Source organism: Streptomyces sp. NPDC050263, assembly GCF_040655955.1.
Classification (GTDB): Bacteria; Actinomycetota; Actinomycetes; order Streptomycetales; family Streptomycetaceae; genus Streptomyces.
The window spans coordinates 1-57,671 of the sequence record NZ_JBFAKW010000042.1; the positions used below are offsets into that span (position 1 = coordinate 1).

The following is a 57,671-nucleotide window of genomic DNA, read 5'->3' on the forward strand; positions in this document are numbered from 1 at the left end:
TCCTCGTACTGGACGTACTTGGGCTTTCGGCCGGTGCGGCGAGAGTGCGTGCCGGGCGTCGCGACGGGGCGAACGTTGCCTGCCGCGGCACTAGGACACCGGGGGTCGATCACCTCTCCACTGCACGATGATCGCCGCCTACCGCTATACGTTCCGCTACTCCCCGAGGGCCGGTGACAGCGGCCGGGTAGTCATGTGGACGACGCGACACGATCCGCATGACGACGGGCAGTTGGAGCGCCTGCCCCCTACCGGCGACCGCCGCGCCCGGCAGCAACTCGACGAAGCCCACGTCCGGCCGGTCGGCGCGCACCGCACGGAGACATCCCGCGACGTGCGTACGGCTCACGCGCTGACGCCCGACGCCTCACGGATCTCCGGTGCCTCGAGCCGCCGCGCGGCCCGCTCTGCCGTCGCCTTCGCCCAGCGGCCGGTGGTGACGGCGCCCAGGACGAGGACGACCAGGCCGCAGCCGGTGAGGATCCACCAGCCGGGGGCCGCGGCGGAGGCGAAGGTCTCGCGGTAGGACGACGTGCTCACGCCCGCCGCCAGCACCGCGCCGATCACCGCGACGCCCAGGGTCTGGCCGAGTTGGCGGCTGGTGGAGGCGACCGCCGCCGCGACCCCCGCCTGACTGCGCGGCATGCCCGACACCGCCGTGTTGGTGATCGGAGCGTTCACGAAGCCGAAGCCCACGCCGAACAGCACGTACCCGAGGAACAGCGTGACGTCGGAGTCCGCCGCGTCGAAGGCGGCGAACAGCAGACCGCTCGCCGTCATCGCGACGCCCGCGATCAGCAGCGGCAGCCGGGGTCCCCGGGTGCCGAGCAGCCGTCCGGACAGGGGCGCGCACAGGAACGTCGGCACGGCCATCGGCAGCATCCACAGGCCCGCGTGGAGGGCGTCGAGGCCCCGTACGTTCTGGAGGTAGAGGGTGGACAGGAACAGGAACCCGCCCAGCGCGGCGAACGCGCTGATCGCGACCACCGTCGCCCCGCTGAACGGCGCCGACCGGAAGAACCGCAGGTCGATGAGGGGTTCGGCGCGCCGGGGCTCGTACCACAGCAGGCCGATCAGCGCGGCCAGCGCCACCGCGGCGAAGGGGGCGCTGGTCGCCGTGCCCGCCTCCGGCGCCTCGATGATCGCGTACGTCAGCGAGCCGAAGAGGGCGATGACCAGCAGCTGGCCGACCGGGTCGGGGCGGCGGGCCTTCGGCGCGCGGGACTCGGGGATGTAGCGCAGGGTCGCCAGCAGGGCCACCAGGCCGACCGGCAGGTTGAGCCAGAAGATCGAGCGCCAGCCGACGGTCTCCACCAGCAGCCCGCCCAGCAGCGGGCCGGCCGCCATCGAGATGCCCACGACCGCGCCCCACACCCCGATCGCCCGGGCGCGCTCGCGCGGGGCGGTGAAGGTGTTGGTGATGATCGACATGGCGACCGGGTTCAGCATCGAACCGCCGACCGCCTGCACCATCCGCGCCGCGATCAGCAGGTCGAGGTCGGGGGCGAGCGAGCACAGCAGGGAGCCGATCGAGAAGACCACCAGGCCGGCCATGAAGACCTTCTTGCGGCCGATCCGGTCGGCGGTCGACCCGGCGAGCATCAGCAGCGCGGCCAGCACCAGCGTGTACGCGTCGATCGTCCACTGGAGGCCGGCGGTGGTGGCGTGCAGATCCTGCTGCATCGAGGGCAGGGCGACGTTCAGGACGGTGACGTCGAGGCTCACGATCAGCAGGCTCATGCAGCAGATGGCGAGGACGAGGAGACGTCGGCGAGGGCTGAGCTCGGGCATGCGCTCCAGCGTACGCCGGTTTCGATAGTGCGTCTAACTAATGACTCTTACATGATCCTTGCCGATGCGCGACAATGGCGCAATGCCCACGACCACGCCCGTCATCGCCCGGCCTCTGAGGATCGGCCCGCACGCCGTCCAGCCGCCCGTCGTCCTGGCCCCCATGGCCGGGATCACCAACGCGCCCTTCCGCACCCTGTGCAGGGAGTTCAGCGGCGGCAAGGGGCTGTTCGTCAGCGAGATGATCACGACCCGGGCGCTGGTCGAGCGCAACGAGAAGACCATGCAGCTGATCCACTTCGACGCGACCGAGAAGCCGCGCTCGATCCAGCTGTACGGCGTCGACCCGGCCACCGTCGGCAAGGCCGTCCGCATGATCGCGGAGGAGGGCCTCGCCGACCACATCGACCTCAACTTCGGCTGCCCGGTCCCGAAGGTCACCAGGAAGGGCGGCGGCTCCGCCCTCCCCTACAAGCGCAACCTGCTGCGCGCGATCCTGCGGGAGGCGGTCAGCGGCGCGGGCGACCTCCCGGTCACCATGAAGATGCGCAAGGGCATCGACGACGACCACATCACCTACCTCGACGCCGGCCGCATCGCCGTCGAGGAGGGCGTGACCGCCATCGCCCTGCACGGCCGCACGGCCGCCCAGCACTACGGCGGCACGGCGGACTGGGAGGCGATCGCCCGCCTGAAGGAACACGTCCCGGAGATCCCCGTCCTCGGCAACGGCGACATCTGGTCGGCGCAGGACGCGCTGCGGATGGTGCGCGAGACCGGGTGCGACGGAGTCGTCGTCGGGCGCGGCTGCCTGGGCCGGCCGTGGCTGTTCGCGGACCTGGTCGCCGCCTTCGAGGGACGGGAGCAGGACATCGCCCGCCCCTCCCTCCGCGAGGTCGCCGACATCATGGTCCGGCACGCCACCCTCCTCGGCGAGTGGATCGGCGACGAGTCGCGAGGGGTCATCGACTTCCGCAAGCACGTCGCCTGGTACCTCAAGGGCTTCGCGGTCGGCTCCGAGATGCGGAAGCGGCTCGCGATCACTTCGTCGCTGGCCGAACTGCGGTCCGGGCTGGACGAGTTGGACCTCGCCCAGCCCTGGCCGACCGGTGCCGACGGCCCCCGCGGCCGCACCTCCGGCAACAACCGCGTGGCCCTGCCGGACGGCTGGCTCAAGGACCCGTACGACTGCGCGGGCATCGGCGAGGAAGCGGAACTGGACACCTCCGGCGGCTGAAGCCCCGCAAGCCCCGCAAGTCCCGCAAGTCCCGCAAGCCCCGCAAGCCCCGCAAGCCCCGCAAGTCCCGTAGGGGGCTCAGCCCTTCGTCGGGTGCGGGGTGGAGCCGTAGGCCGTGAGGAACTTGTCGCGGAACAGGTTCATCTTCCAGACCGGGGCGTTCTCGGCCGGCTTCAGGCCGTCCGTCCAGTTCCAGGCGGCGATCTTGTCGAGGACCTTCGGGTCCTTGGCGACGATCGAGATCGGCACGTCCCGGCTGGCGTTGTCGCCGCTGACCCGGGTGATGGGCTGGTGGTCGCCGAGGAAGACCAGGACGGTGTCGTCGGTGCCGTAGCGCTCCATCCACTGGGTGAGGGCGGTCACCGAGTACTCGATGGACTTGCCGTACTCCACCTTGGACCTGGCGCTGTTCGTGATGACGTCGGCGGCCTTCGTGCCCGCCTTCTGGATGCCGTCGAAGATCGAGCCGTCGCCGAGGTCGTCCCAGTCGACCATCTTCGGGAGCGGCGCCCAGGGCTGGTGGCTGGAGGTCAGGATGATCTCCGACATCAGCGGCTTGGTGCGGTCCTTGCGGCCGTGCTCCAGCCGCTGGAACGCCTCCAGGGCGTACTGGTCGGGCATGGTCGACCAGCTGAACTTCGGCCCCTGGTAACCCATTTTGAAGGCGTTGTAGACCTTGTCCAGACCGTAGTACTCCTGCTCGGGCCAGCCCTTCTGGATACCCGGCATGATGCCGACCGTGTCCCAGGCGCCGGTCTTCTGGAACGCCTTGGTCAGCGACAGGTGGTCGCTCGCCATCACCGTGCGGTAGCGCTGCTGGTTGTCGACCCACAGGCCGGACAGCGTGGAGGAGTGGCCGAGCCAACTGCTGCCGCCGAACGTCGCCGACGTCAGCCAGCCGCTCTTCGCGTGGAAGCCGGCCTTCGTCAGGGCCGCGGTGCTCGTGTCGAGGGTCCGGCCGACGCCCGGCGCCATGACCGGGTCCTCGATGGCGCTGCGGCCGTAGCTCTCGATGAACGTGAAGATGACGTCCTTGCCGCGCAGATCCGGCACGAGCTGTGCGGCCGGGGTCGCCCCGAACGCGTCGGTGCGGGCCTCCTTGCCGAACGCGGCCTCGTCCCTGAGGGTGTCCCGCACCCGCTTGGCCTCGACGGTGAGCGCGTTCGCGGCCCGGTCGGTCGCCAGCGGTCCCCCCGAGAACTGGAGACTGAGCACGGAGCAGGTGATCCAGACGGTGCCCGCGATCAGCGTGCCGCGGGTCGCCCGCCGGGTGTCGCGCACCAGGACGCCGCTGACCCGGACCGTCGCCAGCGCCATCACGGCCATGATCAGGACGATGAGCAGGACGAGGCCGATCGCGGCGGCGAGGGCGACCGCCCCGCCCAGCGAGTCCGCCACGTACGACTGCGCGTCGTCCAGCAGACCCCAGTCCAGGACGAGGTTGAAGTCGCGGCCCAGATACTCGAAGAACTGCATGTCGAGCACGTTCAGCACGCTCAGCGCACCGAGCCCCGCGCCGATCACCGCCGCCAGCGTCAGCCTCGGCCGACGCGGCAGCGCCAGCAGCACGGCCGCGCCGATGACCGCCTCACCCGGCAGCCGCATGAACTCGTCCGGCTTGAGCGCGACGAGACGGTTCGGCAGCACCAGCGCCCCGAGCACGAGCACCAGGGAGACGAGGGTCGTCGTCCACCACAGGACCCGGGCGGCCCGCGGATGCCGACTGCGCCAGTCCCGCCGGTAGGCGATGCGCTCCCGGAGACCGCGGCGCGGCGAGGTCTCGCTTTCCTCGGCCGCGGTCCTGCTTTCCTCGGCGGCGGTCTCGGCAACCGCGGTCTCCTCAGCCGCCGTCTCCTCGGCCGCGGTCTCGGCAGTCGCAGTCTCGGCAGTCGCGGTCTCGGCAACCGGAGTTTCGGCAGTCGCGGTCTCGGCAGCCGTTTCGGCGGCCTCGGCTGTCGGGTCGACGGCGTCGACCGCTTCCACGGCGTCGTCCTCGGGTGATTCGGGTTCTCTCGATGCAGGCGGCTGGGATGAGCGAGTGGAGACAGGCACCCGAGGGTCCTTCCGTACGAAGCCCGGCGGTTCGGCGGATCCGACGTTGGTCGGATCCGCCACAGTTTCGTACGGCCTGCCCTCCGCCCGCGTTCAGCCCCCTCGGCCAGCGCTCGGCAAACACCGTGCAAATGCAACGCCAAGCGTCGCGTCGGGCGGCCCGGCGGGCGGCGGACCGGGGGAGATCACGCCCCTCCGACCGCCGTGAGCAGCGCCAACGGGGCCGCCGCCGAACGGGACTCCCGCACACACGCGTGCGGGTACGGCACCGGCTCCGCATGCGTGTCGCGGCCGTAGCCCGCGAGGACCTCGGGCAGCCGGTGACCGGTCGCGGTCGCCGCGTCGACCAGCCCGTGGGCGACCGTACGGGCCTCGTCGTGCAGACCGTAGCGGGCGAGGCCGAGCGTGATCAGCGCGTTGTCGTGCGGCCAGACCGAGCCGCGGTGGTAGGAGAGCGGGTGGTACGCCGGCTGCCCCGCCGCCACCGTGCGCACGCCCCAGCCGGAGAAGAAGTCCGGTTCGAGGAGCCGGCGGCCGACGATCTCCCCGTACTCCTTGTCCAGCAGCCCCGACCACAGCAGGTGCCCGGCGTCCGAGGCCAACGCGTCGACCTGGCGGCCCTCGCCGTCCAGGGCGAGCGCCGGGAAGGAACGCTTCCGCATCCAGAAGTCCCGCTGGAAACGGTCCCGCAGGTCGGCGGCCGCCTGTTCCAGCAGCGCCGCGTACTTCTCGTCCTCCCACACCGTGCGCGCCAGCCACGCCGTGCGGCGCAGCGCGTCGTAGGCGTACCCCTGGGCGCCCGCCGCCATCACCGCCCCGGTCGCGCGGGTGCCGTCCGCGGAGCAGATGGCGCCGGGGGAGTCCTTCCAGTTCTGGTTGGCGAGGCCGCCCTGGTCGGCCCGGTAGACCAGGTAGCCGCGGGAGGTCAGTCCGCCGTGGTCGAGCATCCAGCCGATCGCCGCGCGGGCGTTCGGCTCCAGCCGGCGGGCCAGTACGGCGTCGCCGGTCTGCTCGACGTAGGCGCCGAGGACGACGAGGAACAGCGGGGTCGCGTCCACCGAGCCGTAGTAGCGGGCGAACGGCACCTGCCCGAAGTGGGCGAGCTCGCCGTGCCGCACCTCGTGCACGATCTTGCCGGGCTGCGACACCGCGCGCGGCCCGGTCTCCGTCGCCTGGGTCGCGGCGAGCGCGAGGAGGGTGGCGGCGGCCGGGCCGGGGCGGTAGGGGAGCGTGAAGAGCGAGGTGAGCAGGGCGTCGCGGCCCAGCAGGGTCAGGAACCAGGGGGCGCCCGCCGCCGGGACGCGCAACTCCTCGTCCTCCGGGCCGCGGGCGATCACTTGGAGTGACGACAGGTCGGCGAGACCGCGTGCGCAGGCGGACGCCAGTTCGGGCCAGCCGGTAGGGAAGGCGATGCCTTCCATGAACTCGGCTTCCTGCACAAGTAACTTTTCGGCCAATGCCGACGGGGAGCGCGGCACGCGCAACGCACGTTTCTCGCCATGCGGCCGGGCCATCACCCGCAGGGTCAGCTCGGCGGAGCCGTGCGGCTCCAGCTCCAGCTTCCACACGAGCCGACGGGCGCCGGTGCCGGTCTCCTCGACGGCGTCCGGCACGGGGTCGGCCGTCACCGTCGTACAGGACTGCCACTCGCCGCGCCGGTAGGTGAACTCCACACCGTCGTCCATGACCTGGCGGCGGCGGACGACCCCGGTCTTCGCGTACGTCCGGTGGTCGGAGCGCAGTTCGAACTGGTCGGTGAAGTCCGCGTCGGCGGTGACCGCGAGGCGGACCGTCGTGGGCGTCGGGCGGTTGCTGACGACCCGCAGCGACTCCACGAACGAGCTGTCGCCGACGGCCTGTTCCCGGAAGAGCGTGCAGGACGGCGGCTCGTTGCGGCCGCCGCGCGGGACGAGCACGCACCGCGTGGTGTCCCCTTCCGCGACCGGCGAGAGCGCCTCCGGCACGGCCCCGTCGACCGTCAGCTGCCAGCGGCTGAGGTGCCGGGCGTCCCGGACGAACACCCCCTCGGGGGATCCGGCGGCCGAGCCGGAGCCTCGAACGCCGCTGATGTCTCCGCGGTCGCCCACAGCGGCGAACGTCCCGCCGTGCACGAGCAGATGATGCCGGTCCGTCATCCCAGGTCCCCTCCCTTGGTACCCGTGCCTGACATTTCTTCTCGGTGGATCAGGTCGAGCGTGAGCGCGGCCGTCCAGCTGAAGCCGGTCGCACCGCAGGCCTCGCCGGTGTACGGGTCGACGTACTCCGCGAAGTCCGAGCTGTCCGCGACGTCGAGGACGGCCTGGCGCAGGCCGTCCGCGGCGGACTGTTCCCCGTGCAGTCGGAGCCCCCGTTCGACCAGCCAACTCGTGTTGAACCAGGCCGGCCCGCGCCAGTAGCGATGCGGGTCGAAGGCCTCGCCGAGCAGGTCGTAACTGGGCACGAGGCGCGTCGCGCCGCCGAGCCCGAAGTGCGCCCCGCGCAGCGCCGTCACCAGCCCCGCGACCACCTCCCGCGCCAGCCCGGGCAGCACCAGCGGCACCAGCCCGGACACCCCGCGCTCGGGGACCAGGCCGCCGCCGCGCACGTCCCGGCAGAAGAACATGCCCTCGGCCGGGTCCCACAGGCGTTCCACCAGCGCTGCCGTCAGGCGTTCCGCGCGGGCGTGGCGGGCCGTGGCCGTCGCGCCCAGTTCGTGCGCGATGCGGGCGAGGGCGTGCTCGGAGGCGATGAGCAGGGCGTTGAAGGAGGGGTCCTCGACGGCGAACTCGCCGCCGCCGTCGGCGTACCCGCCGTCCCGGTACTCCGTCGCCAGCCGCACGTAGCGGCCGTAGTCCAGATCCGTCGGACGGTCCTCGGCAGCCCCGTGGTCGAGGTCCGCACGACGGAAGGAGCGGGCCGGGGCGGGGGTGACCCGGCCCAGCGGGGCGTCCCAGCTCGGCGCGTTGTCCATGCCCTGCTCCCACGGATGGACGACGGACACCAGCCCGCCCCCGCCCAGGTCCCGCCGGCGCAGCAGATAGCGGTGCCAGGCGGCCAGCCGGGGATACACCCGGGCGAGGAAGCCACGCGCGCGTGACAGCCCCGGGTCGGCGCGGTGCACCAGCCAGGCCGCCAGCGCGTGCACCGGTGGCTGCACGATGCCGGAGGTCTGTACGGTGCGCGGGGCGCCCGCAGCGCGCCCCGCGGTCGAGGAGCGCCAGAAGTCGGGGCTCGGGAAGTACGCGTCGAGCGGTACGGAGGGGTTGAAGACGATGTGCGGGATGCGCCCGTCGCCCCACTGGGCGGCCAGCAGCGTCTCCAGCTCGGTCTGCGCCCGGCGCGGCGAGACGTGCCGCAGCCCGATGGCGATGAACGCGGAGTCCCAGGACCATTGGTGGGGGTACAGCCGGCGCGAGGGCACCGTCGACGTTCCCGTCCAGTTGCCCTCCAGCACGTCCACGGCTCGCAGGCGCAGCGCCTCGAGGTGCGGTGGACCCGGCGGAGCCGTCGGATCGTATACGACGACGTCCGCCGCCGGGCGGGCGATGAGCTGGGCGGTGCGATCCACTCGGGGCTCCCCGAAGACGACTGGGCCACCTGGTTCGGCGGTGGCTACCGTAGGGTTACGTCTATTTAACACGCAAAACTCAATATGTAATGCAAGCTTGAGAAACACAAGGGGGTGCGCATGACCGGGCGTCAGGCACAGGCGGGGAGGGCCGGCGGCAAGACGGCCGGCAGGGCGGGCGGCCAGGCGAGCGCCGGAGATCTCCTCGAACTGGTGCGGACCGGACGGGCGGTGACCCGCGGCGCCCTCCAGCAGGCCACCGGTCTCTCCCGCGCGACCGTCGGCCAGCGACTGGACCGGCTCTTCCGCGCGGGCTGGCTGCGCGAGGGCGCCGGCGGCCCGGTGGACTCGCCGCTGGGCGGCCGTCCCTCGATCACCCTGGAGTTCGACGACGCCCACGCGGTCGTCCTCGCGGCGGACCTCGACACCCGGCACGCGCGCGCGGCCGTGCTGTCGCTGACCGGGGAGATCCTGGCCGAGCACGGCGGCACGCTGGTCATCGAGGACGGCCCCGAAGTCGTCCTCGGCGAACTGGGCGGCTGGTTCGCCGAACTGCTGGAGAAGGCGGGCCACCGGGCGGACGAGGTCTGTGGCATAGGAGTCGCCGTCCCCGGCCCGGTCGACAGCGAGACGGGCCGGGTCGTCCAGCCGCCGATCATGCCCGGCTGGGACGGCTACGACATACGCGGCCGCCTGGCGAGGGCGTTCGCCGAGCGGACGGGCGTCACGCCTGCCGCGGTCCCTGCAGCCGTCCCCGTCCCTGTGCCCGTCCCCGTCCCCGTCCCCGTCCCCGTCTTCGTCGACAACGACGCGAACCTCATGGCCTACGGCGAACAGCGCTCCGGATACCCCGACTGCTCGGCGTTCGTGCTGGTCAAGGTGTCCACCGGAATCGGCGCCGGGGTCGTGGTCGACGGCTCGGTCTTCCGGGGCGTCGACGGCGGCGCCGGCGACATCGGGCACATCCGGGTGGGCGCGGAGGCGCTCTGCCGCTGCGGCTCCTACGGCTGTCTCGCGGCGGTCGCCAGCGGTGGCGCGGTGGCGCGCCGGCTCGCCGAGACGGGCCTGCCGACGGCCTCCGGCTCAGATGTGCGCGATCTGCTCGCCGCCGGACACCCCGGGGCGGCCGCACTGGCCCGTGAGGCAGGCCGCCAGGTCGGGGACGTCCTCGCCACGGTGGTGACGCTGCTCAACCCCGGAGTGCTGATGATCGCCGGAGATCTGGCGGGAACGGCCTTCCTCACGGGCGTGCGCGAGCTGCTCTATCAGCGTGCGCTGCCCCGCTCCACGGCCCATCTGGACGTCGTGACCTCGCGGCTGGGGGAGCGGGCGGGCCTGGTGGGAGCGGGTGCGATGGTCGTGGAGCACCTGTACGCGCCGGAGCGGGTGGAGGAGCGGTTGCTGGCGCTGGGGGTGTGAGCGACCTTGTAAGGGAGGTGTTTCTCTCCTGTGTCGCGTCCGCATGGTGGAATCCGTCGGCTTCGAGCGACGTGATTCGCACCACCCCTGAGGGGGGTAATGCTCAGATGAGCGGATCTTCGATCGAATGCACTTCTCCAAGGGGTGGCACTGGGTGCCACCCCTTGATCGTTCATCGATCGAAATCAGGCGTGGCGCTCTACGCTCATATGAGCGATGATGGGGCGGGGTGAGAGGTCGATGCGTTCAAGAAGTGAAAACATCGGCGGCTGTGCGCTTGCCAAGCCTTGACTTTCGATCCGCTGGCAGACGACGGGTTACAAGCACATGACGCACGAGTAGACGTACCCAGACGCCTTTGATCTGGGTATGTTCCTCGACGTCAGGGCAGCCACCGCGTCCTCGAGGAGTCGAGACCGTGTCGGAAAACAAAGATTCCCACGTAGCCAAGTTCGTTTACGACTTCACCGAGGGCAACAAGGACCTCAAGGATCTCCTCGGCGGCAAGGGCGCGAACCTCGCCGAGATGACCAACCTGGGCCTGCCCGTCCCGCCGGGCTTCACGATCACCACCGAGGCCTGCAAGGTCTACCTCGACAGCGGCGAGGCGCCGACGGCACTGCGTGACGAGGTGAGTGCGCACCTCGACGCCCTCGAACAGCGGACGGGCAAAAAGCTCGGCCAGGCCGACGACCCGCTGCTGGTGTCCGTCCGCTCGGGCGCGAAGTTCTCGATGCCGGGCATGATGGACACCGTCCTGAACATCGGCCTCTCCGACCGGTCGGTCCAGGGCCTGGCCAAGCAGGCAGGCGACGACCGCTTCGCGTGGGACTCCTACCGCCGCCTGATCCAGATGTTCGGCAAGACCGTCCTCGGCGTGGACGGCGAGCTCTTCGAGGACGCGCTGGAGGCGGCGAAGACGGCCAAGAAGGTCGCCGTCGACACCGAGCTGGAGGCGGCCGACCTCAAGAAGCTGGTCACACGCTTCAAGAAGATCGTCAAGGCCGAGGCCGGCCGGGACTTCCCGCAGGACCCGCGCGAGCAGATGGACCTCGCCATCAAGGCCGTCTTCGACTCCTGGAACACCGACCGCGCCAAGCTCTACCGCCGCCAGGAGCGCATCCCGGGCGACCTGGGCACCGCCGTCAACGTCTGCTCCATGGTCTTCGGCAACCTGGGCCCCGACTCGGGCACCGGCGTCGCCTTCACCCGCGACCCCGCCTCCGGCCACCAGGGCGTGTACGGCGACTACCTGCAGAACGCCCAGGGCGAGGACGTCGTCGCGGGCATCCGCAACACCGTCCCGCTCGCCGAGCTGGAGCAGATCGACAAGAAGTCGTACGACCAGCTGCTCGGCATCATGGAGACGCTGGAGAACCACTACAAGGACCTCTGCGACATCGAGTTCACCATCGAGCGCGGCCAGCTGTGGATGCTCCAGACCCGCGTGGGCAAGCGCACGGCGGGCGCGGCCTTCCGCATCGCCACCCAGCTCGTCGACCAGGGTCTGATCGACGAGACGGAGGCGCTCCAGCGGGTCACGGGAGCCCAGCTCGCGCAGCTGATGTTCCCGCGCTTCGACGAGGACGCCAAGGTCGAGAAGGTCGGCCGGGGCATCGCGGCCTCGCCGGGCGCGGCGGTCGGCAAGGCGGTGTTCGACTCCTACACCGCCGTGAAGTGGTCCCGCTCGGGCGAGAAGGTCATCCTGGTCCGCCGCGAGACGAACCCCGACGACCTCGACGGCATGATCGCGGCCGAGGGCATCCTCACCTCCCGGGGCGGCAAGACCTCCCACGCGGCCGTGGTGGCCCGCGGCATGGGCAAGACGTGCGTGTGCGGCGCGGAGGAGCTCGAGGTCGACACCAAGCGCCGCAGGATGACGGTGCCGGGCGGCCATGTGGTGGAGGAGGGCGACGTCATCTCCATCGACGGCTCGTCCGGCAAGGTCTACCTGGGCGAGGTCCCGGTCGTCCCGTCCCCCGTGGTCGAGTACTTCGAGGGCCGGATGCACGCGGGCGCCGACGACGCCGACGAGCTCGTCGAGGCCGTCCACCGCATCATGGCCTTCGCCGACCGCAAGCGCCGGCTGCGGGTGCGCGCGAACGCCGACAACGCCGAGGACGCGCTGCGCGCACGGCGCTTCGGCGCCCAGGGCATCGGCCTGTGCCGCACGGAGCACATGTTCCTCGGCGACCGGCGCGAGCTGGTGGAGCGCCTGATCCTGGCGGACACGGAAGAGGAGCGCGAGGAGTCGCTGAAGCAGCTCCTGCCGCTCCAGAAGAAGGACTTCATCGAACTCTTCGAGGCGATGGACGGCCTCCCGGTGACGGTCCGTCTGCTGGACCCGCCGCTGCACGAGTTCCTTCCCGACATCACCGAACTCTCGGTCCGGGTGGCGCTCGCGGAGTCCCGCCAGGAGTCCCACGAGAACGACCTCCGCCTGCTCCAGGCGGTGCACCGCCTGCACGAGCAGAACCCGATGCTGGGCCTGCGGGGCGTGCGGTTGGGCCTGGTGATCCCCGGCCTGTTCACGATGCAGGTCCGCGCCATCGCCGAAGCGGCGGCGGAGCGCCGGAACGCCAAGGGCGACCCGCGCGCCGAGGTCATGATCCCGCTGGTCGGCACCGTCCAGGAGCTGGAGATCGTCCGCGAGGAGGCCGACCAGGTCATCGCGGAGGTCGAGGCGGCGACGGGCGTCGAACTGAAGCTGGCGATCGGCACGATGATCGAGCTGCCGCGAGCCGCCCTGACGGCCGGCCAGATCGCGGAGGCCGCGGAGTTCTTCTCCTTCGGCACGAACGACCTGACCCAGACGGTGTGGGGCTTCAGCCGGGACGACGTGGAGGCCTCGTTCTTCACGGCCTACCTGGAGAAGGGCATCTTCGGCGTCTCCCCGTTCGAGACGATCGACCGGGACGGCGTGGGTTCCCTGGTGAAGCTGGCGGTGGAGGCCGGCCGCGCCACCCGCCCCGACCTCAAGCTCGGCGTCTGCGGCGAGCACGGCGGCGACCCGGAGTCGGTGCACTTCTTCCACGAGGTGGGCCTGGACTACGTCTCCTGCTCCCCGTTCCGGATCCCGGTGGCCCGTCTCGAGGCGGGCCGGGCGGCGACGCAGTCGACGGGAAGCGACCACCGCTGAGCGCGCTTCGATCCGGCTGAGCGCGCTTTGAACCGGCTGAACCGGCTGAACCGGCTGATCCGGCTGAACCGGCTTTGACCCCGGAGTCGCCGTCGGTCCCCGACCCTCACCGATCGGCGGCGGCTCCGGCGCACCAAGGAGGACGGCACCCTGTGCGGGGGTGCCGTCCTCTCGCTGTCAGTCGTGTCAGTCGTGTCAGCCGTGTCAGCCGTGTCAGCCGTGTCAGTCGGCTTGTTTCTGCTGGTCAATGGGACTCACTTAATAAATACCAAGGTAAATACAAGGTTTTCACAGCATTCTTTCCGGCATTGAATTCTGAGTTTTCTCTTCGGGCTGTCGCGGCACGTGTTAAGTTCTTTCTCATCGGGCGGAGGGATCGCCCAGGGTGACGACCCTGATCCCCCACTCACCCGTACGGAATTTCCGAATTCACCCTTCCCGTGCAGATGCTGGAAACTCAGAAGGAGTCGTCATGAGCTTCAGGGTGATTGCACCGCTTACCCCCCGCCGGAACGCCGACACGGACCCCAACGCGAATGCGAATCCGAACCCCGGCCAGGTTCCCCCGCCTGCGCAGCAGGGACGTCGCCGCCGTCCGCGCCCCGGTGAGCCCGCGCAGCAGCAGCCCGGCTTCTGAGCCTGCGGCTGAGCGGCAGACCCCAGCGGAAGATCCCAGGTGAAAAGGGAGGGCCGACGGTGTTCCGTCGGCCCTCCCGCCGGTGACGGGAGAAATGAATGCGCGCGCGCGAAAAGACCTCAGGGGCCGATTTCCCCCGGCATATTCCGCCGGGGCTGGAACTCTCCGAATACGGCCAGCCGATTGTCAGAGCGGCCGAGGACCTTCGCGCCGACCACGAGGTTCACGACGACCTCAGAGAAAAGCCCGCGCCCCCCACGGCCGCCTCTTATGCAGAGCCCCCCTCCGCCCACATCTCCACCCCCACCCCCACCCCCACCCCCACCCCTGTACTCGCCCCCCGTGTGGCCTTCCGCCGCTTCTGGCCCATGACCAAGGGACTGCGCCGCTGGCTCGTCGGTGTGTGGCTGTGCACGGTGCTGGGCGCGCTGGCAGAGACCGCCGCCATCCTGCTGTTCGGCGACTTGACCGACAACGCGCTGCAGCGGGGTTCCCTGGACGCCTTCTGGTCCCCCGCGGCGCAGTGGCTGGGCATCGCGGTGGTGGGCGCGGCCATCGGCTACGCGGGCGGGTCCCTTTCCGTGTGGGTGTCGGAGCGCTTCGTGATGCGGCTGCGCGAGCACGTCTTCGACCATGTGCAGAAACTCCCGCCGCATTTCTTCCAGCAGCACCGCCAGGGAGATCTGCTGTCCCGGCTGACGGGCGACGTGGAGACCATCGAGCAGATGGCCGTGTCAGGCCTGATCGGCACGGCATCGGCCGTCTTCAGCGCGGTGTTCTACGCGGCGGCCGCGTTCTGGCTCCGCTGGGACCTGGCGACGGCGACCTTCATCCTGGCCCCGCTGTTCTGGCTGGCGGCCCGAAGGTTCGCCGACGGCGTCAGGTCGGTGGCACGCGAGGGCAGGGTGGCCGACGGCGCGGTCACGTCCGTAGTGGAGGAGTCCCTGGGCAACCTGGTCCTCACCCAGGCGTACGGCCGTCAGGACGCCGAGCGCCGCCGGCTGAGCCAGGAGGCGACGGCCTGGTTCCGGGCCGCCGTCCGCTCGGCCCGCCTGAACCAGGCGTACGGGCAGTTGGTGCAGGTCATCGAGACGATCTGCGTGCTGGCGGTGATCGGCATAGGCGTCTGGGAGATCTCCAGAGGCCAGATGACCCTGGGCCAACTACTGGCGTTCGCAGCGTTGTTGAGCTACCTGTACCCGCCCATCCGCAGCCTGGCCCAGCTGGGACTGCTGATCACGGCTGCCACCGCGGGCGCGGAACGCCTGGTGGAGATCCTGGACACCAGGCCTGCGGTGGCGGACCAGGCGGGCTCGGGACACGGCGACCACGGCCGCCCCGACGGAGTCATAGAGGTGCGGGACGTCTCCTTCCGCTACCCGGGCGCGCAGACCCAGACCCTGGAGTCGCTGACGTTCACGGCTCGCCCTGGGGAACTGGTGATCATCACGGGCCCGAGCGGCGCGGGCAAGTCCACGGTCTCCAAACTGCTCCTCCGCTTCTACGACGCCGACGCCGGCAAGATCCTCCTGGACGGCACCCCGCTGCACGACTTCCCGCTGGCGCGGCTGCGCGAGTACGTGACACTGCTCCCGCAGGAGACCTTGGTCCTGCATGACACGGTCCGCGCGAACATCGCCTGCGGTCGCCCCGGCGCGAGCGACCACGCGATCGAGGAGGCGGCACGGTCGGCCGACGCGCACGAGTTCATCACGGCACTCCCCGACGGCTACGACACGAGGGTCGACCCCAACTCCGCGCGCCTGTCGGGCGGCCAACTGCAACGCCTGGCCATCGCACGAGCCGTCCTGCGCGACGCCCCGGTCCTGGTCCTGGACGAACCGACGACCGGCCTGGACGCGATAGCCACCCGCCGCATCGTGGAACCCCTGCGCCGACTGATGGCAGGCCGCACGACCATCATGATCACCCACGACCTCAACCTGGCCCCCGACGCCGACCGCATCCTCGTCATAGACCAGGGCCGAATCGCAGAAACGGGCACCCACGAGGAACTGCTGGCCTGGGGCGGGGTGTATGCCCATTTGCACGGTTCGCAGAACATGGTGGGCGCGGAGACGGGCACGACGTGGGACACAGGAATCACGGGGGACCCCTACACGTACCCGCAGGCCGAATGGACCGATGTCTGGTCCGACGGGGTGGGCACTCAGGTGGGCGGCTGAACGGTTCCCGTCCGGAACGGCGGTGGAATGGTGGCCGATTGACAGTGGCCACACCCGCTTACGAGTAGCCGCACGATAATGACGCGATCTTGATCGTGTAGGAGCCCTGCGACTTGAGCGCTGGAATTTTGGCGATGCTGGCCTGACAGGATCGGCTAGTGATCAAAACCCCGGTGACTACGCGCGAGCTCGCTGTCGGTGACTGCCACGCTGTACATGCCTTCGCCAGCCTGCCGGAGGCTTGCCGCTACCAGGCGTGGGGGCCGAACGCCGAGGAACGCGATCGCAGCGCAAAGCGCCCAACCCGCAGCAGGTCGAGCACGGGAACTCGACCTCGTTCGCGCGACGGCCTGCTGATACATCGCTCCCCATCCGCTGCTTTCACTCTCTGCCGCAAATCCGGCGCGTCTGGAGGAGCTGGCTGAATGCCGCCTGAACTGCTGTGCGGATCAGGGTGATTGCCTGTACTTGGTCGCCTTGTCTGGGATCAGGGCGGTGAGGGGCTGGTGTTGAAACGCTGATCGGCGCGATCGTGGAACTGCCTGCTCCTTGAGCCGTCGTGGGGCCCGATCCTGACCCACCGGCGGTGGGTTCCTGCGCACTGGGGAGGGCGGCACCCTGTGCGGGTGTGCCGTCCACCTCTGTTTTCGGTGACGTGGCTGGAAGTCGATCACCTGATGTGGTGGTGGTTCGTGACTGAAGGTTTCGCCTTGTGATCAATCCATTACCTTCTGTGATGCCGGGGGCTGTCGGGCTTTCGGCTTCAGGAGGGTGAAGCATGAAGAAAGTGTTGGCTGGCGTGGCGGCAGCAGCGGCGTTGCTGGCGGGAGCCGGGACGGCGCTGGGCGCCGGGGACTGGCACGACATGCCGGTGCTGAAGTCGGGAGGCGTTCGCTTCCTGGAGGGTGAGTATCGCTTCAATCCTGCAGGCCGGAACCACGGTGCCTTCGAGTGGAAAGGGCAATTGAAGGACGCTGACACGGAAGACGGCCACAACGTGTACATGCTGGTACGCATCGAAGGCCACGACTGGGTGCGATACGACGGCAAGCAGCGGAAGACCGTCTCCCTGCACCACTCGAACTGGGATGGTGCGCAGCGCTATACCGACGACGCAGAGATCAAGGCATGTCGCGACCGCGGCAGTCTGCATCCGGACAACTGCTCCGGAAGTAAGCGTTACTCGAGCGGTCGCTAGAAGCCTTCTGAGCTGCTGAGCCCAGATGTCCGCATCTGGGCTCCCTCTCGTCAATAGGGGAACCATCATCAACACGTCAGAAGTTCTGACCGCCACAGGTGTCGATCTGTTCTACGGTGAGACGCCCGCTGTCAGGCACGCCGACATCAGCCTGCGCCGTGGCGAAGTCGCAGCGGTTACAGGGCAGAGCGGCTCCGGAAAGTCCTCGTTGCTCTACTGCCTCGCCGGTGTCCTGCCTGTGGCACGAGGCGAAGTCCGTTTCGAGGGAAGCACCCTTGGCGAACTCAACGACGAGGAACTCAGTGCGCTGCGCCGTGAACGCTTCGGCTTCGTTTTCCAATATGGCGAACTGCTCCCGGAGTTGACCGTGGAGGAGAACGCTGCCCTCCCTCTACGTTTGGCCGGACAGCGTAAGGCGGAGGCGCTGACTGCTGCCGGGGAGGTTCTGGGGCGGCTAGGCCTCGCAGATTTGCGACGGCGACGTCCTTCGCAGGTTTCCGGAGGGCAGAGCCAACGTGTTGCTGTCGCCCGGGCGTTGGTGCATCGGCCGGCAGTGGTGTTCGCCGACGAGCCCACGGGATCGCTCGACAGTGCCAACGCCGCTGCTGTGCTGGAGGAGTTCCTGGCCCTTGCGCGTTCTCAGGGGACGGCCGTAGTTCTGGTCACGCATGACGCTCAAGTGGCCTCCCGGGCTGACAGCCAGTATGCGATGCGCGACGGAGTTCTCTCGGCCCTGGCGCGGGAGACGACATGAAAGAACTCTTGCTGGGCCTGCGCCTGTTGTTGGGTACCGGGCGGGGCAACCGTGTGCGCTTCCTCCTCATGGCCGGGGGTAGCGCTGTCGGTGTGTGCTGCCTTGCCATGGTGCTTGCGATTCCGGGCATTCTGGCCGCACAGGATGGACGCAAGGCGGCGCGTCAGGGAGATTGCTCTGGCGGTCCCCGGGTCTGTAGCGGCGACAACAAAGCCGCCCCTCTCGAGCTCGGCTTGACAGACCCGTACGGCTCTCGGCCAATGACCCGGATCTTTCACGCGCCAGGTACCACCTCCATGGATCCTCCGCCGGGCCTGAGCGAGTTGCCCGCTCCGGGCGAAGTGTTTGTATCGCCACAGCTGCACGACGAACTGAAGAAGGAGCCGGGGCTTGCTCAGCTCGTTCCGGGGCGGGAACGGGGACTCATCGGTGCCCAAGGACTGGCGCATCCCGACGAGCTCTACGCATACATCGGCGTCGCTCGGGATCAGTTGAAGGGCGCTTCTCCCGTGACGTTCTACGGGTGGCCCTACGCAAACGACGAAACGGTGGAGCCCTCGACGCTGGACATCGTGCGGTTCACGCTTGCAGGTGTCGTGCTGCTTCCGCTGGCCGTCTATCTGTCAGTGTGCGCGCGATTGTCAGCTGCGGCGCGGGCTCGTCGGCTTGCCGCTCTGCGCCTGGTCGGGCTGAGCAAGAGGGGTGTTCAGCGCGTCAACGCGGCTGAGACGGTCACTGCGGCATTGATCGGGGCGGTACTCGGCCTGGGTATCTACGCGTTGGCCAACCAACTCATCTCTCGCATCGGTCTTCCAGGCTTTCGGTGGTACCCATCTGACGGCTCCCTGTCTCTGTCCACAGCCCTCGCTTGCCTGATCGGTTGTCCGGCACTTGCCTGGTTTGCAGGAGCCGTCGGGGCCAGGAAGGCTGCGACGAACCCGCTGGCTGTCAGGCGCAGTGCGGTTGAGAAACCGCCCGCGAAGTGGGGCTTGCTCCCGCTCCTGCCTGGACTGGGCATCGTTGCCGGGTATTGCGTGGCCGGCGCGACGGGGCACGCACCTCGGGATACGTCACTTTCATCGATCCTGATGCCGCTGGCGGTAGTCCTGGTCGGCGTCGGGCTCGTACTGTCACTCCCGATTTTCTCTCGGAGCCTGTCTCGGACAGTGGCGCGCACCAGCCGCTCTCTACCCCTCGGTTTGGCTATGAGACGCAATGAGGTGGAACCAGGCGGGGCTCTGAGGGTTGCGACCGGACTGGTGTTGTTGGTCTACGCGGCTTCACTCGTGCAAGGAGTGCTCATCGAGTTGGACCAGGTCTCCAAGAACACCTCACCTGTCCAGTCGTACACACTGTCACTGGATGGCATTTCCCAAGAGCGACAGCGGGCGTTCGAGTCGGTGGCGGGTGTCCGTGGGCATGGAATGGTCGCGACGTCGTGGAGCGATCGGAAGGCCGAATTTCCGCCAGTAATCTACGCCGTGATTGCTACGTGTGGGCAGCTTCGTGGGATGGTGCCTGAAATGGGACGATGCACCGAAGGGCAGCCTTTCCGCGTAGTGAACCCTCAGGAGCCCTACGACGAGGACAGCAAACCCGGTGCAAGCTTTCCGTTCTATCTCAAGAACGAGAAGGGCGAGCAACGTGTGATGACTCTGCGAGTGCCGAAGCAACAGGTGATCTTCCATGATGAAACAGGGATCTCTGCGCTGAGCAGTGGCGATGTGGTTGTCCCGCCCTCTTTCCTGCCTGACGGCTTCCGGCCCCAGGAGGCCACCCTCGTCCTGGTCAGCAGTTCGGCACCTGAGACCGTCCGTGCGGTCCTCGACGACATCGGCGGAGTCGATCCGACTGCAAAGGTGGTCACCCCCGGCGTAGTGGTCACCGCGCTCCAGCAGATCACCGTCGTCAAGACGATCCTCGCCATGGGCATGGTTCTCGGCCTCATCATCGGAGTGGCGGCCTACCTTGTGGCTGCCACGGACCGGGCGATCGAGCGGAGACCGCAGGTGACCGCACTGTCTTTGCTCGGTATGCGGCCCCGTACGTTGAGGACTGTGCAGGTGGCACAGGTCGTGCTGCCGCTGGCGGTGGGGTTGGTATTGGCTGTCGTTGCCGGGAAGGCTGCTGAGTCCAGCTATCTCGTTACCGGTGGTGGTGCGATCTTCTGGGACGGGGCCGGTGTGCCGCTGCTGTTGGCCTGCGCGCTTGCGACTGTGCTGATCGCTGCGGTCGGATCCTTGCCGCTGGTTGGGCGGCGCATCGACCCCGAACTGATCAGGCGGGACTGACGCCTTGACGCTGCTTACAGAAGGGCGGTGCCCCGTGCGGGGTGCCGCCCTTTTGTACTTATGGAACGAGCTCAGGCCGCGATCACGGGGTGCCGGTGTTGGCGGGCGACGTGTTGCTGCTGCTCACAGCGAGTCCGGAACGGCGAATGAGCCCAGCGCGGGGTAGAAACAGGGGCCGGTTGCCGTGTTTCTGGGGCGTAGTGGATCGGCGGTACATGCGGGGAAGGTGAGCGTGGGCACGTCGAATTCGGCCCAGACCCGTTTGCCTCTGTTGGTCGGTTCCCAGCCGTGTCGGCAACAGAGGGCCGCCACAAGTTCCAGCCCTCGGCCGTGATCTTCTTCGGGCTTCGCATACTCCCGCTTCGGCGGAGCAGGGCTTGAGTCGTGGACGACGAGGAGCAGGCGGCCTTCGCGATTGTCGTAGCTGAGCTCCATAGTGATGAAGCTGCTCCCGGTGTGCACGACGGCGTTGGTGACCAGTTCGGAGGTGACGAGCCGGATGGCGTCCTTCGTCGATGCATCGATGTGCATTTCCCAGGCGCGCATCTGTGTCAGTACGCGCTCACGGGCGAAGGCGACGGCCGTGGGCCGGCCGAGCGTGATGAATCGGGCCCGGCTCATGAACACCTCCTCAAGGCGGACAGTTGTTCTTGAGGGGGCAGAACGTAGACGCGGACAGGCGTGGCGGTATGGGCGATCGTGGTGATGGCGGGCGTTACAGCCGGCCAAAGATACGGGGCTCTGCGGTGCCTGGCCTGTTGCAGGATGCGCGCCCACTCCCGTGCGGACGGGTGGCGCACAAGGCGGTCGACGTCTGGTGCTGGGGTTTGAGCGGAGTGCGGGTGTCTGCCGGACCGGGGCCCGGACAGGGCGGCTCTGATCCCTTCAAGGGCCCTTGATAAAAGGCGCATGTCGCCTCCTTCGCGTCGGCTCGGCCGCTGGGGTCTACCGAGCCGCAGCCTGACGTGGGACGGATAGGGAGAGACCGGGCGCATGAACGCAACATCCGCCGAGCCCCAACTTGCATATCCAAGTTGCGTTGACTTTAGCGAGCTGAACTTGGATATACAAGTTGTGCGACGTTTGCGTACGAGTGGTCACGGCGGGGAAGTCGCCGTCAGGGCACGTCGATCACGTATTGGAAGAGATGTCGGTCGCACGGCACCCGTGAGTCCAGGACCTCGACCACTCGTCCGTCCTTCACCTGAGCGCTGCGTAGGACACGTGCCAAGGGAACGCCGGGCGGGATGAGCAGCGCGGCGACCTCCGACGGGGTGGGCATGCGGATTTCCAGGTCTTCGACAAAGCGGACGATTCGCTGCCCCACCGGTCCGGCAGGATCCTCGATCAGCGCGCTCACGCCACCGGTGATGCGTCCATGTGCTTCAACCGGAGTTCCGCTGAACAGCGTCTCCGGGTAGTACCCGTCGGACAGTTGCATGGGCTCGCCGTCGACGAAGAACGCGCGCCGTCGGACGATCACCGAAGTGCCGTCAGCCAAGCCAAGTCGCTCGGCGATCTCAGCCGAAGCCGACAGCCTCTCCACCGACAGGATTCGTTGCTCCGCCCGCAGTCCTTGTGCCGCTGCCTCGGCGGTGAAGTTGCTGACGCCGGTGGAGCGTCGCTCGCGGAAGTTTGCCCCGGTCGTCTGTAGCCGTACCCGGGGCTGCTGGCGTACGAAGACGCCCCTGCCTTGTTCGCTGATCAGCAGGCCGTCCGCCTTGAGCAGCGACAACGCCTTGCGTACGGTCACCCGGGTCGTGCCGTAGTGATCCTTGAGTTCGTTCTCGGACTTCAACTTCTCGCCCGGGGCCAGCTTCCCTCTCGTGATCGCGGCTCGCAGGTCGTCAGCGATGCGGCGGTACGGAGGAAGCTCTTGGTCCGGCATATGTGTCACCTCGGGTTCGGCCAGTCCCGGCAAGGCTATGCGAACGCCCAGCCGCTCCACCGCTCGACCCGTACGGCGACCACGGGGCCCTGAGGAGGGGAATCCTTGTACTGGGCGTACTTGGCGCGCAGCAAGTCGATGGCCGCGTCACGTTCCTGTCCGTCTTCCTGTACTTTGCCTTGGCCGTCGGCGCGTGACCACCACAGCGTTGACCAGTCGTCGGAGTAGTGGTCGACCAGTAGCGTCACCGAGGGGTTCTCCCGGATATTGCGCAATCTCCGTAGGTTCCATGTGCTCTTGGGCTTGTGATCCACGGCGAAGTACAGGACGTCGTTCTGCGCAGCGAAGGTCACCGGTACCGCGTGCGGTACTCCAGCGGCATCGGCTGTCGCCAGTATTGCGACGGGGGACGTGAGGAAACGGTCCCGGGCGACGAGCGGCGAGAGCTTCATGTGCTCACGGTAGTGAGCGATGCCAGCCAGGTGGTCAGGTGTCGGTTTGTTTGTTCGGGGTGTTCCTGTTGGAGCCAGTGGCCGCAGTCGTCGAGGACGTGGGAGGCCGTGAGGCCGGGGAGGGTGTGGGGGTAGGCCTTGATCGCGGCGGACAGCCAGGTGGTGGAGGCGTCGAGGTTGCCGGTGAGGAAGAGGGACGGTTGGGTTATGGGGGCGTTGGTGAAGTCCGTGAGGTCTTTCCAGTCCCGGTCCATGTTTCGGTAGCGGTTCAGGGCTCCGGTCAGGCCCGTTCGCTCGAACTCGCCCGCGTAGACGTCCAGGTCTCGTTCGGTCAGCCAGGTGGGGAGCGCTTCGGCGGTGGGGAAGCGGTCGCGCAGGGTTCCGCCGGTGGTGACGAAGTGGGGGCTGGGGGCGGTGGGCGGCGGCATCGTGTCGGCGGACAGGGCGGCGTAGAAGCCCGCGAGCCAGCCCCGGACGTCGGGCTCGATCTCCGCCTCGGCCCGGCCGGGCTCCTGGAAGTAGGAGACGTAGAACTCCTCCTCCCCGCCCGTCCCGTTCATCTGGGCGAAGACCTCGCTCGGCATCGGGCCGCCCGGCGGGGTGTACGGGACGCTCAGCAGTCCCACCGCCCGGAAGGCCTCCGGGTGGAGGAGCGCGGAGTGGGCCGCGATCGTCGCGCCCCAGTCGTGGCCGACGATCGTCGCGGAGCGCTCGCCGAGGCCGTGCACGACCGCGACGTTGTCCGCCACCAGTTCCAGCATCCGGTACGCGTCCGTGGCCTCGGGCTTGGAGGAACGGCCGTAGCCGCGGACGTCGATGGCGGCCGCGCGGTATCCCGCGGCGGCCAGGGCCGGCAACTGGTGGCGCCAGGAGTACCAGCACTCCGGGAAGCCGTGCACGAGCAGGACCAGCGGTCCCTCGCCCTGCTCCACCACGTGGACACGGCCTGCGGGAGAGGGGAGCAGGTGGTGCTTCGCGGCGGCGGCGTGGTCGTCGCTCGACGTCCGGTGCGGCATCGGGTCCTCCAGAGCTCGGGGACTTCGAGCATGCTGGGCCCGGTGCGGCCCCCGTGAGTCTTGTTGCCGGTTCGGCAAACTGCCCGGCCATGTGTCGAACGGGGAGCAGGGTGGAAAGCCGTACATACCGACGGGAGGGGGCGCGCGTGGGTTACGAAGAGTTGGTGACGGAGACCGTCAAGGGCCGGATCACCGCCGAGTCCGACAGCTGGCTGAGGGCGGGGCTGTCCACCGAGCGCTGTGACCGGCCGGCAGCCGAAGCCGCGGTCGCCGAGGTGTACCGGGTCCACGGCATGCCCGCCCCGGACACAGTGGTGTGGATGGACTCGCCGCTCGGCGGCGCGCTCGCGTCCTGGGTGCTGCGCCACGGGTGGGAGGACCGGCTCGACGGGACGCTGCTCACCGGCGACGGACTCCCGCTGTCGGTACCGCAGGCGTTCGCCCGGCAGGCCGAGGAGCGGATCCGCGAGCAGTTGGGGCGGACGGGAGCGGGCGGCGGCGAGGGCAGCGGTGAGGGCAGTGGCGAGAGGCGACTGCTGGCCGGCACGTTCCATGACACCACCGAGGCACAGGGCCGACTCGTGGACGCTCTGGGGCACCCCATGTTCGACCAACTCGACTTCTACTGGCTGCAAGACGTGCACGGCGCCTACGAGTTGGAGCAGGCGGTGAGTGAGATCTTCACCTGGTCGACGAACAAGTCCCTGGGCCGCATCCACACTCGGGTGAACGGGGACCTGCTGGGGAGGGTCCGTGGTCCGGTTCCGGAGCGGATCGTGCGGCCTGAACCGGACGGGGATGTCATCACTCCGCCACCGCCGCCGAGCAGGGAGCAGATCTACTTCCACGAGGAGTTCGGCGGCCGGGTGGATTCCTGGTCCGCGCCGAGGGAGTTGATCCGTTGGCGTTGCATGCTGGCCGCCGCGGGCCTGCCCGAGTCACCGGGACTGGATGCGGCCCAGGCGGCCCTGTACCGGTGCGGCGGTTGGTGGCCCTTGGCGGACGCCGTCGTCCTCACCGAGCGTCCTGAGATGCTGCGGGGGTACGAGCAGACGCCGGCGGACGCCTCCGGGTCGGGGAGTGTGCTGATCGGCTACGCGGACGGCTATCAGCCGGCCGGTACGTAGAGGGGCGGCACGCGCGGAATCGTGCCGCCCTCGGAGTGCTCGCCCTCACGTGCCCGCCCTCTACGTGCCGCCCCTCGGCGTGCCGTCCGTCATTCGCAGCCGGTTCCGTCGCCGTCGCGGTCCAGGTGGCGGCCGTAGCCCGGGTCGCCCGCGTGCACGGGGGCGGCTCCGGCCGCGCGGGCGGCGGTGCAGTTCTCGTAGTAGACGCTGCCGCTGCCGGAGTCGGCGGCCGTGTCGTCGTCCTCGGTGACGCTGTCGTTCGCTGCGGCCTTCTCCGTCACCGTCACCTTCGTCGTCTTTGTCGCCGTCACCGTCGCTGTCGCCGTCACCGTGCCCGCGGGTTCGGGTACGGCCGTCGCCGTGGTCGTCACCGTCACCGTCGGTCGGGGGGTGGCCGACGTCGGCTTCGCATCCGTCTTCGTCTCGCCGTCGCTGCCGCCGATGCCCATGCCCAGGAACAGGGCCAGGGCGAGGGCGGGCAGGACGTATCTCTTGCGGGCCCAGCGGGGGGTGGGGTTCGTGGTCGTGGTGTACGGGTTGGTCATGGTGTCCCCCCAGGGTGTCGTGCGATGTGAGGGGACGACGGTATTGCCGTTTTGTGGGTGGTGTAAGCGGTGTGGCTGTTCCGTGACTTTTTGGTGTGCATCTCCCGGGTTGGTCGGTCATCGGTCCGTCACCAGCCCTCCGCGCCTTCTGCCAGGCGGCGGTGCCACCAGGGGAGGGGCGGTCGCAGCAGGGGGTGGGGCAGGGTGCGGAGGAGGTAGCCGCGGTCCAACGCCCTTACCGCGCCGATCAGTTCGGCTCGGGGGCGGGGTGGGAGCCGGCTCAGGGTCTCGTCCAGGATGTCGCGTGCGTAGCGGACGTCGTCCAGGCCGCAGCCCGGGCAGGAGGGGCACACCGAGGTGCGGGGGTAGAGGATGCCGAGGCCGGGGGTTCTCAGGAACCTGCGGTAGCGGCGGAGGGCGCGTTCTGTCGCGCCGGGGAAGAGGAAGTAGCCGCCGTCCTCTTGCTCCACGTGGTGGATCGCAAGGCTGGTGCGGGCGGAGAGGCCGGGGATGCGTTCCGGCTGGGGGATCTCGCGGGTGCGCGGGCGGGTGCCGAGGGTCTCGCGGGCGCGCAGGGCGCCGGGGCGGTTACGCGGCATCTGCCTTTCGGAAGGCGGAGGCAGCGGCGGTGATCGTCGTCATCCGCTCATCATGCCAGGGGGGCGGCACCCGGTGTCCCGGCGTTCCGGTGTCCCGGTGTCCCGGTGTCCCGGCGTTCCGGCGTTCCGGCGTTCCGGCGTTCTGGAGTCCCGTTGTCCTCAAGTGCCGTCCCCGTGAGGCCTGGTGGCTCGCGTCAGATCGAGACCGCCACCGCCGTGAACGTCGTCTCCGGCAGCTGCGGGCTGGTGAAGCGGGCGTTGACCAGGTAGAGGCGGTCGCCGTAGCGCGCGGCGGTGGTCGGGACGTCGAAGCGGGGGTCGGTGATCGTGCGGGTCAGGGTCGCGGTGGTCGCCGTGCGATCCAGGGACCAGACGCTGATCAGGTTCAGCCGGTTCTGGACGACGTACAGCGTGCGGCCGATGCGGTAGAGGCCGTCGCCGTTCACGACGTCGGCCGCGCCGACCAGCGTGATCTTCTTGGCGTACCCCGTCTCGACGTCGACGTTGTACAGCTCGCCCGGCGTGCTCTTGACGACGATCAGGCCGCGGCCGTCCGGTGTGCCGACGATCCCGTTGGCGTTGTTCACGTCGGGGAGCTGGACCCAGTCGCCGGTGAGGGGGAGGGTGCGGATGCCGGCGTCGCTGCGGCCGCGCGGGACGGCGTACAGCGCCGCGGCCCGGGAGTCGGTGAACCAGGCGCGGTCGCCGAGCAGCGTCACGTCGTTGATGAAGTGGCCTGTCGGATCTGCGAGTCGGTGGGTTGTCAGCAGACCGCCCGTGCGCGAGTCGATCACTCGCGCCACTCCCGTGTTGCCCGCCACGTACAGCAGGCCGTCGTGGTCGAGCTTGAGGCCGACCGCCGCCTGGCCGGTGCCGCCCGCGTACAGGACGCTGCCCTCGCCGGTGCGCAGGTCGGTGCGGTAGACGCCGCCGTTGGCGCGGGAGCCCTGGTAGGCGTACGGCTTGCCGCCGATGGCGATGCCCTCGGGGAGCCAGCCGTCGGGGAGGGGGTACTCCGTCGGCCAAGTGGCTTCAGGAGTACCGGACTTCGCTGTTGCCGGCGTCGTCGTCAGGGTCAGGGTCGCCAGGGCTGCGGCAGTGCCTCCGAGGACTGCCCGGCGGGACGGGGTAGGGGTGGCGTTCATGGTTACGGGCCTCCGGGAGTGGGGTTCGGGCGGCGAACGGCGTAACACTGATGACTGTGGCCACACTGGGTATGGCTTTACTTCCAGTTTGGACTTCGTAGGCCGGTAACGAGCCGCCGCCCGACCGTGTTCCTCCCTTTTACTGTCAGGTTCCTTTCAATCCCATGCTGCCCATCAGGCTCGGAAGGGGCCTCTCACCTCGTACGTGATCCCGCCCGACGAGCTGCCGCTCGTGCCGCGCTGGCTGGAGAAGTAGAGGCGGGTGCCGTCCGGGGAGAAGGCCGGGCCGGTGATCTCCGACGCCGACTGGCCGTCCACGCGCAGGAACGGTGCGACCACGTCGTCCGGGGTGATCACGCAGATCTCCAGGTTGCCGCCGTCCTCCGCCACGAACAGGTCGCCGGAGGCGGAGCCGGTGACGTTGTCGACCCCGGTGAGGGGGGCCGTGCCGGACGTCACCAGTGAGTCGTCGTAGGCGAGCTCGATCGTCTGGGCCGCCGCGTTGTACTGCCAGACCCGGTTGTCGCCCTTGGTCGTGAACCAGCAGGTGTCGTTCGCGTAGTAACAGCCCTCGCCGCCGTTGAAGTGCCTAGCGCCGGAGACCTGGTTGCGGGTGGCGGAGGCGCCGGTGGGGTCGGGGATCCGGGTCCAGGTGACCGGGCCGCTGGTGGCCGTGCCGGCGACCATGACCTCCAGGTCGCCGGCGGCCAGGCTGCCCCAGGTCGTCGGGCGGAAACGGTAGAAGCAGCCGTTCGTCTCGTCCTCCGTCAGGTAGATCACCTGGCGGACCGGGTCGGCGGCCGCCGCCTCGTGCTTGAAGCGGCCCATCGCGTCCCGGCGCACCGCCGCCGCGACCCCCCAGGGGTCTGTTTCGTAAACGTATCCACGGTCCACCTCCTCGCAGGACAGCCAGGTGTTCCACGGGGTCTTCCCGCCCGCGCAGTTCTGACGGGTCGAGGAGAGAACGCGGTACGCGCCCGTGATCGCCCCGGCCGCCGAGAACTTCACCGCGCTCGCGCCGCCGGACGGGTTGATCTCCGAGTTGGAGACGTAGATCCAGCCCGTGCCGTCCGGGTAGCAGGCACCGCCGTCGGGGGCGTTGTGCCAGGTGTACGACGTCCCGGACACCGTCTGGCCGGAACGGGCGATTACCCGGCTGGTGAAGCCGGAGGGAAGACGGATGCCGTTGGCGTCGGCGGAGCCGAGCGCTCCGTACGGGCCCGTGCCGGGCTGGGCGGGGGCCGCGTGTGCGGCACCGCGCCAGAGGGTTCCGCCGAGTACGGCGGAGGAGCCGCCGATCGCGGCCGCACGCAGGAAGGTACGACGTTCCACGCTCACTCCCGGGGGTGGTGTGGGTGAACCGGCCCGTACGCCGGTCCCGGCGCCGGGTGGTGCGGGTAGTGCGGGTAGTGCGGGTAGTGCGGGTAGTGCGGGTAGTGCGGGTAGTGCGGGTGGTACAGGCGGTGCGAGTAGTGCAGGCCATGCAGGCCATGCAGGCCATGCAGGCCATGCAGGTCGTGCTGGTCGTGTGTGCCGTGCAGGTCGTGTGTGCCGTGCAGGTTGTGCGCTGCCGAACGCTAGGAGCGCAGGGTAGCTGCGTCATGGCTGTGTCGTGTACATGCTGTGTCGGGGAGATGCGGGGTCGGTTGCGGGGCAGGCGGCCGGACGCCGTCATAGGCTGCCGGGAAGCGGTGGAGGGAGTACGGCCATGGCCGGCTGGAGTGTGCGCGACATCCTCGATCAGAGCGGCCGCAACGCCGTCGTCACCGGGGCCAACAGCGGGCTCGGGTACGTCACCGCGCGCGAGCTCGCCCGGAAGGGGGCACGGGTCCTGCTCGCCTGCCGGAGCGAGACGCGGGGGAGGGCGGCCGTCGAGCGGCTGCGCGGTGAAGTGCCCGGCGGAGACGTGCGGTTGGGGCTGCTCGACCTCGGGGAGCTGGCCTCCGTAAGGGAGTTCGCGGGCTCACTGCCGTACGAGCGGCTCGATCTGCTCGTCAACAACGCCGGCGTGATGGCGATGCCGTACGGGACCACGGCCGACGGGTTCGAGACGCAGTTCGGGGTGAACCACCTCGGGCACTTCGCCCTCACCGGGCTGTTGCTGCCCGCGCTGCTCGCCGCCGCGCAGGGGCGTCCCGCGTCCGGGCCGGCCGGCGCGCGGGTCGTGACCGTGTCCAGCATGGTCCACCTGCTCGGCAACATCGACCCCCGTGATCTCAACTCCGAGCGCCGATACCGTCGTTGGACCGCCTACGGCCGCTCCAAGACCGCCAACCTGCTCTTCACGCACGAGCTCGCGCGCAGGCTCGCGGCGGCCGGATCCGACCTCGTCGCGGCGGCCGCGCACCCCGGGTACGCGGCGACCAACCTGCAGACGGCCGGGCCGCGCGCGGAGGGACGCCGGGTCGCCGAGCGGCTGATGGCGCTCGGCAACCGGGTGATCGCGCAGCCCGCCGAGGCCGGCGCGCTGCCCGCGCTGTACGCGGCGACCGCGCCCGGCGTCCGCCCGGACTCGTTCACCGGGCCGTCCCTCGCGATGTGGCGCGGGGCGCCCGCACCCTCGCGGCGGGCCTCCTGGACCCTCGACGACCGCGCGGGAGAACGCTTGTGGCAGGCATCCGAGGAGCTGACCGGGGTGTTCTACGACGCCCTCAAGGGCTCCTAGTACCGGTACCCGAGGAGCGGCTCAGCTCACGGAATCGTTGCAACTCGTGGAGACTCGGACCTTGTTGGACCAGGTGTCGGTGGCGATGTCCCACACCGTCATCGTCGAGTCCTTCGCGTAGCCGTACGCCGTGCAGTCCAGCAGGCCCGTGCGGACGTCGAAGGAGCCGCCCGGGCGGCCGCTGAGCCGGCGGGCGACGGCGTCCTTCGTCCAGACCGGTATGCCGCGTGGGCCCGAGTCGCTGAAGAGGGCCATCCGTACCGTGCCGCCGTTGGTGAAGCTCTGGCCGTGCAGGTCGATGCCGTAGATGCCGATGGTGCTGCCGCGGCGGGTGGCCCAGGCGTACGGGGCGCTGCCGTATGCCCGGGCCTCGACGGACTGCCCCGGCGCGGACACGGACGTCGCCGATGCCGTGGCCGATGCCGTCGTCGACGCTCCGGTGAGCGTGGCGATCGCCGTTGCCGCGGCGACGGCGGCCACGGTGTGCGAGGTGCGCGAGGTGCGTGAGGTGCGCGAAAGGTTCATGGTCGTCCCCCGGTCTCCGTCGGCCGCGCTGCCGTGCGCGGCCGATGACCTGAGGGACACCGGACCGCGCACCCGGGTTGCGACCGCGGCGGGGGTTCCGGGAGGGTGCGGAAGCGCGGGGGTGGTACGGGCGACCGGGCGTGCGGGGCTGCCGAGGGAACCGAGAGCCTCGAGGGGCCTGTGGCCCACGATGACGGCTGCCCTGCGTCGGTTCCCCTGCAACTACCGCTGTGCGTACCCCGGGGTGTATTCCTCCGAGTACCCCTGCCCGTATCCCTGGTCGTGTCCCTGCCCGTAGCCAAGGTCCCGGCCGTGTCCCTGGCTGTCGTACGCCTGTCCGAAGTCCTGCCCGTATCCCGGCCCCGGGGCGAACTCCTCCGCGTACCTCTGGGCGAAGTCCTCCGGCATCGGTGTGGTGTCCAGGTAGAACCACTCGGCGGTGGGGCCGGGGCTCGGGGTGGAGGCGGTTGCCGGGGCGGATTGACGGTGGGGCAGCGGGCCGGTCTGCGGGAGCGGGTCGGTCGCCACTGGCGCGTCCTCCGCCGTCGGCAGCCGTTTCGCCGGGCCCGGCAGCAGGAGTTCCACCCGAAGCCCCTTGCCGCGCTGTTGGGCCGTGAACTCCTCGACCTGGCTGCGGCAGGCGTGGTCGAGGTGGGTCACACCGGTGAGGTCGAGCCGGATGCGGGGCTTGCCGGCCTCCGCCGCGGACTCCAGGGCCTCGATGACCTGGGGCAGCCGCAGGAACGTCGCGTTGCCGGCCATCACCACCTTCGCCGTGTCCTCCTCGATGTGCTGCTTGATGACCGTCTGCGACATGCGCACCGCCGCCAGCACGATGCCCGCCGCGAGGCCGATCAGGACGCCCTCCAGCAGGGCCGTCGCCACGATGACCAGCGTGGTGAGCGTCATGACCGCGAACTCGCCGCGGTCTTGCCGCCACATCTTCGGGAACTCCTCGGGCGCGAAGAGCTTCCAGCCGCTGTGGACGAGGACGCCCGCGAGGACGGAGATCGGGATCAGGGCCAGCACCTGGGGGAGCAGCAGGGCGAAGGCCAGCAGCCACAGGCCGTGCAGCGTGCGGGAGAGCCGGGTCTTGGCGCCCGCCTGGACGTTCGCCGAACTGCGGGCCACCACCGCGGTGATGGGGAGCGCGCCGAGCAGGCCCGCGAGGGTGTTGCCGGCGCCCTGGGCGATCAGCTCGGGGTTGTAGCGGGTGCGCGGGCCGTCGTGCATCCGGTCCACCGCGGCCGCCGTGAACAGGGACTCGGCGGAGGCGATCACCGTGAAGGTCAGGATTGCCGTGATGATCCCGGGGTTCGCCAGGCCCGCGAACTGCTCCGCGCCCGGCACGTTGACCGAGGCCAGCAGGTTGCCCACCTGGAGCGTCTTGATCTCGACGCCCGGCAGTGCGGCCACGCCGATGCCGATGCCCACCGCGACGAGAGCCGCGGGCACCTTCTTGACCGGTCCCGGCATCTTCTTCCACAGGAAGCTCAGGACGACCGTGACGATGCCCAGGCCGGCCGCGATCATCGCCTGCTTGTCGGCCAACGTGTCCGTGATCAGGCCGGGGATGCCGGCCATGTTCTCCAGCGGGGTGCCGGGCGCCTTCGCGTCCATCGCCGGGTAGGCCTGGCCGAACATCAGCGGCAGGCCGATGCCCGCGAGCATGCCCTGGACGACGGCCAGGGAGATCGCCTGGAAGAACCGGCCCAGCCTGACCAGGCCGAGGACGATCTGGAGGATGCCGGAGAAGAGCACGATCACGCCGAGCATGGCCACGCCGTACTCCAGCACGGTCTCCGCGACCAGCGCGGCGAGACCGGCGGCCGGGCCGCTCACCTGGAGCGTGCTGCCGCGCGCCGCACCGACCACCAGGCCGCCGATGACGCCCGAGATGATGCCCAGTTCGGCGGGGACGCCCGAGGCGACGGCCACGCCGATGCACAGCGGGAGCGCCACCAGGAAGACGACGAGGGACGCGGTGATCTCGGTGGCCAGGTCGACCTTCGGGGCCGAGGCCTTGGCGGCGGCCTTCGCGGCGGCCCTCTCCGTGGCCTCGGAGGTGGTCTTCAGAGCGGCTTCCATGGGGTCTTCCATGGGGTCTTGCACGGTGGCCTGCCCACCGGCACGCGGGAAGTGGGGTTCCCGCGCGGTCGGCCGAGGCCTCGGAGGCGCCGGCCGTGTCGGAGGCGCCGGACGTGTCTGCGGGCCCGCATCGAACGCGGACGTCGAAGGGAACCTGGACGTCGCGGAGGGCGTGGGCGTGGGTGTGGGCACCTGGCGGGGCGGTGGTCCGGCGGGCCGGGACGGCGGGCCGGACAGGCCGGCCTCCTCGCCGAACGTGCGGCCCCTTCCGTCACTGGCGTCGGAGCCCGGGCCCCGATTCCGGCCGTGCCGGGCGTGTGTGCCGCTCATGCCGCGTGCACCCGGAACAGGCCGTCCTCGTCCAGCTCGTGCACCTGGCCGGTGTCCACCTCGTAGTACCACCCGTGCAGGCGCAGCCGACCCGTGTCGAGACGCCGCCGGGTCGCCGGGTAACTCCGCAGCACGGCAAGCTGGTTGACGACGTTCAGCTGTGCGACGTCCGGCATCGACGGGTCCTCGACCTGGCCGTCCAGGACGGGCGCCAGCCGCGGGCGGGCCAGTTGCAGCCAGGCGTCCACGCCGGGGAGGGCGGACAGGTCGTCGCCGGACTTGAGCGCGCCCATCGCGCCGCAGTGGGAGTGGCCGCACACCACGATGTCCTGAACGCCGAGCACCTCCAGTGCGTACTCGATGGTGGCCGCCTCGCCCGAGGCTCCCTGCCGGCCGTGCGGCGGAACGATATTTCCTGCGTTTCGCAGCTCGAATATCTCGCCGGGCCGCGCGCCCGTTATCAGGGCTGGAATCACCCGCGAGTCCGAGCAGGTGATGAACAATGCCTCGGGATATTGGCCTTCGGCCAAACGCCGGTATTCGCCGCTTTCGAAGTCGACCCGGCGCTTGAACGAACGGGCGCGGTCCAGCAGTGCCTTCATGGATCCTCCCAGTTCAGAGCTGGTCGGCATGGGGGTCCGACCAGTTCCTCATCACCGTAGAGGAGGCAATGCCAGGCGAAGGTTAGAGGAACACTAAACCGCCGACAAGAATGGGACAGTTTTCGTCCGGAGTTGAGTGGCTGCTCACATTGTCCGGGAGGTGCAGGCGGTTTCCTGACCGTTCTTGTAGCGTGTCAGGTCCACTGAACACGCGAATTCGGTTCAAGGGAGAGACGGGAACGCATGGGTGTACGAGTCCTGCTCATCGAGGACGACCGGACGATCGCCGAACCGCTCGTCGAGGGCCTGGGGAACTTCGGGCTGACGGTCCATCACGTCGCCACCGGCAACGAAGGGTTGAGGGCGGCGGCGTACGGCGAGGTCGATGTCGTCCTGCTCGACCTGGGGTTGCCCGACATCGACGGCATCGACGTCTGCCGGGGCATCCGGCAGACCTCCGACGTCCCCATCATCATCCTCAGCGCGCGGGGCGAGGAGGCCGACCGCGTACTGGGCCTGGAGCTGGGTGCCGACGACTACCTGGCGAAACCGTTCAGCATGCGTGAGCTGGTGGCGCGGGTGCGTGCGGTGACCCGGCGGACCCAACGGCGCGCGGAGACCGGGCAGTCGGCGGGCGGCGATCCGTTCGGCGGCGAGTCCTTCGGGGGCGTCGCGGGCGTCGGGGGCGGCCTGGGCGTCTCGGGCGTCGCGCCGGCGCCCTTCGCCGAACCGGCGCCTCGGCTTCTCGCGGACCCCGCACAACCGGCTCCCGCACAACCGGCTCCCGCACAACCGGCTCCCGCGCAACCGGCTCCCGCGCAACCGGCTCCCGCGCAACCGGCTCCCGCGCAACCGGCTCCCGTGCGACCGGCTCCCGTGCGACCCGCGCCCGCCGCGGCCCCTGTCGCCCTCGCCCCCACCGGCGCCGTCGGCCCGCTGGTCGTCGACCGTCGGACCCGGCAGGTGTGGGTGGGGGAGGGGGCGGTCGCGCTGACGCCCAAGGAGTTCGAACTGCTCGCGCTGCTCACGGAGGACCCCGGGGCCGTGTACTCGCGGCAGCAGATCCTCGACCGCGTGTGGGACCCGCACTACCAGGGGCCGACGAAGACGCTGGACGTCCATGTGGCCACCCTGCGGCGGAAGTTGGGCAACCCGGCCTGGATCCAGACCCTGCGCGGAGTGGGTTTCCGGCTGGCCGTGCACACCTCCTCGCCGGGTGCGCAGCAGGCCTATGCGCCCTCCGCCCCGGCCCAGGCCGCCCCCGTCGAGCCCGCGCCCGCCCAGGCCGTGCCCGCTCAGCCGACGTACGTCCAGTCCACGGCCTACGAGTCCTCCGCCTACGAGTCCTCCGCCTACGAGTCCTCCGCCTACGAGTCCTCCGCCTACGAGTCCTCCGCCTACGAGCCGTCCGCCTACGAGTCCTCCGCCTACGAGCCGTCCGCCTACGAGTCGTCCGCGTACGAGCCGCCCTCGGCGTACGAACCCCGGCCCGCCTACCCCCACGAGTCCTACGAGAGCTTCGACAGCTTCCAGCCCCATCAGCGCTCGGCGGCCTACCGATGACCCGTCGGCTGCTGCTCAGTTACCTCACGCTCGCCGCCCTGGTGCTGCTGTGCCTGGAGATCCCGCTCGGGTACGTGTACTCGCGGGGCGAGCGGGACCGGGTGATCAACCTGGCGAAGGACGAGGCCGAGTCGGTGTCGGCGTACGCCTCCCTCTCCATCTCGGCGGGCCGGGAGGCACAGGACCTGCCCGCGCGGGCCGCGCACTGCGCCGAACGCATCGGCGGCAAGGTGCTGATCGTCGACGAGAACGGCAGGCTGCTGGCCGCCTCGCATCCGCTCACCGAGCGCGAGGAGGGCGACCTCGCCACCTGGCCGGGGATCGCCGCCGCGCTACGGGGGACCGCCACCGCGGACGTCCGCACCTCCACCATCGGCGGGGTGCAGTACCTCGCGGTGGCCACCCCGGTGGTGCACGGCACCGAGGAACAGGGCGCCGTCCGGATCACCCTGCCGACCCGGATGGTGTCCGAACGGGTCCACCACGTCTGGCTGTTGTTGGCGCTCGGCGGACTCGCGGCGCTCACCGCGGTCGCCGCGCTCGGCTTCGTCATCGCCCGCTGGACCGGCCGGCCGATCCGTGAACTGGAGCGCGCGACCCACGAGTTGGCCGTCGGCGGGGCCGCCACACCCGTCGCGATCACCAACGGGCCGCCGGAGGTGCGCAGTCTCGCCGCGACCTTCAACCGCACCGCCGCCCGGCTGGAACATCTGCTGGCCTCCCAGCGGGCGTTCGCCGGCGAGGCCTCGCACCAGCTGAAGACGCCCCTCGCGGCGCTGCGGCTGCGGCTGGAGAACCTCGAGAGCGACATCGCCCTGAACGCCCGCGGTTCGCTCACCGCGGCGCTGACCGAGACCGACCGGCTGGCCCGGATGGTCGAGGGGCTGCTCGCGATGGCCCGGCTCGACGAGAGCGCCGCCGAACGCGAGACCGTCGACCTGGGCCGGGTGTGCGCGGAGCGGCACCGGGCCTGGATGCCGCTGTTCGAGCAGCACGGGGTCTGGCTGGCGCTGGCGGGGGACTACGACGGCGAGGTGCTGGCGCTGCCCGGGGCGGTGGAGCAGATCCTCGACAACCTGCTCTCCAACGCCCTGCGCGTGGCGCCTCCGGGCTCCACGGTCTCCGTCGACCCGCGCTGCCACACGCCCCACGAGCGCCGATTCACCCATCGCGGCCCGGCCGGTTCGGCGTGGGTGGAACTGCATGTCATGGACGAGGGTCCCGGGATGACCGAGGAGCAGCGCCGGCGTGCCTTCGACCGCTTCTGGCGCGCCCCGGACGCCCCCAAGGGCGGCACCGGCCTGGGCCTGGCCCTGGTACAGCGACTCGCCCACGCGAGCGGCGGCGAGGTCGTCCTGCGCCAGGCCCCCCACGGCGGCCTCGACGCGGTGATCCGCCTCCCCGCGGTACCGGCCCGTCCCGGCGTCAACGGCATCCCCGCCCAACGTCCGAGAGGACGCCTCCAGACGATGACCCCGGGCCCCCGCTGACCGGCCGGGCCACATCTCGCAGGCGCCGATGCGCACGACACCCGTCGGCAGCGGGCGGGCGGTCGGGCGCGGCCCCCGACACCAGCGGCGGCCGACGTCCGACGTCCGACGTCCGGCGGCCGACGTCCGACGTCCGGCGGCCGACGTCCGCCGGGCCCTCGGGCCGTCGGTACCCGCCGGGGCTTCGGCACTCGACCGGCGGTTCACCGGTCGTCAGGCCGTGCGTACCTCGTACGTCGCGATGCGTACCGTCTCGTCGTCCAGGCACTCGCCCGTTCGCAGGTCGAAGCGCTGTTTGAGGAGGGGGGAGGCGACGAAGGGGCGGCCCTGGTGGGTGCCGGTCAGGCCGCGGGAGAGGACGGCCGCGCCGCCGAAGGGGTCGCGGTTGTCGATGGCGAACAGGGCGCCGGAGCGGTCGCGGAACAGGGCGACCTGGCGGCCGTCCGGCAGGAGCGCGGCCACGCCCCGGCCGGGGACGAGCCGGCTCAGGTCGCAGACCGTGAACCAGCTGTCCGCCAGCTGGAGTTGGACCTTCAGGTCGGTGGTCTCGGGTGCCAGGGTCATCGCTGGGCGCTCCCTTCCAGGGGACGGTGGCCGATGGTGAGCAGCGGCAGGTCGGGCTTGATCTGGTCGCGTTCGGGGACGAAGCCGACGACCGGGTCGGGGGTGTCCGGCGCGTTGACGAAGGACACGAACCGGGCGAGCTTCTCGGGGTCGTTGATGGTGGTCGCCCACTCGTCGGCGTAGTGCGCCACGTGGTCGGTCATCAGGGACTCCAGCTCCTCGCAGATGCCGAGGGAGTCCTCGACGACCACGTCCCGGACGTGGTCCAGGCCGCCGGGGATGCGCTCCAGCCAGGTCGACGTGCGCTCCAGCCGGTCCGCCGTGCGGATGTAGAACATCAGGAAGCGGTCGATGAGCTTGATCAGCTCGCCATCGTCGAGATCCTGAGCCAGCAGGTCCGCGTGGCGTGGGGTCGCGCCGCCGTTGCCGCCCACATAGAGGTTCCAGCCGTTGGACGTGGCGATGATGCCGAAGTCCTTCGACTGGGCCTCGGCGCACTCGCGGGCGCAGCCGGAGACCGCCGACTTGAGCTTGTGGGGGGAGCGCAGTCCCCGGTAGCGCAGCTCCAGGTCGATCGCCATGCGGACGGAGTCCTGGACGCCGTAGCGGCACCAGGTCTGGCCTACGCAGGACTTCACCGTGCGCAGGGACTTGCCGTAGGCGTGCCCGGACTCGAAGCCGGCGTCCACCAACCGCGTCCAGATGAGCGGGAGTTGTTCGACGCGTGCGCCGAACATGTCGATCCGCTGGCCGCCGGTGATCTTCGTGTAGAGGCCGAAGTCGCGGGCGATCTCGCCGATCACGATCAGCCCTTCCGGGGTGATCTCGCCGCCGGGGATGCGCGGGACGACCGAATACGAGCCGTTCTTCTGGAGGTTGGCGAGGAAGTGGTCGTTGCTGTCCTGGAGGGCCGCCTGCTCGCCGTCCAGGACGTAGCCGCTCGCGCCGATCGTCGGGGCGAGGGAGGCGATGATCGAGCCGACCGCCGGCTTGCAGATCTCGCAGCCGTCGCCGCCCCGGGCGCCGTCACGGCCGTAGCGGTCCAGGAGGTCCTGGTAGGTGTTGATGCGCAGGGCGAGGACGATCTCGTACAGCTCCTCGCGGGTCTGGCCGAAGCAGCCGCACAGGCCCTTGTCGACCTCGACGCCGCTCGCCTCCAGCTCGGCGGTGAGCAGCTGGCCGAGGACCTTGACGCAACTGCCGCACGTCGTACCGGCCTTGGTGCACTTCTTCACCTCGGGCACGGTCGTGCAGTTGTGCTCGGTGACCGCGCCGCGGATCGTGCCCTTGCGGACGTTGTTGCAGGAGCAGATGATCGCGTCGTCCGGCAGCGCGGTCGGGCCGAGCTGGACGGACTCGCCGGCGCCGGCGGGCAGCACCAGCGACTCGGGCGCGACCGGCGGGACCGAGCCCGTGAACGCGCGCAGAGTGCCGTAGGCCTCCGCGTCGCCGACCAGGATGCCGCCGAGCAGCGTGCCGTCGCGGCCGATGACCAGCTTCTTGTACAGGCCCGAGCGGGAGTCGGAGTAGACGACGTCGAGGCAGTCCTCGGCAGTGCCGTGCGCGTCGCCGAAGGAGGCCACGTCCACGCCGAGCAGCTTCAGCTTGGTGGAGAGGTCGGCGCCGGTGAAGGAGAGCTGCTCGGCCTCGTCGTCGGCGGCGATCGTCGCGGCGGCGGTGGTGGCCTGCTCGTAGCCGGGGGCGACCAGGCCGTACACCCGGCCGTCGGCGGCCAGCGCGCACTCGCCGATCGCGAACACGTGCGGGTCGGCGACCGTACGGCACTGCTCGTCGACCGAGATGCCGCCGCGCTCGCCGACCGTCAGTCCGCAGTCGCGGGCGAGCTGGTCGCGGGGGCGGACGCCGGCGCTGAACACCACCAGGTCGGTGGCGAGTTCGGAGCCGTCGGACAGCTTCATGCCGGTCACCGCGCCGTCCTCGCCGACGACGATCTCCTGCGTGCCGACGCCGGTGTGGACGCTCAGGCCCATGTCCTCGATGGTGCGCAGCAGAGCCGCGCCGCCGCCCGCGTCGACCTGGACGGGCATCAGCCGGGGCGCGAACTCCACGATGTGGGAGGTGAGTCCGAGACCCTTCAGCGCGCCCGCGGCCTCCAGGCCCAGCAGACCGCCGCCGACCACCGCGCCGGTCGTGGCGCGCGACTTCGCGTACTCCTCGATGGCGAGGAGGTCCTCGATCGTCCGGTAGACGAAGCAGCCCTCGGCGTCCTTGTTGGGGACAGGCGGTACGAAGGGGTAGGAGCCGGTGGCGAGGACGAGCGTGTCGTACTCGAAGACCTGGCCGGAGCGGGCGGTGACCTTCTTCGCCTCGCGGTCGATCGTCTCCGCCGGGTCGCCGAGGTACAGCTCGATGCCGTGCGAGGCGATGAACTCCATGTCGGTCATGGAGAGCTCCTCGGGCGTCTTGCCCGAGAAGTACGAGGTGAGGGCGACGCGGTCGTACGCGGGGCGCGGCTCCTCGCACAGGACGACCACGCGGTGCGTGGCGGTCAGGCCGCGCTCGGCCAGCGCTTCGAGGAAGCGCTGGCCGACCATGCCATGGCCGACGAGCACGATCGTGGGGGTGGCCCCCAGGGTGGCGGTCATCAGGAGCCTCCGTCGTTGGTGAGCAGGTGGAGCAGGGGGCCGTCGTCGGGGAGCGGCTCTGCTCCCTCCCAGGCGCGCGCGAGCGCGCCGACGGTGCCGAGTTCGCCGACGAGGACCCCGCCGACCAGACGGTCGTCGCGGACGACGACCTTGCGGTAGGTGCCGCGGGTGGCGTCGGTGAGCTGGACGACGTCGTCGCCGGGGCGCGGTTCGGTCTCGCCGAACGCGGCGAGGTCGAAGGCGCTGTTCCCGGAAAGGCCGAAGGCGTTGTTTCCGGCGTTGTCCGCGGCGAGCGTGAGCCGGGTGAGGGCGCGGGTGCCGCCGTACCGCGCGTTCGTGTCGCCGGCGAGCAGTTCGGCGAGCACGTCGGCCTGTTCCAGCGCCGGCGCGGCGAGGCCGTACACGGTCCCGTCGTGCTGCGCGCAGTCGCCGATCGCCCGGATGTGCGGGTCGGACGTGCGCAGTTCGTCGTCCACGAGAACGCCCTTGTGGACGGCGATCCCCGCGTCCTTGGCGAGACCCGCGCGCGGGGAGACCCCGCAGGCCAGCACCACGAGGTCGGCGCCGAGCGTGTAGCCGTCGGCCATCTCCACCGAGCGGACGACCCCGCCGACGCAGCGCACGTCGCGCACCCGGCACTCGGTGTGCACCTCGACGCCGAGATCCTTGAGGTGCCGCAGCACCAGCCTGGAGGCGTTCGGGTCGAGCTGGCGCTCCATGAGTCGCTCGGCCTGCTGGGCGAGGACGACCTGCGCGCCGCGCACCGCGAGGGCGCGGGCCGCGGAGACCCCGAGCAGCCCGCCGCCGATGACGACCGCCCGCACGCCCGGCCGCACCGCCTTCGACAGACCGAGGCAGTCGTCCATGGTCCGGAAGGCGTGGACGCCCTCCGGAAGAACGTGGTCAGGGGTGAAGAGGCCGCGCAGCGGCGGCAGCACCGGGTTGGAGCCGGTGGCCAGGACGAGCGTGTCGTATGCGATCTCCGAGCCGTCCGCGCAGGCCACGGTCCGCCGGTCGCGGTCGATGCCGGTGGCCCGGGCGCGCACCAGACCGGCGGGCGCGGGCAGCGCGATCACGTCGGGGGCGTACCGGCCGGCCAGCACCTCGGCGAGCAGCACCCGGTTGTACGGCCGGTGCTCCTCCTCGCCGACGAGCAGCGCGGGCAGGCCCAGCTCGCCGAGCCGGCGGGCGAGGCGTACGCCCGCGAGGCCGGCGCCGAGCACCACCACACGCGAATTCGAGGTCATGTCCAGGAGCGTGCGACGCCGACGTTACCCGGCAGCATCACGGTTGTTTCCCGCGAGGAACGCTGCCCTCAGCAGAGCCCGGGCACGGGTGTGAGGGTTCGCCCAGGAGGTCAGCGGGCGCCTGTGAGGTGGGCGAAGACGACCACGTTGCCCTGGTAACCGGTTGCCCGGGAGTATCCGCCGCCGCAGGTGATCACCCGTAGCTCGGGCCGGTCGGCGGCGCCGTAGACCTTCTCGTCGGGAAACGCGTCGGCGCGGTACACCTCGACGGCGTCCACCGTGAACACGGCCACGCTTGCGTCGCGCCGGTCCACCTCGATGGCGCTGCCCTTGCGCAGGGCGCCCAGGTCGTAGAAGACGGCAGGCCCGTCTGCGTTGTCGACATGGCCGGCGACGATCGCGGTGCCCGTCTCGCCGGGCGTGGTGCCGGCCTCGTACCAGCCGGCGAGGTTCCTCTTCTCGGCGGGCGGGACGTCGAGGCTGCCGGAAGCGGTCAGGGCCAGGCCCGTCAGCGGGGCGTCCACGTGGATCGCGGGGATGCGGACCCGGTCCGGCGGGGAGGGCGGCAGCGCGGGCGCCGCGGCCCCCTCGACCTCCCGGTCGGCATGCGCCTGCGCGGCGGACGGCTGCGGCGGGGCGTGCGTCTCGACGCCGCCGCGCAGCAGCCACGCACCGCAGCACAGGGCGACCACGGTGACGGCCGCTATCGCGGAGTTGCCGACCTTGCGCATGCCAAGACCTCCCGTGGGTGCTCCGTGGACGCTCCGTGAGCGGGAACCCCGTGCCCCCTCCGGGCCGCGAGGGGCGTCGGACCCGGAGGGGGAGGGGACATGCGGTACCGGCGGACGGACAGCGGAGGGTGTCCGTCAGATCCCGTCGCCTCTCGCCCGGCGATGCAGGAGCCAGGTACCGCCCGCGGCGGCGACGGCGAGAGCCGCCACACCGGCCGCGGTCTGTACGGGGTCGGGGCCCAGTGCGCCGCCGACCCCCGTCTTCACACTTCCTCGCGGATACACCGCCTGCCGGTCCGAGGCCAGCACGACCACCAGGTCTCCGGTGATCCGCCGCCCGCCCACGGCGCACTCCGCGACGATCTCGTACGTTCCCGGCTGCGCGCTCGGCGGCACCTGGAACTGCCCGATCGCCTCACCGTCGTGCGTGGTGGGCGCGAGCGTGAAGCGACCGGCGCCCACCGCCCCGGCATCGCCCGCCGCCGCCCCGCCGTCCCCGCACGCCGCCGTGTTCACCGAGACCTGCCCGCCCGGCACCGCGGTGGACGGGTACACGTCCAGGCGCCCGGCGCCGGCCGCGTGGGCGGGCGCGGCGAGTCCGGCCGCGGCGGTGACGGCGAGCGCCGTACCGGTCAGCAGCCGGGCTGCGGTACGGGCGGTACGTCGTCGCATCGGTGCTCCTCACGAGCTCTTCGGTCGCGTCCCTGTCCTTCAGAGGTAAGTCGCAGCGCGGCGAGCGCGCTTGCCGAGGATGCGTCAGGAATGGGATGAACGGGTGTCGGACGGGCCGCCAGGAAGGGTGTGTGCGCCCGCGTTTCAGCAGGTCATCGACGTGCGGGCGGCTTCGTCGCGCGCGGGACGGAAATGCGTCCGCCGGAGGGTGTGAACGGGTGACCGCGTCTCGTCCTTTGTCGTCGCCGAGGCGGCGCACGCTCACCGCCGCGTGAGCCAGTCCCCGCCCTCGATCAGCTTGCCCCGGGCCCGCAGGCCTGCGGCGACGGCGGGCGCGGCGACGTACACCCAGGCGCGCACGGGGCCTTCGGGAGCCGAGCCGCCCGCGTCGAGCACCTCGCGGACCGCCCCGCGGACCACCTCGCGCTCGACGCGCTCGTACAGGTTGCGCGGGTCGCCCGGCGCGTACTCCTCCAGCCGGTCGAGGTCGGCGAGCAGCCGCGCGTACGACTCGGGCCGGGCGGTGACCAGTTCGCCGGCCACCGTTCCGCCCGGCTCCTGCGGCGTCTCGACCGCGTACGGATAGCCCGGCCCGTCGTACAGCACCGCGCCCGCCAGCCGGGCCGGTTCCTCGCGCAGGGTCCTGCCGCGCAGGAAGAGGTCGTGGTTGACCTCGCCGGGGCGAAGGGTGCCGTAGACGAAGAAGGGGAGTTCGGGGGCGCTCACGGAAACGATTCTCCCCCTTCTCTCCCCCTTCACCGATGCCCGCCGATCCTCACCCGTCCCCCGCGTAGGCGCTATGGACATGACATGTCATGGCCTCTTAAATGCCAGGACGAACTCAGCGCCACACCCTCGCACCCACCTCGCACCCACCTCGCACCACACCTCGCACCACCCCCGAGTCACCCCCACACGCGCCCCCACGGCGCCTTCTCGAGGAGACCGAAGACACTGATGAGTCGGATACGGCAGCACGTCCGAGGTTCCCGTCTCGCCACCGCCGGCATCGCCGCCACCACGGCCACGCTCCTGGCCGCCGTCCTCTCCCCGGTCGCCGACGCGGCCGACCGGCCGACCCGGGCCGACGCTCTCGACAACGCGGCGGCGGCCCTCGCCGACCAGGCGGCCGCCCTGGGCCTCAGCTCGCTGCAGGGCACGTCCGTCCGGGACGTGGTCGTCGACAAGGACGGCGCCCAGCACGTCCGCTACGACCGCACCTACCGCCAACTCCCCGTCCTCGGCGGCGACTTCGTGGTCCACCTGGCCCCCGACGGCGCCTACCGCAGCGCGAACCGGGCGACGGGCGCGACGATCTCGCTGCCGAGCATCGCCCCCGCCCTCTCCGCCCCCAAGGCCGCCGACGTCGCCGTGAACGCCCTGCGCGCCGCCAACCCGGGCGAGCCGCTGAAGCAGGTGAAGGCCAAGCCGCAGCTGGTCGTCGACGCCCTGCACGGCGCCCCCGAGCTGGCCTGGCGGACGAACGTCGTCGCCCTGGACTCGCTCGGCAACCCGGTCGCCCGCGAGGTGCTGACCGACGCCCGCACCGGCGCCCAGATCGACGCCTGGGACAGCATCGAGACGGCCACCGGCGACGGCAAGTCCCTGTACGGCGGCACGGTCCCGCTGGAGACGACCCTCTCGGGCTCGACGTACCAGCTCAAGGACCCGACGCGCGGGAACACGTACACCGGCGACGCGGAGAACAAGACCGACCTGTGCATCTTCGGCATCTGCATCAGCCGCGCCCCGGCGACGCTGTTCACGGACGCCGACAACCACTGGGGCACCGGCGCGGCCGCGGACCGCTCCACGGCCGCCGTCGACGCGCAGTACGGCACCGACGTCACCTGGGACTACTACAAGAACGTGCACGGCCGCAACGGCATCGGCAACGACGGCAAAGGCTCCTACAACCGGGTCCACTACGGCAACAACTACGCCAACGCCTTCTGGGACGACAGCTGCTTCTGCATGACGTACGGCGACGGCAACGCGACCCAGCTCGGCCCGCTCGTGGCGCTGGACGTGGCGGGCCACGAGATGTCCCACGGCGTGACGTCGAAGACGGCCAACCTGACCTACTCGGGCGAGTCCGGCGGCCTCAACGAGGCCACGTCCGACATCTTCGGCTCGCTGGTCGAGTTCTACGCGGGCAACGCCTCCGACCCCGGCGACTACCTCATCGGCGAGAAGATCGTCCGCTCCGGCTTCGGCCGGGACGCCCTGCGCTACATGGACAAGCCGAGCAAGGACGCCAACTCCGCCGACTACTGGAGCAGTTCGGTCGCGGGCCTGGACGTCCACTATTCCTCGGGCGTCGCCAACCACTTCGCCTACCTCCTCGCCGAGGGCAGCGGCACGAAGACGATCAACGGAGTCACCTACAACTCCCCGACGTACAACGGCTCCACGCTCACCGGCATCGGCCGCGACAAGCTCGGCGCGATCTGGTACCGGGCCCTGACCGTCTACATGACGTCCTCGACGAACTACGCGGGCGCGCGGACGGCCACCCTCAACGCGGCCAGGGACCTCTACGGCAGCGGCGGCACGGAGTACAACGCGGTCGCGGCAGCCTGGAGCGCGGTCAACGTGAACTGACTGTCGCGTGGCTGGATCACCCGCTAAGCTCCCCCGGCGCGCGCAACCGGCGCGCGCCGGGGGGATCAGGGTGACCAGGGGGTACCGGGGGTAATGGGTGACATGGGGGACACGGGCGAGGACGTCGGCGTGGCCGAGAAGGGGCCCAGCGCATGGGCCCAGGCGACGGCGGCGCTGGTCGTGGTCGCGGCCATCGGGGGCGGGCTGCTGGTGCTGCAGAAGAACACGGCCGACGCCGTCGACGAACCGGCCACCTGCTCGGCCGACGCCGAGGCCGGCAAGGAAGCCGAGGAGGCCGCGGCGGCGAAACGCCTCTCGGGGTCGCAGTTGTGCACGGCGCTCAACCGCGCGGACCTGCCGACGCTCCTCGGCACGCCCCGGGAGCAGGCGCGCGGGACGGGCCAGGGCACCACCGGCTCGGCCACGTCGCTGATCGGCGTCGTCCCCGAGGCGACCGTCACGCTCGACACCTACACCGTGAAGCTCTCACGGTCCTACGACGACCTCCCGCTGGCCCGGTTGGAGGGCCTGCTGGACGGCGCGCAGAAGAAGACGATCCTCGGGCATCCCGCGGTGCTCTACACGAGCCAGACGATCGCCGTCCGCTTCGACCTCGGCGGCGGCAAGTCCGAATCCGCCCCCGGTTCCGTCGCCCGCAGCCTGCTCGTCGCCCCGGACGCCAAGGACGCCGGCGGCTCCTACGAGATAGCCGTCTGGCGCCAGGACGGCGTGATGCCCGACGACGCGGCCCTGATCCGCGTCGCGCAGCAGGTGCTGCCGACGGTCCCCGGCTGGACGGCCGGATGATCCGTTCCTCCACCACTGCGCACTGGGCGCGACCGCGCGCGCGGTCTGCCTGACAGGGAGTCCGGACGGCGGGAGGGCCGGTGCCCGACGGCACCGGCCCTGCGGTCACTGCGGGGCGACGGTCAGGCGACCGGCTCCGGTTCCTCGATCGGCGCCGTCTCCTCCGTCTCCGGCGTGCGGTCGCGCATCACCAGGGTGGCCAGGATCGCCGCGGCCAGGACGCCGATCGCGCTGACCGTGAAGGTCGTCGTCATCGAGGCGGTGAAGGCCTCCCCGGCCGCCCGGACCAGACCGGCGTCCTCGCCGGCCACCGCCAGCGCCCCGCCGATCGACTGCCGGGCCGCCTCGGGGGCGTCGGCGGGCATCTCGGCGGCGAAGCCGCTGGTCAGCAGGGAGCCGAGGATCGCGATGCCGAGGGCGGTGCCGGCCTGCTGGATCGTGTCGTTCAGGGCCGAGCCGACGCCCGCCCGGTCCGCGGGGATGGTGCTCATCAGCGCGCCGACGGCGGCCGGCATCGCCAGACCCGCGCCGAGGCCGAGCAGCCCGAGGGCTATCGCCGGGACGGTGAAGCCCGAGTCGGCGTCGACCGTCGTCAGCAGGGCGAAGCAGGCGACCATCACGAGCATGCCGGCCAGGATCACGAACCGGTTGCCGATCTTCTCGGCCAGCTTCACGCCCACGCCGTTGCCGATCAGCGCCGCCACGGCGAGCGGCAGGAAGGCGAGGCCCGCCTTGACGGGGGAGTAGCCGAGGACGAACTGCAGGTACTGGGTGAGGACCAGCAGCAGACCGCCGTTGCCGATCTGGACCAAGGCCAGCGAGAGCGAACCGCCGCTGAAGTTGCGGTGCTTGAACAGGACCAGCGGGACCATCGGCGATGCGGTGACGTTCTCCCAGATCACGAACCCGGCCAGGCCGACGACGGCGACCGCGAGGCTGACGGCGGAGCGGCCGTCGAACGCGCCGTGCTGCGGGATCTCGATGATCCACCAGACCAGGGCGGTCATGCCGACCGCGGACAGCACGGCGCCCAGCGGGTCCGCCTTCTGCCAGGGCGCCTTGGACTCCGGCATCAGGAGCACACCGGCGACGACGGCGAGGGCGACGACCGGGACGTTGATGAAGAAGATCGAGTGCCAGGAGAAGTGGTCGATCAGGATGCCGCCCAGGACCGGGCTGCCGACCAGCCCCAGCATCGACACCGAACCCCAGGCCGCCATCGCCTTGCCGCGCTCGTCCTCGTCGAAGACGGTGATGAGGATCGAGAGGGTGGAGGGCATGATCAGCGCCCCGCCGACGCCCATCGCGGTGCGCACGGCGATCACCTCGCCGGGGCTGGTGCAGATCGTCGCGGCGAGTGAGGCCGCCCCGAAGAGCACCAGGCCGATCAGCATCACCTTCCGGCGGCCGAAGCGGTCGCCGAGGCTGCCCGAGGTGAGCAGGAGACCCGCGAAGACCAGGATGTAGGAGTCGAGGATCCACTGCGTGTCCTGGGCGGTGGCGCCGAGGTCCTCGGTCATCGAGGGCACCGCGACGGTGAGCGCCATGCTGTCGATCGTCAGGACCACCGTGCTCAGGCACAGCACGACGAGGATCCACCAGCGGCGGGGATCGCGCCCGCTCCCACTGTTCTCGGCACGCGCTTCCATGGCTTCTCCCCTGTTGTGTGCGAACGCTGTTCCTTCGATGCGCACACTGTACGCACGGCGGAACAGTGTGCGCAAGTATCGAACTCTGTACGCTGGAGGCGCACGTTGTACGCACGTCGTACGCATCGAGGAGTGGGAGAGCCTGTGGCCGCCAAGGCGAAGGACCCGGCGAAGAACCCGAACCCCGTCCCGTCCGTCTGGGCCCGGCAACGGCGCGAGCCGGACCAGCCCGCGCTGAGCAGGGACGCGATCGTCCGTGAGGCGATCACGATGCTGGACGCCGACGGCATCGAGGCGCTGAGCATGCGCAAGCTGGGCGCGCGCCTGAACGCCGGCGCGACCTCCCTCTACCGGCACGTCGCCACCAAGGACGAGCTGATGGAGCTGGCGGTGGACGAGGTCGCGGGCGAGATCCACGTCCCGCCCGCCGACACGCCCGACTGGCGGGCCGCCGTCACCGAGGCCGCGGGCTCGTTCCGTACGACGGCGCTACGGCACCCCTGGCTGTCCTCGGTCCTCGGCCAGGCCGGCCTCGCCTACCTCGGCCCCAACCTCATGGCCTTCTCCGAGCGGCTGGCCGCGCTGTTCACCGCGGCGGGCTTCCCCGAGCCGAGCGGCGCGATCGACACGGTCCTGTCGTATGTGATCGGCATGAGCACCACGGAGGCCGCCTGGCTCACCACGGTCGCCCGCTCCGGCGAGACCGAGGCCGACTTCATCGCCCGTCTCCTGCCCGCCGCCCAGCAGGCCGCCGCCTCCTACGACCACCTCTCCGAGGGGTACGCGGCCGGCGCCGCCGTGGCCGGCGACCCGGTCGCCCTGCGCGACGCCAAGTTCGCCTACGGCCTGGACGTCGTCCTGGACGGCCTGGCGCTACGACTGCCCCGCTGAGCCGTACGGGATCGCCTCACGGTTTCGCCGTACGGGTTCGCCTCACGGGTCCGCCCGCTCCGCCCGCTCCACCCGCACCGCGCACACCTTGAACTCCGGCATCCGCGAGGTCGGGTCCAGGGCCGGGTTGGTCAGCGTGTTGGCGCGGCCCTCGCCCGGCCAGTGGAACGGCATGAAGACGGTGTCCGGACGGATGCCGACGGTGATCCGGGCCGGGGCGACGGCCCGCCCGCGCCGGGAGGTCACGGCCAACGGGTCGCCCTCGGCCGCCCCGAGCCGCGCCGCCAGCCGGGGGTGCAGCTCCACGAACGGACCGGGAGCGGCGGCGTTCAGCTCGTCCACGCGCCGGGTCTGAGCGCCGGACTGGTACTGCGCCACGACCCGCCCGGTGGTGAGCAGCACGGGGTAGTCGTCGTCCGGCTCCTCGGCGATCGGCCGGTGCGAGACCGGCACGAACCGCGCCCGCCCGTCGGCGGTGGCGAACCGGTCGAGAAAGAGCCGGGGCGTGCCGGTGGGCCGTCGGTCGTCCTGGGCGGGGCAGGGCCAGAACACTCCCTCCCCCTCCGCCAGCCGCTCGTAGCTGATCCCGGAGTAGTCCGCGACGCCGCCCGCGCTGGCGCGCCGCAGCTCCTCGAAGACCTCCTCGGGCTCGACCGGGAACCCCTTGTCGACGCCGAGCCGCGCCGCCAGCTCGTGCAGCACCTCCAGGTCGCTGCGCACGCCCTCCGGGGCGGTGATCGCGCGCTGCCGCAACAGCACCCGACCCTCCAGGCTGGTCGTCGTCCCCGTCTCCTCCGCCCACTGGGCGACCGGCAGGACGACGTCCGCGAGGGCCGCCGTCTCCGACAGGACGACATCGCACACGGCAAGGAAATCGAGGGACTTGATGCGCTCCTCGATGTGCGCGGCGCGCGGCGCGGACACCACCGGGTTCGACCCCATCAGCAGCAGCGACCGCACATCGGACCCCAGCGCGTCCAGCAGTTCGTAGGCGCTGCGGCCCGGCCCGGGCAGCGAGTCGGGGTCGACGCCCCACACCTCGGCGACGTGCGCTCGCGCCGCCGGGTCGTCCAGCTTGCGGTAGCCGGGCAGCTGGTCGGCCTTCTGGCCGTGCTCGCGCCCGCCCTGTCCGTTGCCCTGCCCGGTCAGACAGCCGTAGCCGCTGAGCGGCCGCCCGGCCCGGCCCGTCGCCAGGCACAGGTTGATCCACGCGCCGACCGTGTCGGTCCCCTTGGACTGCTGCTCGGGCCCGCGCGCGGTGAGCACCATCGCCGCCTCGGGCTCGCAGAACAGCCGCACGGTTTCCCGGAGTTGAGGAACGGACACCCCCGTGATCCGTTCCACGTACTCCGGCCAGTGGGCCATGGCGGCCGCCCGCGTCTCCTCCCAGCCGGCCGTCCGCTCGCCCACGTACTCCTCGTCGACGCGCCCCTCGGCGACGATCAGGTGCAACAGGCCGAGCGCCAGCGCGAGATCCGTCCCCGGGCGGGGCGCGAGGTGCAGGTCGGCCTGCTCGGCGGTCTTCGTCCGCCGCGGGTCGACGACGATCAACGTGCCGCCGTTCTCCCGCAGTTCGTTGAAGTACCGCAGCGCGGGCGGCATCGTCTCCGCGAGGTTGGACCCGACCAGGATCACGCACCCGGTCCGCGGGATGTCCTCCAGGGGGAAGGGCAGCCCCCGGTCGAGCCCGAACGCCTTGATGCCGGCCGCCGCGGCGGACGACATGCAGAACCGGCCGTTGTAGTCGATCTGCGAGGTGCCGAGCACGACCCGCGCGAACTTGCCGAGCGCGTACGCCTTCTCGTTCGTCAGCCCGCCCCCGCCGAACACGCCCAGCGCGTCCGGCCCGTGCTCCGTGCGGATGCGGCCCAGCTCCCCGGCGATCCGGTCCAGCGCCTCGTCCCAGCCGGCCGGCACGAGCTCGCCGCCGGCCGAGCGCACCAGCGGGGAGGTCAGCCGGACGCCCGGCGCCAGCACCGCGGGAGCCGTACGCCCCTTTCCGCACAGGGCGCCCCGGTTCACCGGGAAGTCCGTGCGCTCGACCACCTCGACGCCCCCCGTGGGCAGTGGCGACAGGGCCATCCCGCACTGCAACGCGCAGTACGGGCAGTGGGTGGGCGTCGAGGCGGTCCGCATGCGCCCAGCGTGCGTCGGCCGTGTTACGTGCCGTGCCGTCTCCTGTTACGGCGCTGTGGTCGTGCCCTCCCCGACGCCGGGTCAGCCCCGTGAGGCGGCCGCCGCGTCATCCGGATCCGCCGCCAGCGCCCGCGCCACGCCCTGCTCCTTCGGCCCCAGGAACCGCGGATCCGGCTCGAACACCGCGTCCAGAGCCGCCTTGCCGGCCGCGAGGATCTCCCGGGCCCCGCCGTAGTACCAGGTCACGTCATGCTTCGCGGCCACCCCGATCCCGTAGGAGTCCACCCCCGCCGCCTCGCACAGGGCGACGGCCCGCCGGATGTGGAACCCCTGGCTGATCAGGACGGCCCTGTCGACGCCGAAGATCTTCTTGGCGCGGACGCAGGAGTCCCAGGTGTCGAAACCGGCGTAGTCGCTGACGATCCGCGCGTCCGGCACCCCGTGCCCGGTGAGATAGGTGCGCATGGCGTCGGGCTCGTCGTACTCCTTGCGGCTGTTGTCACCCGTGACGAGCACGACCTTGATCCGGCCCTCCCGGTACAGCCGCACCGCCGCGTCCAGCCGGTGCGCGAGGTACGGCGACGGCTCGCCGTCCCACAGCCCGGCCCCGAACACGACGGCGACCTCGGTGCGCGGCGCGTCGGCGGTCGTGCCGAGCCGGTCGGCCGTCGACACGAACAGCCAGGTGGCCGGCAGCAGCGCGAGCACACACCCGGCCATCACGGCCTGCACCAGCCGACGCCGCCCGGCACGGGTGCGCGGCAGCCGCGGTCGACGGATGTCCATTCGGTGTCCCCCCATTGCCGGTCATGACCGTCTGCATCACCGTTCACGACCGTCTTCGTTGCCCTTACGGCCTGGGAAGACGCGATGGACGATGATCCGGTTCACCCCCCCTCGCCGGGTGTCCCGCACCTCACACCGCCCCCGCCCCGGCGGTGAACCCCCGGAAAACACTCGTGACGGTCAGGCAACGGGGGTGCAACCTCGCGGCGTCAGGATCGGTCCATGAGCCAGCCAAGCCTCGTCCACCTCGCCGGCCGCCGGCGTCCCGGCCCGCCCGCGCTGGTCGTCGTCGCCCACGGCAGCCGCGACCCGCGCGCCCTGAGCACCGTCCGCACGCTCCTGGACCGGGTCCGCGAGCAGCGCCCCGACGTTCCGGTCCACCTCGGCCACATCGAGCTCAACGAGCCCCTGCTGACCGACACGCTGGCCGACCTGGACGCCCGCGGCACGACGGACGCCGTCCTGGTCCCGCTCCTCCTCGCCCGCGGCTACCACGTCAAGCGCGACATCCCCGAGATGGCGGCGACGGCCCGGGTACGCACGCGCGTGGCCGCACCGCTGGGCCCGCACCCTCTCCTGACGGACACCCTGTACACCCGCCTGATCGAGGCCGGCTGGAACCCGGACCTCACGGACGAGGAACGCCGCACGAGCGCGGTGGTCCTGGCGGCAGCGGGCTCCCGAGACCCCGACTCGGCCGTGGACACCCGCCGCACGGCCGACCTCCTGGCCCGCCGCCTGGGTGTGCCGGTGGTCCCGGCCTACGCCACCACGGCGACCCCGACGATCCCGACGGCACTGCGCGCCCTGGCGGCGAGGGGCCGCGACCGCATCGCGATCGCCTCCTACTTCACCGCCCCCGGCCGCTTCGCGACAGAGTCCGCGGCGGCGGCCCCCTGGATCGCCTCGGCCCCCCTGGGCACCCACCCCGCGATGGCCGACCTCCTCCTCCACCGCTACGACCAGGCAGCCGCCACAGGGGCCGGGATCAACGCCGCCTGAGGGGCGCGGCACCCCACCTGGCGCCCAATTGTCACTATGGCCGCTTACTGTCGAGTCATGCCCTACGACGAGCCGTCAACAGAACGCTGGGCGGCGGAGCCGGACAAACGCCCCGGCCGCACCGCCTTCCAACGCGACCGCGCCCGCATCCTCCACTCCTCGGCGCTGAGAAGGCTCGCGGGCAAGACCCAGGTAGTCACCCCGGGCGAACGCAGCGAGGTGTGGGACGCCACCCCCCGCACCCGACTCACCCACTCCCTGGAGTGCGCCCAGGTCGGCCGCGAACTGGGCGCCGCCCTCGGCTGCGACCCGGACCTGGTCGAGGCGGCCTGTCTCTCGCACGACCTCGGCCACCCCCCGTTCGGCCACAACGGCGAGCAGGCCCTCAACGACTTCGCGCAGGACTGCGGCGGCTTCGAGGGCAACGCCCAGTCGCTGCGGCTGCTCACCCGCATCGAGCCCAAGCGCTTCACCCCCGAGGGCTCGGTGGGCCTCAACCTCACCCGGGCCACCCTCGACGCCGCCACCAAGTACCCGTGGCCCCGGGGCGCCCACCCCACCGACCCCGCGTCCCCCAAGTTCGGCGTCTACGAGGACGACCGGCCGGTCTTCGACTGGGTCCGCAAGGAGGCCCCCGGCACACGCACGTGCTTCGAGGCGCAGGTCATGGACTGGGCGGACGACGTGGCGTACTCCGTGCACGACGTGGAGGACGGCCTGCACGCAGGACACATCGACCCCGACGTCCTGCACGCCGAACCGGAACGCCAGGAGATCTACCGGGTCGCCGTCGGCCGCTACGTGCCCGCCGACACCGACCCGGCCGAACTCGCCGCCGCCCTCGACCGCCTGGAGGACCAGGACTGGTGGCCGCACGGCTACGACGGCACGGCGGTCGCCCAGGCCCGGCTGAAGGACACCACCAGCCAGCTCATCGGCCGTTTCTGCCTCGCCGCCGAGGGCGCCACACGCGCGCGATACGGCGCGGGCCCGCTCACCCGCTACGACGCCGAACTCGTCGTGCCGCACGAGACGCGCCTGGAGTGCGCCGTCCTCAAGGCGGTCGCCGACCGGTACGTGATGCAGCGCGTCGAACAGGAACGGCTGCGGGCCGATCAGCGCATCGTCATCAGCGAGCTGGCCGAGGCGCTCACCGTCCGCGCCCCCGAAGGCCTCGACCCGCAGTTCCGCTCGCTGTTCGACCAGGCGCCCGACGACCGCGCCCGGGGGCGCGTCGTCGTCGATCAGATCGCCTCCCTCACCGATGCCTCGGCCCGCAGTCTTCACACCCGTCTGACGGGGCACGCGAGACGGTGACAGGGGCGTGCCCGGTGCGCCCAAACGGGCCCGAACACGCCCCGGAGCGCCTTGATCGGGCACGTCCCCCTTCCCCCATAACGCTCCGTGCGGGACGCTCGCAGGTGGCGGTTCCCTTACGAGGAGGCATCACGTGGTCGACGCGGATCAGACATTCGTCATCGTCGGAGGAGGTCTGGCCGGCGCCAAGGCGGCCGAGACGCTGAGGGCGGAGGGCTTCACCGGCCGAGTGATACTGATCTGCGACGAACGCGACCACCCGTACGTGCGACCGCCCCTCTCCAAGGGCTTCCTGCTCGGCAAGGAGACCCGCGAGAGCGTCTTCGTGCACGAACCCGCCTGGTACGCGCAGAACGACATCGAACTGCACCTCGGCCAGACCGTCGACGCGATCGACCGCACCGCGAAGACGGTCCGCTTCGGCGACGACGGCACGCTCGCCCGCTACGACAAGCTGCTCCTCGCCACCGGCGCCGAGCCCCGCCGACTGGACATCCCCGGCACCGACCTCGCGGGCGTGCACCACCTGCGCCGGCTCGCCCACGCCGAGCGCCTCAAGGGCGTCCTGGCCGCCCTCGGCCGGGACAACGGCCACATCGTGATCGCCGGCGGCGGCTGGATCGGCCTGGAGATCGCGGCGGCGGCCCGTGAGTACGGCGCCGAGGTCACCGTCGTCGAACCGGCGCAGACCCCGCTGCACGGCGTGCTCGGTCCGGAGCTGGGCGGCCTCTTCGCCGACCTGCACCGCGAGCACGGCGTCCGCTTCCACTTCGGGGCCCGGCTCACGGAGATCGTCGGCCAGGACGGCATGGTCCTCGCCGCCCGCACCGACGACGGCGAGGAACACCCGGCGCACGACGTCCTCGCGGCGATCGGCGCGGCCCCGCGGACCTCGCTCGCGGAGGCGGCGGGGCTGGAGATGGCCGACCGCGCCTACGGCGGAGGCGTCGCCGTGGACGCCCAGCTGCGCACCTCCGACCCCGACATCTTCGCCGCCGGGGACGTCGCGTCCTTCCCGCACGGCCTGTTCGACACCCGGCTGCGCGTCGAGCACTGGGCCAACGCGCTGAACGGCGGCCCGGCGGCCGCCCGCGCGATGCTCGGCAGGGACGTCGTCCACGACCGCGTGCCCTACTTCTTCTCCGACCAGTACGACCTGGGCATGGAGTACAGCGGCTGGGCCCCGCCGGGCACGTACGACGAGGTCGTGATCCGGGGCGACGCGGGCAAGCGCGAGTTCATCGCGTTCTGGCTGCGCGAGGGGCGGGTGCTGGCCGGAATGAACGTGAACGTGTGGGACGTCACAGAGCCGATCCAGAAGCTGATTCGCTCGCGCGGGCGGGTGGATACGGAGGCCTTGGCGGATCCGCATGTTCCCCTGGAGAGCCTCGGCGCCCAATGAGCTGCCGGGACCTGTCGTATCGCGAGTGCGGGTCGTGTGTGGCTGGTCGCGCAGTTCCCCGCGCCCCTTGAGGCGCCGCAGCTCGCCGGAGTTGTCAGTTCGGGCCCGTAGAATTCACGCGTGGCTGGGCGGATCAACGACGAGGACGTGAAGGCGGTTCGGGACGCGGTTCCGATCGACGCCGTGGTGTCCGAGTACCTCCAGCTGCGCAACGCGGGCGGCGGCAACCTCAAGGGCCTCTGTCCGTTCCACGACGAGAAGTCGCCCTCCTTCCAGGTCAGCCCCAGCAAGGGGTTCTTCCACTGCTTCGGCTGCCAGGAGGGCGGCGACACCATCACGTTCGTGATGAAGGTCGACCACCTCACGTTCTCCGAGGCCGTCGAGCGGCTCGCCGCCCAGGCCGGCATCACCCTGCGCTACGAGGAGGGCGGCTACAACCCCGCCCACCAGCGCGGCGAACGCATCCGACTGGTCGAGGCCCACAAGATCGCCGCCGACTGGTACGCGGAACAGCTCGCCACCGGCCCCGAGGCCGACACCGGCCGGATGTTCCTCGCCGAGCGCGGCTTCGACCAGGCCGCCGCCCAGCACTTCTCCGTCGGCTACAGCCCCCAGGGCTGGGACCACCTCACCCGCTTCCTGCGCGGCAAGGGCTTCACCGACAAGGAACTGCTCCTCTCCGGGCTCGCCCAGGAGGGCCGCCGCGGCCCCATCGACCGCTTCCGGGGCCGGCTGATGTGGCCCATCCGAGACATCGGCGGCGAGGTCGTCGGCTTCGGCGCGCGCAAGCTCTACGAGACCGACAACGGGCCCAAGTACCTCAACACCCCCGACACGGCGATCTACAAGAAGTCCCAGGTGCTGTACGGCATCGACCTGGCGAAGAAGGACATCGCGAAGTCGTCCCGCGCGGTGGTCGTCGAGGGCTACACCGACGTCATGGCCTGCCACCTCGCCGGCGTGACGACCGCCATCGCGACCTGCGGCACGGCCTTCGGCGGCGACCACATCAAGATCCTCCGCCGACTCCTGATGGACAACGGCAGCGCCCGCGTCATCTTCACCTTCGACGGCGACGCGGCCGGCCAGAAGGCGGCCCTGCGCGCCTTCGAGGACGACCAGAAGTTCGCCGCCGAGACGTACATCGCGATCGCCCCGGACAACATGGACCCCTGCGACCTGCGCCTCGCCAAGGGCGACGAAGCCGTCGCCGACCTGGTCGAACCCCGCACCCCGCTCTTCGAGTTCGCGCTCCGCCAGATCGTCGTCCGCTACGACCTCGACACCCCGGCGGGCCGCGCCGGCGCGCTCGACGAGGCCGCGCCCATCGTCGCCCGCATCAAGAACAGCGGCGCCCAGCACGAGGTCGCCGTCCAGCTCGCCGGGATGCTCGGCATCCTGGACACCCAGTTCGTCGTCAAAAGGGTCGCCCAGCTGGCCCGTTGGGCCCGCGACCGCGGCGGCAAGGGCCCCGCGCCCGCCCGCGGCGGGCCGGGGGGCGGCCCTCAGCAGCCCTACGACGCCGCCCCCCGGCCCGTCGCGGGCGGCCCCGCCCTCAACCTCCGCAACGCCGTCTACGCCACCGAACGCGAGCTCCTCAAGCTCGCCCTCCAGCGCCCCGAACTCGTCGCCCCGGCCTTCGACGCGTACGGCGTGGACGAATTCACCGCCGCCCCCTACGCGGCCGTACGTCAGGCGATCCTGGACGCGGGCGGCGCCGAGTGGGGCGTCCAGGACGGGCACGAGTACCTCGTACGGGTCCGCGAGACCGCGCCCGACGACACGGTCCGCGCGATGGTGACGGAGCTCGCGGTCGAGGCGATCATGCGCCGCACGGTCGACGAGAACTACGCGGGCGAGCAGCTCGTGACCGTCCGCCGCAGGGCCGTGAACCGCCGGCTCACCGATCTGCAGTCCACGCTGACCCGCCTCGGGCACCTGGACCCGGCCCAGGCGGCCGCCGTCCAGAACGAGATGATGATCCTGACCAGGTACGACAGGGCGCTCCAGCACGAAGGCCCGTCCGCTCTCTGAACATGTGGTCACGGACCGGCCGCAAAAAGTCACCGCACGCCCCTCGTGGCAGCGATGTGTCGTACTCCACACTGGGTTGCGGTGCCTGAGTCCTCGGAGCGCGGCCGATCCCGGACGGACAGCGGCGTGGCCGCCGACTCCGCCCCCGAAGTACCGCTGCTGCTCACCTCAGCAGCGATCATCCTGGAGGTCGCCCCCGTGCAGACCCAGACCCTCACCCAGACCGACAGCACTGCCGATCGCACTGCCGACAGCACGAACGCGAACGACGCCGCAGAGGCGGACGCCGAGACCGACGTCCTGGTCGCGGTCCCGCCGCAGAGCCGTGCCGCGCACCACCCGGAGACGCGGACGGAGACGCGGACGGGGCCTGAGACCGAGGGGGAGAGCGAGCCGCCCGCCGAGGCGCTCGCGGAAGCCCCCGAGGAAGCCCCCGAGGAAGCCCCCGAGCCGGTCGTCCCGCCCCGCGCCCGCGTCACCGAGAGCGCGAGCCCGTCCTCCGACCTGTTCCGCCAGTACCTGCGCGAGATCGGCCGGATCCCGCTGCTCACCGCGGTCGAGGAGGTCGAGCTGGCCCGTCGCGTGGAGGCGGGCCTGTTCGCCGAGGAACGGCTGGGCAGCGCGGCCGACCTGGACAGCCGACTGGCCCTCGACCTCGACCGGCTGGTCGTCATGGGCCGGATGGCCAAGCGCCGCCTCATCGAGGCCAACCTGCGGCTCGTGGTGTCCGTCGCCAAACGGTACGTCGGCCGCGGGCTCACCATGCTCGACCTCGTCCAGGAGGGCAACCTCGGCCTGATCCGGGCGGTCGAGAAGTTCGACTACGCCCGCGGCTACAAGTTCTCCACCTACGCCACCTGGTGGATCCGCCAGGCCATGTCCCGGGCCCTCGCCGACCAGGCCCGCACCATCCGCGTCCCGGTCCATGTCGTCGAAC

42 protein-coding genes and 3 pseudogenes (1 of these 45 running past the window's edge) are annotated in these 57,671 nt (G+C 70.9%); 20 read left to right on the forward strand and 25 right to left on the reverse strand.

Annotated elements, in window-relative coordinates:
* Positions 1-345: 345 nt before the first annotated feature.
* Positions 346-1,791, reverse strand: coding sequence for an MFS transporter (locus AB0J04_RS20270; protein ID WP_363169889.1), 1,446 nt, complete (start codon positions 1,789-1,791; stop codon positions 346-348).
* 82 nt (positions 1,792-1,873) lie between these two features.
* Between AB0J04_RS20270 and dusB the strand changes: the two genes are divergently transcribed.
* Complete coding sequence (gene dusB, locus AB0J04_RS20275; protein WP_363169890.1) at positions 1,874-3,028, forward strand: tRNA dihydrouridine synthase DusB; 1,155 nt, start codon at positions 1,874-1,876, stop codon at positions 3,026-3,028.
* Positions 3,029-3,106: 78 nt separating this feature from the next.
* On the opposite strand, the gene AB0J04_RS20280 is transcribed toward dusB, so the two are convergent.
* The 3 genes from AB0J04_RS20280 to AB0J04_RS20290 all read right to left on the reverse strand — a co-directional run bounded on the left by AB0J04_RS20280 (position 3,107) and on the right by AB0J04_RS20290 (position 8,627).
* Positions 3,107-4,777 (reverse strand): CDP-alcohol phosphatidyltransferase, encoded by a 1,671-nt coding sequence (locus tag AB0J04_RS20280; RefSeq protein WP_363169944.1) that lies wholly within the window; start codon positions 4,775-4,777, stop codon positions 3,107-3,109.
* A gap of 488 nt (positions 4,778-5,265) precedes the next feature.
* On the reverse strand, positions 5,266-7,215 hold the full coding sequence (locus AB0J04_RS20285) for a glycogen debranching N-terminal domain-containing protein (RefSeq protein WP_363169891.1): 1,950 nt from the start codon (positions 7,213-7,215) through the stop codon (positions 5,266-5,268).
* Positions 7,212-8,627 (reverse strand): hypothetical protein, encoded by a 1,416-nt coding sequence (locus AB0J04_RS20290; RefSeq protein ID WP_363169892.1) that lies wholly within the window; start codon positions 8,625-8,627, stop codon positions 7,212-7,214. Before AB0J04_RS20290 ends, AB0J04_RS20285 begins: the two co-directional genes overlap by 4 nt.
* A 120-nt stretch (positions 8,628-8,747) precedes the next feature.
* Here AB0J04_RS20290 and AB0J04_RS20295 point away from each other — a divergent pair, with 120 nt between their 5' ends.
* The 6 genes from AB0J04_RS20295 (at position 8,748) to AB0J04_RS20320 (ending at position 20,251) form a co-directional block, all read left to right on the forward strand.
* Positions 8,748-10,046, forward strand: a complete 1,299-nt coding sequence (locus AB0J04_RS20295) for an ROK family protein (RefSeq protein WP_363169893.1) — start codon at positions 8,748-8,750, stop codon at positions 10,044-10,046.
* Between the two features lie 418 nt (positions 10,047-10,464).
* Entirely contained in the window at positions 10,465-13,185 is a 2,721-nt protein-coding gene (gene ppdK / locus AB0J04_RS20300) for a pyruvate, phosphate dikinase (RefSeq protein WP_363169894.1), read from the forward strand.
* A 1,005-nt stretch (positions 13,186-14,190) separates the two neighbouring features.
* Positions 14,191-16,008 carry an ABC transporter ATP-binding protein gene (locus tag AB0J04_RS20305; protein WP_363169895.1) on the forward strand — a complete coding sequence of 606 codons (1,818 nt, stop codon included), beginning with the start codon at positions 14,191-14,193 and terminating at the stop codon, positions 16,006-16,008.
* A 778-nt stretch (positions 16,009-16,786) separates the two neighbouring features.
* Complete coding sequence (locus AB0J04_RS20310) at positions 16,787-17,206, forward strand: hypothetical protein (RefSeq protein WP_363169897.1); 420 nt, start codon at positions 16,787-16,789, stop codon at positions 17,204-17,206.
* Positions 17,207-17,231: 25 nt separating this feature from the next.
* Entirely contained in the window at positions 17,232-17,960 is a 729-nt protein-coding gene (locus AB0J04_RS20315; protein WP_363169898.1) for an ABC transporter ATP-binding protein, read from the forward strand.
* Positions 17,957-20,251 carry an FtsX-like permease family protein gene (locus AB0J04_RS20320; RefSeq protein ID WP_363169899.1) on the forward strand — a complete coding sequence of 765 codons (2,295 nt, stop codon included), beginning with the start codon at positions 17,957-17,959 and terminating at the stop codon, positions 20,249-20,251. Before AB0J04_RS20315 ends, AB0J04_RS20320 begins: the two co-directional genes overlap by 4 nt.
* Before the next feature lie 123 nt (positions 20,252-20,374).
* Here the strand turns inward: AB0J04_RS20320 and AB0J04_RS20325 are convergent, their stop codons facing one another.
* From AB0J04_RS20325 to AB0J04_RS20340, 4 genes are all read right to left on the reverse strand, one after another.
* Entirely contained in the window at positions 20,375-20,872 is a 498-nt protein-coding gene (locus AB0J04_RS20325) for an ATP-binding protein (RefSeq protein ID WP_363169900.1), read from the reverse strand.
* 496 nt (positions 20,873-21,368) lie between these two features.
* Positions 21,369-22,139 carry a GntR family transcriptional regulator gene (locus tag AB0J04_RS20330; protein WP_363169901.1) on the reverse strand — a complete coding sequence of 257 codons (771 nt, stop codon included), beginning with the start codon at positions 22,137-22,139 and terminating at the stop codon, positions 21,369-21,371.
* Between the two features lie 35 nt (positions 22,140-22,174).
* Entirely contained in the window at positions 22,175-22,591 is a 417-nt protein-coding gene (locus AB0J04_RS20335; protein ID WP_363169902.1) for a TIGR03668 family PPOX class F420-dependent oxidoreductase, read from the reverse strand.
* The gene (locus AB0J04_RS20340) at positions 22,588-23,607 is read right to left on the reverse strand and encodes an alpha/beta hydrolase (RefSeq protein WP_363169903.1); all 1,020 of its coding nucleotides are present in this window, start codon (positions 23,605-23,607) and stop codon (positions 22,588-22,590) included. Before AB0J04_RS20340 ends, AB0J04_RS20335 begins: the two co-directional genes overlap by 4 nt.
* Positions 23,608-23,771: 164 nt before the next feature.
* On the opposite strand from AB0J04_RS20340, the gene AB0J04_RS20345 reads away from it, so the two are divergent.
* Complete coding sequence (locus AB0J04_RS20345; protein WP_363169904.1) at positions 23,772-24,734, forward strand: hypothetical protein; 963 nt, start codon at positions 23,772-23,774, stop codon at positions 24,732-24,734.
* An 89-nt stretch (positions 24,735-24,823) separates the two neighbouring features.
* On the opposite strand, the gene AB0J04_RS20350 is transcribed toward AB0J04_RS20345, so the two are convergent.
* The 4 genes from AB0J04_RS20350 to AB0J04_RS20365 all read right to left on the reverse strand — a co-directional run bounded on the left by AB0J04_RS20350 (position 24,824) and on the right by AB0J04_RS20365 (position 28,355).
* On the reverse strand, positions 24,824-25,279 hold the full coding sequence (locus tag AB0J04_RS20350; protein ID WP_363169905.1) for an excalibur calcium-binding domain-containing protein: 456 nt from the start codon (positions 25,277-25,279) through the stop codon (positions 24,824-24,826).
* A 128-nt stretch (positions 25,280-25,407) separates the two neighbouring features.
* A complete protein-coding gene (locus tag AB0J04_RS20355; protein ID WP_363169906.1) occupies positions 25,408-25,878 on the reverse strand; it encodes a hypothetical protein in 471 nt (156 codons plus the stop codon).
* 194 nt (positions 25,879-26,072) lie between these two features.
* Positions 26,073-27,023 carry a superoxide dismutase gene (locus AB0J04_RS20360; RefSeq protein WP_363169907.1) on the reverse strand — a complete coding sequence of 317 codons (951 nt, stop codon included), beginning with the start codon at positions 27,021-27,023 and terminating at the stop codon, positions 26,073-26,075.
* A gap of 174 nt (positions 27,024-27,197) precedes the next feature.
* Positions 27,198-28,355, reverse strand: coding sequence for an alkaline phosphatase PhoX (locus AB0J04_RS20365; RefSeq protein ID WP_363169909.1), 1,158 nt, complete (start codon positions 28,353-28,355; stop codon positions 27,198-27,200).
* 376 nt (positions 28,356-28,731) lie between these two features.
* Between AB0J04_RS20365 and AB0J04_RS20370 the strand changes: the two genes are divergently transcribed.
* Positions 28,732-29,688 carry an oxidoreductase gene (locus AB0J04_RS20370; RefSeq protein WP_363169910.1) on the forward strand — a complete coding sequence of 319 codons (957 nt, stop codon included), beginning with the start codon at positions 28,732-28,734 and terminating at the stop codon, positions 29,686-29,688.
* 21 nt (positions 29,689-29,709) lie between these two features.
* Here the strand turns inward: AB0J04_RS20370 and AB0J04_RS20375 are convergent, their stop codons facing one another.
* The 3 genes from AB0J04_RS20375 to AB0J04_RS20385 all read right to left on the reverse strand — a co-directional run bounded on the left by AB0J04_RS20375 (position 29,710) and on the right by AB0J04_RS20385 (position 33,233).
* Positions 29,710-30,213, reverse strand: coding sequence for a hypothetical protein (locus AB0J04_RS20375; RefSeq protein ID WP_363169911.1), 504 nt, complete (start codon positions 30,211-30,213; stop codon positions 29,710-29,712).
* Positions 30,214-30,435: 222 nt separating this feature from the next.
* Positions 30,436-32,301, reverse strand: coding sequence for a SulP family inorganic anion transporter (locus AB0J04_RS20380; protein WP_363169912.1), 1,866 nt, complete (start codon positions 32,299-32,301; stop codon positions 30,436-30,438).
* A gap of 326 nt (positions 32,302-32,627) precedes the next feature.
* Positions 32,628-33,233, reverse strand: coding sequence for a carbonic anhydrase (locus AB0J04_RS20385; RefSeq protein ID WP_363169913.1), 606 nt, complete (start codon positions 33,231-33,233; stop codon positions 32,628-32,630).
* Between the two features lie 243 nt (positions 33,234-33,476).
* Between AB0J04_RS20385 and AB0J04_RS20390 the strand changes: the two are divergent.
* A pseudogene (locus AB0J04_RS20390) lies at positions 33,477-33,806 on the forward strand (response regulator); the annotation flags it as partial.
* A gap of 231 nt (positions 33,807-34,037) precedes the next feature.
* Here the strand turns inward: AB0J04_RS20390 and AB0J04_RS20395 are convergent.
* A pseudogene (locus tag AB0J04_RS20395) lies at positions 34,038-34,085 on the reverse strand (hypothetical protein); the annotation flags it as partial.
* A gap of 78 nt (positions 34,086-34,163) precedes the next feature.
* On the opposite strand from AB0J04_RS20395, the pseudogene AB0J04_RS20400 reads away from it, so the two are divergent.
* Positions 34,164-34,439 (forward strand): annotated as a pseudogene (locus tag AB0J04_RS20400) (winged helix-turn-helix domain-containing protein); the annotation flags it as partial.
* A gap of 353 nt (positions 34,440-34,792) precedes the next feature.
* Positions 34,793-36,286 (forward strand): ATP-binding protein, encoded by a 1,494-nt coding sequence (locus tag AB0J04_RS20405; RefSeq protein ID WP_363169914.1) that lies wholly within the window; start codon positions 34,793-34,795, stop codon positions 36,284-36,286.
* Between the two features lie 213 nt (positions 36,287-36,499).
* Here the strand turns inward: AB0J04_RS20405 and nirD are convergent, their stop codons facing one another.
* The 6 genes from nirD to AB0J04_RS20435 all read right to left on the reverse strand — a co-directional run bounded on the left by nirD (position 36,500) and on the right by AB0J04_RS20435 (position 42,832).
* Positions 36,500-36,850 (reverse strand): nitrite reductase small subunit NirD, encoded by a 351-nt coding sequence (nirD, locus tag AB0J04_RS20410; protein ID WP_363169916.1) that lies wholly within the window; start codon positions 36,848-36,850, stop codon positions 36,500-36,502.
* The gene (nirB, locus tag AB0J04_RS20415) at positions 36,847-39,456 is read right to left on the reverse strand and encodes a nitrite reductase large subunit NirB (protein WP_363169917.1); all 2,610 of its coding nucleotides are present in this window, start codon (positions 39,454-39,456) and stop codon (positions 36,847-36,849) included. The genes nirD and nirB overlap by 4 nt, the downstream gene beginning before the upstream one ends.
* Positions 39,456-40,703, reverse strand: a complete 1,248-nt coding sequence (locus AB0J04_RS20420; RefSeq protein WP_363169918.1) for an FAD-dependent oxidoreductase — start codon at positions 40,701-40,703, stop codon at positions 39,456-39,458. The genes nirB and AB0J04_RS20420 overlap by 1 nt, the downstream gene beginning before the upstream one ends.
* Positions 40,704-40,813: 110 nt before the next feature.
* Positions 40,814-41,434, reverse strand: a complete 621-nt coding sequence (locus AB0J04_RS20425) for a class F sortase (protein WP_363169919.1) — start codon at positions 41,432-41,434, stop codon at positions 40,814-40,816.
* A 135-nt stretch (positions 41,435-41,569) separates the two neighbouring features.
* Positions 41,570-42,106 (reverse strand): hypothetical protein, encoded by a 537-nt coding sequence (locus tag AB0J04_RS20430; RefSeq protein ID WP_363169920.1) that lies wholly within the window; start codon positions 42,104-42,106, stop codon positions 41,570-41,572.
* Between the two features lie 261 nt (positions 42,107-42,367).
* Entirely contained in the window at positions 42,368-42,832 is a 465-nt protein-coding gene (locus tag AB0J04_RS20435; protein WP_363169922.1) for a gamma-glutamylcyclotransferase family protein, read from the reverse strand.
* A gap of 231 nt (positions 42,833-43,063) precedes the next feature.
* Between AB0J04_RS20435 and AB0J04_RS20440 the strand changes: the two genes are divergently transcribed.
* Positions 43,064-44,710 (forward strand): M4 family metallopeptidase, encoded by a 1,647-nt coding sequence (locus AB0J04_RS20440; RefSeq protein WP_363169923.1) that lies wholly within the window; start codon positions 43,064-43,066, stop codon positions 44,708-44,710.
* Positions 44,711-44,812: 102 nt separating this feature from the next.
* A complete protein-coding gene (locus AB0J04_RS20445; protein ID WP_363169924.1) occupies positions 44,813-45,517 on the forward strand; it encodes a DUF6215 domain-containing protein in 705 nt (234 codons plus the stop codon).
* 122 nt (positions 45,518-45,639) lie between these two features.
* Here AB0J04_RS20445 and AB0J04_RS20450 read toward each other — a convergent pair whose 3' ends face one another.
* Positions 45,640-47,166: an MFS transporter gene (locus tag AB0J04_RS20450; RefSeq protein ID WP_363169925.1), complete on the reverse strand. Its 1,527-nt coding sequence runs from the start codon at positions 47,164-47,166 to the stop codon at positions 45,640-45,642.
* A 132-nt stretch (positions 47,167-47,298) separates the two neighbouring features.
* Here AB0J04_RS20450 and AB0J04_RS20455 point away from each other — a divergent pair, with 132 nt between their 5' ends.
* Positions 47,299-48,057 carry a TetR/AcrR family transcriptional regulator C-terminal domain-containing protein gene (locus tag AB0J04_RS20455; RefSeq protein WP_363169926.1) on the forward strand — a complete coding sequence of 253 codons (759 nt, stop codon included), beginning with the start codon at positions 47,299-47,301 and terminating at the stop codon, positions 48,055-48,057.
* A gap of 42 nt (positions 48,058-48,099) precedes the next feature.
* Here AB0J04_RS20455 and AB0J04_RS20460 read toward each other — a convergent pair whose 3' ends face one another.
* Entirely contained in the window at positions 48,100-50,193 is a 2,094-nt protein-coding gene (locus tag AB0J04_RS20460) for a molybdopterin oxidoreductase family protein (RefSeq protein ID WP_363169927.1), read from the reverse strand.
* 81 nt (positions 50,194-50,274) lie between these two features.
* On the reverse strand, positions 50,275-50,979 hold the full coding sequence (locus AB0J04_RS20465; protein WP_363169929.1) for an ElyC/SanA/YdcF family protein: 705 nt from the start codon (positions 50,977-50,979) through the stop codon (positions 50,275-50,277).
* A 222-nt stretch (positions 50,980-51,201) separates the two neighbouring features.
* On the opposite strand from AB0J04_RS20465, the gene AB0J04_RS20470 reads away from it, so the two are divergent.
* The 5 genes from AB0J04_RS20470 to AB0J04_RS20490 all read left to right on the forward strand — a co-directional run.
* Positions 51,202-51,981, forward strand: coding sequence for a sirohydrochlorin chelatase (locus tag AB0J04_RS20470; RefSeq protein ID WP_363169930.1), 780 nt, complete (start codon positions 51,202-51,204; stop codon positions 51,979-51,981).
* Positions 51,982-52,038: 57 nt separating this feature from the next.
* Positions 52,039-53,298 (forward strand): deoxyguanosinetriphosphate triphosphohydrolase, encoded by a 1,260-nt coding sequence (locus tag AB0J04_RS20475; protein ID WP_363169931.1) that lies wholly within the window; start codon positions 52,039-52,041, stop codon positions 53,296-53,298.
* A gap of 133 nt (positions 53,299-53,431) precedes the next feature.
* Positions 53,432-54,700, forward strand: a complete 1,269-nt coding sequence (locus AB0J04_RS20480) for an FAD-dependent oxidoreductase (RefSeq protein ID WP_363169932.1) — start codon at positions 53,432-53,434, stop codon at positions 54,698-54,700.
* A gap of 120 nt (positions 54,701-54,820) precedes the next feature.
* Positions 54,821-56,734: a DNA primase gene (dnaG, locus tag AB0J04_RS20485; protein WP_363169933.1), complete on the forward strand. Its 1,914-nt coding sequence runs from the start codon at positions 54,821-54,823 to the stop codon at positions 56,732-56,734.
* 54 nt (positions 56,735-56,788) lie between these two features.
* Positions 56,789-57,671, forward strand: the 5' portion of a protein-coding gene (locus tag AB0J04_RS20490) for an RNA polymerase sigma factor (RefSeq protein WP_363169934.1). 464 nt of this gene lie beyond the right edge of the window; only the first 883 of its 1,347 coding nucleotides appear in the window; the start codon lies at positions 56,789-56,791; its stop codon lies off the right edge, out of view.

Coding starts and splice junctions, on each gene's coding strand:
- AB0J04_RS20310 (WP_363169897.1), top strand. CDS start 16,787: ATGAAGAAAGTGTTGGCTGGCGTGGCGGCAGCAGCGGCGTTGCTGGCG.
- AB0J04_RS20445 (WP_363169924.1), top strand. CDS start 44,813: ATGGGGGACACGGGCGAGGACGTCGGCGTGGCCGAGAAGGGGCCCAGC.
- AB0J04_RS20320 (WP_363169899.1), top strand. CDS start 17,957: ATGAAAGAACTCTTGCTGGGCCTGCGCCTGTTGTTGGGTACCGGGCGG.
- AB0J04_RS20315 (WP_363169898.1), top strand. CDS start 17,232: ATGTCCGCATCTGGGCTCCCTCTCGTCAATAGGGGAACCATCATCAAC.
- AB0J04_RS20460 (WP_363169927.1), bottom strand. CDS start 50,193: ATGCGGACCGCCTCGACGCCCACCCACTGCCCGTACTGCGCGTTGCAG.
- AB0J04_RS20325 (WP_363169900.1), bottom strand. CDS start 20,872: ATGAGCCGGGCCCGATTCATCACGCTCGGCCGGCCCACGGCCGTCGCC.
- AB0J04_RS20425 (WP_363169919.1), bottom strand. CDS start 41,434: ATGCGCAAGGTCGGCAACTCCGCGATAGCGGCCGTCACCGTGGTCGCC.
- AB0J04_RS20270 (WP_363169889.1), bottom strand. CDS start 1,791: ATGCCCGAGCTCAGCCCTCGCCGACGTCTCCTCGTCCTCGCCATCTGC.
- AB0J04_RS20295 (WP_363169893.1), top strand. CDS start 8,748: ATGACCGGGCGTCAGGCACAGGCGGGGAGGGCCGGCGGCAAGACGGCC.
- AB0J04_RS20370 (WP_363169910.1), top strand. CDS start 28,732: ATGGCCGGCTGGAGTGTGCGCGACATCCTCGATCAGAGCGGCCGCAAC.
- AB0J04_RS20420 (WP_363169918.1), bottom strand. CDS start 40,703: ATGACCTCGAATTCGCGTGTGGTGGTGCTCGGCGCCGGCCTCGCGGGC.
- AB0J04_RS20305 (WP_363169895.1), top strand. CDS start 14,191: ATGACCAAGGGACTGCGCCGCTGGCTCGTCGGTGTGTGGCTGTGCACG.
- AB0J04_RS20475 (WP_363169931.1), top strand. CDS start 52,039: ATGCCCTACGACGAGCCGTCAACAGAACGCTGGGCGGCGGAGCCGGAC.
- AB0J04_RS20360 (WP_363169907.1), bottom strand. CDS start 27,023: ATGAACGCCACCCCTACCCCGTCCCGCCGGGCAGTCCTCGGAGGCACT.
- nirB (WP_363169917.1), bottom strand. CDS start 39,456: ATGACCGCCACCCTGGGGGCCACCCCCACGATCGTGCTCGTCGGCCAT.
- AB0J04_RS20430 (WP_363169920.1), bottom strand. CDS start 42,106: ATGCGACGACGTACCGCCCGTACCGCAGCCCGGCTGCTGACCGGTACG.
- AB0J04_RS20375 (WP_363169911.1), bottom strand. CDS start 30,213: ATGAACCTTTCGCGCACCTCACGCACCTCGCGCACCTCGCACACCGTG.
- nirD (WP_363169916.1), bottom strand. CDS start 36,850: ATGACCCTGGCACCCGAGACCACCGACCTGAAGGTCCAACTCCAGCTG.
- AB0J04_RS20465 (WP_363169929.1), bottom strand. CDS start 50,979: ATGGACATCCGTCGACCGCGGCTGCCGCGCACCCGTGCCGGGCGGCGT.
- AB0J04_RS20450 (WP_363169925.1), bottom strand. CDS start 47,166: ATGGAAGCGCGTGCCGAGAACAGTGGGAGCGGGCGCGATCCCCGCCGC.
- AB0J04_RS20385 (WP_363169913.1), bottom strand. CDS start 33,233: ATGAAGGCACTGCTGGACCGCGCCCGTTCGTTCAAGCGCCGGGTCGAC.
- AB0J04_RS20470 (WP_363169930.1), top strand. CDS start 51,202: ATGAGCCAGCCAAGCCTCGTCCACCTCGCCGGCCGCCGGCGTCCCGGC.
- AB0J04_RS20350 (WP_363169905.1), bottom strand. CDS start 25,279: ATGACCAACCCGTACACCACGACCACGAACCCCACCCCCCGCTGGGCC.
- AB0J04_RS20335 (WP_363169902.1), bottom strand. CDS start 22,591: ATGAAGCTCTCGCCGCTCGTCGCCCGGGACCGTTTCCTCACGTCCCCC.
- dusB (WP_363169890.1), top strand. CDS start 1,874: ATGCCCACGACCACGCCCGTCATCGCCCGGCCTCTGAGGATCGGCCCG.
- AB0J04_RS20440 (WP_363169923.1), top strand. CDS start 43,064: ATGAGTCGGATACGGCAGCACGTCCGAGGTTCCCGTCTCGCCACCGCC.
- AB0J04_RS20330 (WP_363169901.1), bottom strand. CDS start 22,139: ATGCCGGACCAAGAGCTTCCTCCGTACCGCCGCATCGCTGACGACCTG.
- AB0J04_RS20285 (WP_363169891.1), bottom strand. CDS start 7,215: ATGACGGACCGGCATCATCTGCTCGTGCACGGCGGGACGTTCGCCGCT.
- AB0J04_RS20380 (WP_363169912.1), bottom strand. CDS start 32,301: ATGGAAGCCGCTCTGAAGACCACCTCCGAGGCCACGGAGAGGGCCGCC.
- AB0J04_RS20340 (WP_363169903.1), bottom strand. CDS start 23,607: ATGCCGCACCGGACGTCGAGCGACGACCACGCCGCCGCCGCGAAGCAC.
- AB0J04_RS20355 (WP_363169906.1), bottom strand. CDS start 25,878: ATGCCGCGTAACCGCCCCGGCGCCCTGCGCGCCCGCGAGACCCTCGGC.
- AB0J04_RS20405 (WP_363169914.1), top strand. CDS start 34,793: ATGACCCGTCGGCTGCTGCTCAGTTACCTCACGCTCGCCGCCCTGGTG.